This is a genomic window from Pseudomonas sp. S12(2018), from assembly GCF_024355235.1.
Classification (GTDB): Bacteria; Pseudomonadota; Gammaproteobacteria; order Pseudomonadales; family Pseudomonadaceae; genus Aquipseudomonas; species Aquipseudomonas palmensis.
This window is the reverse complement of the sequence record NZ_QLAD01000002.1, coordinates 100,442-156,269: the sequence shown is the minus strand read 5'-3', so window position 1 is coordinate 156,269 and position 55,828 is coordinate 100,442. Positions and strand designations below refer to the sequence as shown.

Sequence of the window (55,828 nt, the reverse complement as noted above, 5' to 3'; positions counted from 1 at the left end):
GGGCACGTTGCTGCCCACCGGCAGTTTCGCGCCGTCGGTCACGCCGGCAGCCGAGGTGGTCAAGCCGTTCCCGCACCTGCTCATTCTGCAGTCGTTGCAGGCGCAGGCGCAGCCTTACTACTTCAACCTCGACACCGCGACCTTCGATGAACTGCGTCGCCAGAGCGGCTTTCGCTGGGCGGGCCAGGAGCGCCTGAGCCGCCACCCGGCGCAGCAGGCGGTGGGGCTGGGCGAAGAGCGCATCACCCTCAAGGGCACGATCTTTCCCGGTGCCAAAAGCGGGCTCGGCCAGTTGCAGGCGCTGCGCAGCATCGGTCGGCAATTGCAGCCACTGAGCCTGACCACCGGCTACGGCGAGGTACTGGGCAACTGGTGCCTGACCAGCATCGAGGAGGACCAGAGCAGCCTGGTGGCTGGCGGCATTCCTCGCAAACAAGGCTTTTCATTGGAGTTCGTGAGCTATGGCGACGATCTGCAGAACCTCTGACGGCGATCTGCTCGACAGCCTCTGCCAGCACTACTACGGGCACCTCAACGGCAGCGTCGAAGCGGTACTCGATGCCAACCAGGGCCTGGCCGACCAGGCGCAGCCGTTTGGTGCCGGGGTGCTCATCAGGCTGCCCGCGTTGACGCCCGCCCGCCAGGCCCTGGTGCAGTTATGGGACTGAGCTGGCGCGCCCCCCTGCCTGCCAGCGCTGCGTGCGCGGGCAGGCCCTTCTGGAGCAGCAACCATGCAACCTGTGTTTCGCATCGTGGCCGATGGCAAGGACATCACCGCGCTGATCAATGATCGCCTGCTGTCGCTGCGTACCACCGACAAGCCGGGCATGGACTCGGACGAGTTCGAACTGCGTATCGACGATCGCGACGGCGAGGTGGCATTGCCGGCACGCGGTGCCTTCATCGAGGTGCATCTGGGCTACGCCGGCCAGGCATTGACCCGCCTGGGGCGCTACGCCGTGGATGAGGTGGAGCTGTCCGGGCCGCCTGACAGCATCGTGATCCGAGGCAAGGCCAGCGACATGCGCGGCAGCGGCAAGACCACCCGCAGCGGCAGCTGGGAGAACGTCACCCTGCAGCAGATCGTGCGCGACATCGCCGCGCGCAATGGCTGGCAGCCAGCGTGCCCGGTGACGCTGCGCATACCGCGCATTGACCAGTTCAACGAGTCGGACTTCAACTTCATCACCCGTCTGGGGCGCCTGTTCGACTGCACCGCCAAGGTAGCGAACGGCGCGCTGCTGGTGATGCCGCGCCAGGCCGGCAAGAGCGCCAGCGGCAAGGCCCTTGGTAACGTCAGAATCAGCCGTGGCGACGTGCGCAGCTGGCAGTTTCGCATGACCGACAAAGGCACCCACAAGGCCGTGCAAACCCGTCATCTGGACAGCAAGAGCGGCCAGCAGAGCGTGGTCGACCTGCCCAACGACGACGCGCCCGACGGCCTGTCGCCTGTGCACACCGACCGCCACCTGTACCCCAACCGTAGCGCTGCCGAGCAGGCCGCCAAGGCCCGCCTGGCGGCGCTCAACCGCAGCACCGCCAGCCTGCGCCTGGAAATGCCGGGCCGCACCGACCTGTTCGTCGAACGCACCCTCGATGCCCAGGGCTTCAAGCCCGGCCTCGATGGCGAGTACCTGATCGAGTCGATCGAGCAGGTGTTCAGCGCGTCCGGGTGGAGCACCACGGTCGAGTGCAATGGCGGCAAGCAAGGCAAGGCCAGGGCCAAGGGCGGGCCGGGTAATGCCGGTCGTTCGCTCAAGGCCGGACAGGCCTAAACCCCTATGCATTTTGGAGAATGATGATGGTCATCACTCAGCAGAACTTGATGCAGATTCTTCCCGGTGCCGGCGCCAATGCCGGCATTTTTGTACCCGCCCTGAACACTGCCATGGCCCGTTGGGAAATCGACAACCCCCGGCGCATTGCTGCCTTCCTCGCGCAGATCGGCCACGAGTCGGGCCACCTGCGTTACGTGAAGGAGCTGGGCAGCGATCGCTACCTGTCCCGTTACGACACCGGCGCCCTGGCCCTGCGCCTGGGCAACACGCCGGAGGCGGACGGCGACGGTCAGCGGTACTGCGGCCGGGGGCTGATCCAGGTTACAGGGCGCAACAACTACCGCGCCTGCAGCATGGCGCTGTTTGGCGACGAGCGTCTGCTGGAGTTGCCGCAGTTGCTCGAGCAACCGCGTTGGGCCGCCGAGTCGGCTGCCTGGTTCTGGCACTCGCGCGGGCTTAACGCGCTGGCCGACCGCGGTGAGTTCAACCGCATCACGCGGCATATCAACGGTGGCCTCAATGGCCTGGAGGATCGCCTCAAACTCTGGGCCCGCGCCCGCGAGGTGCTGTGTTGAACCGCTTGCACGCCGGCGTGCTGCTGAGCCTGGTGGTGCTGGCCTGCGCATTGACCTGGCAGGTCCAGGGCTGGCGCCTGGGCCGCCAGCTGGCGCAGCAGCAACAGGCCTGGGCATTCGAACGCCAGCAACTGGCCGAGCGTGCTGCCGCCGAGCTGAAGGGCGAACGCCAGCAACGCCATGTGCTGGAGCGCCAGCTGGATTTGAACGACAACACCCATTATCAGGAGCTTCTCGATGCACAACAGGCTCAGGCACGCTTGCGTGATCGGCTGGCTACTGCTGATCTGCGGTTGTCGGTCCTTCTCGACCGCGACGCCACCCCCGACCTGCCTGCCGCCCCCGGCGCCGGCAGCCTGGATCATGGCGCCCCACGCGCCCGACTTGACCCGGCGCATGCTCGACGAATTATCGCCATCACCGATGCCGGTGACGCCGGACTGATCGCCCTGCGCGCCTGCCAGGGTTACATACGCGCGCTCACACCTTGAGTGTTCAGCCACGCCGATAGCTGGTGTAGGGTAGGCGCCAGACCTTCAAGGAGCCCGCCATGGACCCGATCACCGCACTTTCTGCCCGGCTGGGGGAACACCTGCGCCGTTACAATGCCCAAGTCACCACGGCCGAGTCCTGCACCGGCGGCGGTATCGCCGAGGCCATCACGCGTATTCCTGGCAGTTCGGCCTGGTTCGAAGCGGGCTACGTGACCTACTCCAACGCCCAGAAGACTCGCCAGCTGGGGGTAGACCAGGCACTGTTCCAGCAGGTTGGTGCGGTCAGCCAGGAAGTGGTCGAGGCCATGGTGCGCGGCGCCCAGGCTGCCAGCGGGGCACGCTTTGCCGTGGCGGTCAGCGGTGTGGCAGGGCCCGATGGCGGCTCGCCGGCCAAACCGGTGGGCACTGTATGGCTGGCCTGGGGCGACGGTGCGCATGTGGCCAGCGAGCGCCGGCACTTCGATGGCGACCGCGATGCGGTGCGCCGACAAACGGTAATCGCCGCCCTAGAGGGCTTGTTACAGCTTGGCGCAGAGTAAATCGCAAATCGGGGGTAGGCGGAAAGAAAACCCTGTGGAATAATACTGGCTACTTATACAGGTGTTGTGGCCGTCAGGCCCTATCGATGATTACGTGAGGACTTCAATGGACGACAACAAGAAGCGTGCCTTGGCTGCGGCCCTGGGTCAGATCGAACGTCAATTCGGTAAAGGCGCGGTCATGCGCATGGGCGATCACGATCGCCAGGCGATTCCGGCAATCTCGACCGGCTCGCTGGGTCTGGACATTGCTCTGGGCATCGGCGGCCTGCCAAAGGGCCGTATCGTCGAAATCTACGGTCCTGAGTCGTCGGGTAAGACCACGCTGACCCTGTCGGTGATCGCCCAGGCACAAAAAGCCGGCGCCACCTGCGCATTCGTCGACGCCGAACACGCCCTCGACCCCGAGTACGCCGGCAAGCTGGGCGTCAATGTCGACGACCTGCTGGTCTCGCAGCCGGACACCGGTGAGCAGGCCCTGGAAATCACCGACATGCTGGTGCGCTCCAACGCTGTCGACGTGATCATCGTCGACTCCGTGGCGGCCCTGGTACCCAAGGCCGAGATCGAAGGCGAAATGGGCGACATGCACGTGGGCCTGCAGGCTCGCCTGATGTCCCAGGCACTGCGCAAGATCACCGGCAACATCAAGAACGCCAACTGCCTGGTGATCTTCATCAACCAGATCCGCATGAAAATCGGCGTGATGTTCGGCAGCCCGGAAACCACCACCGGTGGTAACGCGCTGAAGTTCTACGCTTCGGTACGTCTGGACATCCGCCGTACCGGCGCGGTGAAGGAAGGCGACGAAGTGGTCGGCAGCGAAACCCGGGTCAAAATCGTCAAGAACAAGGTGGCGCCGCCGTTCCGCCAGGCCGAGTTCCAGATTCTGTATGGCAAGGGCATCTACCGCAACGGTGAGATCATCGACCTGGGCGTGCTGCACGGTTTCCTCGAAAAAGCCGGTGCCTGGTACAGCTACCAGGGCAGCAAGATCGGTCAGGGTAAAGCCAACTCCGCCAAGTTCCTGGCAGAGAACCCGGAAATCGCCGCGACCCTCGAGAAGCAGATCCGTGACAAGCTGCTGACCGGTGGTGTTGAAGCTGCAGCTGCTGCGGCTGCTGGTAAAACGGCTGCTGCAGAACCTGAAGATGATCTGGTCGACGCTGACGCCGACGCCAACTTCTGATTTGCAGATAGACCATGTCCGTCGTACTCGATACCCCCGTCGCCATAAGGCGGACAGCTATGGACCTGCTCGCGCGACGCGAGCATGGTCGTGTCGAGCTGACGCGCAAGTTGCGTCAGCGCGGCGCTGAGCTCGAATTGATCGACCAGGAACTCGACCGTCTGACGGAAGAGGGCCTGCTCAGCGAAGCGCGCTATCTCGAAAGTTTCATCAGTTACCGCTCCCGTTCGGGCTATGGCCCTGCGCGTATCCGTGAAGAGCTCAGTCAGCGCGGTTTGCAGCGTAGTGATATCGAACAGGCCTTGCGTGAGTGCGGCATCGACTGGCAAAGCCTGCTGATCGATGTATGGCAACGCAAGTTTTCCGGGCAACTGCCCTCCGATCCGCGCAGTCGCGCACAGCAAACCCGTTTTCTGGTCTACCGTGGTTTTTCCATGGAGATGGTCGGTCGTGTGCTGAGTGGTCGCAGCCTGGACGATTGAGCGATGGCCGACCCGAAAGGGGGTAGGCCAGGCATGTTCACGGTGTGGCTTTTCAGGTGACCTTGAGGGGTTCACGTGCCCGTTGCTGGGCTTCATTGTGCTGAGGCTTTGCCCAGTTTTCCGAGCGGTTGATGAAGTCTACCAGCTCGCGCAGGCGGCCCTGATCGCGTCCATTGAAGGCAAAAGCCAGGCGTGACAAGTGGCTGAACTGTGCCTCGTCATGCTCCTCGCCTGCATAGGCGTGCTGATGGAAGTCGCCACTCAGGCGCAGGTCGGCGAAGGACTGCTGGATGTCGAGCAGGGCCGCTTCGCTGAGCGGGTGGTGTGTGCGAATCACGAACTGGTTCTTCAGCCAGCGGCTGGAGTGGTAGTTGCTGTAGAACTGGTTGATTTCCGCTACCGCATCGTCGGCGTTGTTCACCAGGCGCACCAGCTTCAGATCGTTCGGCAGGATGTAGCGATTGCCTTCCAGCTGGCGGGTAATGAAGTCCAGTGCATCCTGCCAGAAGGTCCCCCCCGGTGAGTCGAGCAGTACCACCGGCACCAGCGGACTCTTGCCGGTCTGGATCAGGGTCAGCACTTCCAGGGCCTCGTCCAGGGTGCCGAAACCGCCCGGGCACAGTACCAGCGCGTCAGCTTCCTTGACGAAGAACAGCTTGCGAATGAAAAAGAAGTGGAACGGCAGCAACTTGTCCGTTCCATCCACCGTGGCATTGGCGTGCTGCTCGAAGGGCAGGGTGATGTTGAAGCCCAGGCAGTTGTCGACGCCTGCGCCTTCGTGAGCCGCAGCCATGATGCCGCCCCCGGCCCCGGTGATCACCATCAGGTCCGAGCGCGCCAGGGTCGCACCCAACTCGCGGGCCAGGGCATACATGGGGTGTTCGACCGGGGTGCGTGCCGAGCCGAACACGGTGACCTTGCGTCGCCCCTTGTACTGGCGCAGCACACGGAAGGCGTGGTCGAGTTCACGCAGTGCCTGCAGGGTGATCTTGGCGCTCCAGCGGTCGCTGTCATCGTGCGCCATGCGCAACACGGTCAGCATCATGTCCCGGTACAGTGGCAGGTTGGGGCTGTTGGGGGCGACCAGGTTGAGCTGTTGTTCGAGGTGGGTCAGGTCGATTGCATTGTTCTTGAAATGGTTGGCTAGCAATTCGTTGGTCTGGTACGGCATTCAACTTCTCCTTTTGCAGCAAAACCTTCGGCCTGGCCGCACATCGGTCAGGCCCCTCTGCTTGTCCGCAAAGTGAAAGGTCCTGGCTATAAATCTAGACCTTGTCGCAGGGTTATGCCGGTGTCGATCGTGGGCTCGCGAGGACGCGGCAGGCAATGGGCTGTACATGATGTTCAGGTGGGAGCCGGGCGGACAAGCCGGGCCCGAACTGCGCAGTACAGGCCAACAACCGGGGCCTGAAGTGACAAGGCCTGTAGTGACCGTGCGTAGAGTACGCGTCACATTCAGGCCTTGATCGCTGAGCTGCGCGCCGATGGCGAGCAGCGGCGCAACAGAGAACGCTGGTTACTTCATCTTCTTCTGCCCGGAAACGCAACTGGCCTTGTTGAACGACTGGTCGATCACCGGGCGGTTGGTCTTGTACTCGGTGAAACGGTAGGTCAGCACAGCACCGCGGTCCATCAACTGGCGAAAGCCGGTGTTACGGCACACGCTGTCTCCCAGTTGGCCGCGCATGACTTCCGGGTTTTGCTGCATTTTTTGTGCATGGCCGGCGCGAACGCTGAGGTGGTTGATCAACTGGTTGCCTTCGACAGTGTAGCCCTGATCGAGGATGTCTTCGTTGATTGCCCGAGGGGTACCCACGCTGCTTTCCTTGGCGACTTCTTGAAGCTTCTGGTTCAGGGCGTACTCTTGCTTGGAGACGGCATGCGCGCCCAACGGCAGGGCAAGCAACAGGCTCAAGGATGGGGCAATGAAACGCAGCATGAATCTCTCCTGGTTCGATAACTGGCGATTTGACCGGTCATTGCGCGCAGTGTTCCGTCACAGGCGCTATGGCAGTACTGGCAGGTCTGTACAGGCTGGAGATTATAAGGGAGTAGCGCGCAAGGCTGCACGGCAAATACGGCCAGTGGAGGCGGGCTCTGGTAAACTGCCGGGGTTTTAGTCTCGCTGAGCCTGCGTCGTGCCCTGCCTTTATTGCCATCCCCATTGCCACCGTTGCGCCCTGTCATGAGCCATGCCGTCTCGCGCCTGCGCGCCGAGCGCCTGGCGCGCAGTGTCAAACCCTTCGTCGCGCGCGGCTCGCGTGCGCCACGCTGTCCCGGCTGCCGGGTAATCCCCGAATACTGTCTGTGTGCCTGGCGCCCGCGGGTGCAGGCGCACTCGGGCATTTGCCTGCTCATGCATGACACCGAACCACTCAAGCCTACGAACACGGGCTGGCTGATTGCCGACGTGATCGGTGACACCACGGCGTTTGCCTGGGAACGCAAGGCGGTGGATGCACAGTTGCAGGCGCTGCTCGATGATCCACAGTGGCAGCCCTACATCGTTTTCCCGGGTGAATTCGTGGCGCCGGAGCGAGTGGTCAGCAGCGTCGCCCCAGCGTCGGGCAAGCGCCCGCTGTTCATTCTGCTGGATGCCACGTGGCCCGAAGCCCGCAAGATGTTTCGCAAAAGCCCGTACCTGGAACGGTTCCCGGTGCTCAATCTGCAGCCTGAACAGATCTCGCGCTACACATTGCGCCGCTCGCGGCGCGACGACCATTTCTGTACCGCTGAAGTGGCAGCCATGTGTCTGGAGCTGGCCGATGACCAGCAGGCCTCGCAGGCACTGGATGCCTATCTGGACGTATTCAGCACCCATTATCTGGGCGCCAAGAACAGGCTTGTGCTGGATGAAGACGATGCCGTGCACCAAAAACTGCGGCCCTTCCTATAGTTCAAGGGGCAAGTACGCCACTTTGCTTCATAATGTGTGCACTGGCGCCATGGGCTACGAGACAACCACCGGGCTTTGAACTTGACCACCCGGTCCGGGCTCGGCATCCTTGGCGCCGATTCGGGCACGACGAAGGCTTGAATGCTGTTTTCCTGGCCCCGACGTGCCTTTTTGGCTTCCGGCACTGCCGCCCGATGCCCTTGAGCTGCCCCGCCAGGCGCCCCCACGCTGGCTGCGCCTGCACAGAACAGGATCATTAGATCGATGGCCACATACGAAATCCTGATTGCCGATGACCACCCGCTGTTTCGCAGTGCGCTGCGCCAGGCCGTTACCCTGGGCCTAGGTCCGGACGTTCGACTGGTTGAGGTGGCAAGCATCGCCGAACTGGAAACCCGCCTGGCCGAGAAAAACGACTGGGACCTGGTGCTGCTGGACCTGAACATGCCCGGTGCCTATGGTTTCTCGGGGCTGGTGCTGCTGCGCGGTCAGTATCCGCAAATCCCGGTGGTGATGGTCTCGGCCCAGGAAGAGGCGGCCGTGGTGGTAAAGTCCCGAGAATTCGGTGCCAGCGGCTTTATCCCAAAATCCAGCCCGCTGGAGCAGATTCAGGACGCGGTCAAGAAAGTGCTCGATGGCGATGTCTGGTGGCCGCCGCAAGCCTTCGAGAAGATTGATGTGTCCGCTGAAGCCAAGGCCGCCAGCGAGGGCCTGGCCAGCCTTACCCCACAGCAATTCCGCGTGTTGACCATGGTGTGCGAAGGCCTGCTGAACAAGCAGATTGCCTATGAGCTGAGCGTGTCGGAGGCCACCATCAAGGCCCACGTCACCGCGATTTTCCGCAAGCTGGGCGTGCGTACGCGCACCCAGGCCGCGTTGTTGCTGCAACAATTGGAATCGGTTTCAACGAATTAAGGCCACTGGCCTTCACGCTTTTTTGACTCGGCGTGCACTAGCCTGCACCGCTCCTCATTGGGTTCAAGTGGCTTTCTATGTCGCCTTTCAAGGGCCAGACCGGCCTTAAACGAGTGTTCAACGCCGCCGGCTATTCGTTCGACGGCCTGCGCGCCGCCTTTACCGGCGAAGCGGCGTTTCGTCAGTTGGTGCTGCTCAACGTGGTGCTGATCCCGGTCGCCTTCTGGCTGGATGTAAGCCGTGCCGAACGCGCGATCCTGATCGCGGTGTGCCTGCTGGGGCTGATCGTCGAGCTGCTCAACTCTGCCGTGGAAGCCGCGATCGATCGTATTTCCCTGGACCGCCACCCGTTGTCCAAGAACGCCAAGGACATGGGCAGTGCTGCCCAGTTCGTGGCGTTGAGCATCGTGGCGGTGGTGTGGGCGGTGATTCTGCTCTAGGCAATGTGCGGCAGCACGATTTCGTCGCTGCGTCGTACCCCGGCGGTAAAGTTGCGGCACAACTCCAGAAACTCGCGCATCGCCGAGGTCTGGTACTTCTGCTTGTGCCAGATGAAGTAGAACTGCCGCGCCAGGTCCAGGTCGGGGGTTTCCACCGCCACCAGGCTGCCGCGACGAAACGCATCGCGCAGCGCCAGACGTGAAATGCAGCCGATCCCGAGCCCTGATTCCACCGCGCGCTTGATCGCTTCGGTATGTTCCAGTTCCAGGCGGATGTTGAGTGTCGAGCGATGGTGGCGCATCGCCTGGTCAAAGGTCAGGCGCGTGCCTGAACCCTGCTCGCGCAGAATCCAGGCTTCATGGGTCAGTTCCTCAAGGCTGGCGCGACCCTTGAGCGCCAAGGGGTGCTGCGGCGCGCAGAACACCACCAGTTCGTCCTCGACCCAGGGCTGAACCTCCAGGTCGGGGTGGTTGCAATCGCCTTCTATAAGACCCAGATCAATTTCATAGTGCGCGACCTGATGCACGATATGGGCGGTGTTCTGTACATGCAGTTTGACCTGGCTTTCCGGGTGAACCTGCATGAAGCTGCCGATCAGCAAGGTGGCCAGGTAGTTGCCGATGGTCAGTGTGGCGCCCACTGCCAGAGAGCCGAAGCCGGACTTGCCGTTGAGCAGGTCCTCGATTTCCTTGGCCTGGTCGAGCAGGGCCACGGCCTGGGGCAGCAACTGGTGCCCCAGTGCATTGAGGCTCAGGCGCTTGCCGGCACGATCGAACAGCTGACAGCTGGATTGCCGTTCAAGCTCGGTGATGGAGGTGCTCGCAGCCGACTGCGACAGCGCCAGTATCCCGGCCGCACGGGAGACGCTCTGGTGTTGCGCGACGGCCACGAAGACCTGAAGTTGACGCAGTGTAAATCGCATATCTATATAACCGATAAGACATATCTTGATAATTCATTTAACAGATATTGTCGCTCGCACTAAACTATCGCGCAATCGCGCTCACGGTCAGCGCTGCGTTATTTTTCAGGAGCCCCCGTACATGAGCAACATGAACCACGAACGTGTCCTCAGTGTTCATCACTGGAACGACACCCTGTTCAGCTTCAAGTGCACCCGCGACCCGGGCCTGCGCTTCGAGAACGGTCAGTTCGTGATGATCGGCCTGCAACAGCCTAACGGCCGCCCGCTCATGCGCGCCTATTCGATCGCCAGCCCTAACTGGGAAGAGCATCTGGAGTTCTTCAGCATCAAGGTGCCGGACGGCCCGCTGACCTCGCAGTTGCAGCACTTGAAGGAAGGCGACGAGATCATCATCAGCAAGAAGCCTACCGGCACCCTGGTGCTGGATGACCTGAACCCGGGCAAGCACCTGTACCTGCTGAGCACCGGCACTGGCCTGGCACCGTTCATGAGCGTCATCCAGGACCCGGAAACCTACGAGCGCTTCGAGAAAGTGATCCTGGTCCACGGTGTGCGCTACGTCAACGAAGTGGCCTATCGCGAGTTCATCACCGAGCACCTGCCGCAGAACGAGTTCTTCGGTGAGGCGCTGCGTGAAAAACTGATCTACTACCCCACCGTCACCCGCGAGCCGTTCGAGAATCAGGGTCGCCTGACTGACCTGATGCGCAGCGGCAAACTGTTCAGCGACATCGGCCTGCCGCCGATCAACCCGCAGGACGATCGTGCGATGATCTGCGGTAGCCCGAGCATGCTGGATGAAACCAGCGAAGTCCTGAACAGCTTCGGCCTGAAAGTCTCCGCGCGCATGCGCGAGCCAGGTGACTATCTGATCGAGCGTGCGTTCGTCGAGAAGTAAGCAGCAGTACCAATAAAAAACGCAGACCGTGGTCTGCGTTTTTTTTTGCCCTGGATTTGTGGTGCGGCATTCGCCGGCGCGGCGTTCCTGCGACCTTGCGGGCGCCGGCCCTACGCCTCGCGCACCACCTCCAGCACCCGGATCGTATCCAGCTGAGGGTAGTGCCAGCGTACCTGCACATCCCAGAACCTGACCCCGTACACGCGCTCGACCGGGGGCACCTGATAAGCCGGGCGTGGATCCTGTGCCAGGCATTGTTCTATCAGCTCTACCAATGGCTCTGCGAGACGCAGCGCATGCGCATGGGCCTGCTGCAGTGCCGAGTCGCTCCATTGCACCGTGATCGGCGCAGGCGGGGCGCTGGCCATGTGATTGACCGCCCCGGCTACGCTGTCGGCATAGGGTACATAGGGCTTGATATCGATGACCGGCGTGCCGTCCAGCAGGTCGATGCCCGACAGCAGCAGTCGCCCGGCCTCGACGCCCTCCAGCTTCACCACCGACTGCCCGATGCCGTTTGGCCGGTGGGTGGCGCGGGTGGCGAACACGCCCATCGACGTGTTGCCGCCCAGGCGCGGCGGGCGCACCTTCAGGCGCGGCTTCTCTTCCAGGGCCTGATGAAACAGGAACAGCAGCCACACGTGGCTGACCTGCTCTAGCCCGGCAACCGCTTCCCCCTGATCGAAAGGCGATACCAGCTCCAGCACCCCGCGCGCAGCCGGAGCCAGCTGCGGCTGGCGCGGGATGGCGAATTTCTCCTTGAAGCAGGAGCGCACGTAGCCGACCGGCTCGACACTGTAGGCCATGATCGAATCAGCCACGCACTCGCAGGGTCAGGCCCTTGAGGAAGTTGCGCAGCAACTGGTCGCCACAGGGGCGGTAGTTGCTGTTGCCGACCTTGCGGAACAGGGCGCTGAGTTCAGGCTTGGATACCGAAAAATCCGCCGCCTTGAGAATGGCATGCAGGTCGTCTTCCTTTAGCTCGAAGGCCACCCGCAGTTTTTTCAGGATGATGTTGTTGGTGACCGGCAGTTCGACCGGCAGAGGCGGGCGGCTCTCGTCACGACCACGCTTGAACACCACCAGGCCATCGAGAAAATGCGCGATGACCTCGTCCGGGCAGCGCACGAAGCCTTCTTCCTCGTCTTTTTTCAGGTAGCTGGCAATGTCGGCATCGCTGACGTCAAAACCGTTGATGCGGGTGATCTCTGCCAGTTTGGCATCGCTGATATCCAGCATGTAGCGCAGGCTGCGCAGCACATCGTTGTGAATCATTGGACAATCCTGATCAAGTGGCAACGCCCGAGTGGCGAGGCCTAGAATTTTTCTTTGCTGGACAGGTAGCGCCACTGGCCCAGCGGCAGCTTGCTCATGGCCACGCCGCCCAGGCGGATACGGCGCATGCTGACCACGCTGACACCGACACTGCGGCACAGCAGTTCGATCAGCCCCGGCGTCGGGTTTTTCAGCACCATGCGCAGGCGCGTCTCGTTCTGCCAGCTGGCCTTGATGCGGGGCAGTTCCTGGCCCTTCCACGTGAAACCGCGGTTAAGGCGTTCGAGACCATGGGCAACCATCTCGCCGCTGACCTCGACCACATACTCCTGCTCCAGCTTGGCCAGGTCCGAGGTGACCTTGCGCACGGCACGCCAGTCCTGGCTGTACACCTGCAGGCCGCTGGCGCCCTGTTGCAGCTCGGCGACGCAGGTCAGCCGGGCAAAGTGGCCCTTGAGCGGGCGATGCCCTTCGGCGTGGGCCTCGGACAAGGTGGCCGGGGTCATGCTCAGGCGAGCGCTTTCGCTGTCCTGGTCGGCGGCCTGGTGCAGCAGCAGGGTTACCGGTTCCAGGGCTTCGGCCTTGGCGCCCGGCAGCAGGGCGACGACCTGGCCGTCGACCTTGAGCTGTGGCTCGTCGACGACGTTGCCGTCAACGGTCACCCAACCGCCTTCGATATAGAGTTCGGCCTCCCGTCGGGAGCAGCCGACCAGTTCGATAAGGCGTTTGGAAAGACGAATGGGTTCAGACATGACGGCGGCCGTGGCACAGGGAAAGGCGCCCATTGTAACCGCCCGGGCGAGCGAAGGCCCGGCTACATTCGTGCCGGGCGGCTATTAATGCCGTGAGGGGATGATTTTCGGATCGGCCTTACAGCGTCCTTCAGCCCGTGCTCGCAGACTGTGTACGACCTAGCCTGAGGTGAAGCAGGGGGTAGGGTTTGCCCATGCCGTCCTTTTCCGAGCGCCCGATGACTTCGAAGCCTTGGCTGGCATAGAAGCCGATGGCCTGGGGATTCTGCTCGTTGACGTCGAGCTCATCGGCGTTCAGCTCATTGATGGCATGCCGCAGCAACTGCTTGCCGATGCCCTGACCGCGATACTGCGGGTCGACGAACAGCATTTCGACACGCCCGGCCGCTACACCGGCAAAGCCGGTGATGCGTTGCTGGCTGTCCTTGCAGCAGATCAGCATCACTGCATCCAGGTACTTGGGCACCAGTTCACGCAGCAGCACGATGTAGCTTTCGGGGAGAAAATCGTGGGTGGCACGTACCGAGGCTTCCCATACCTGCAGCAGGCGAGGGTAGTCGTGGGGGCTAGGGGTTTGCACGGTGGAATGCGCGCGCATCGCAGGGTCTCCTGGGGTGTCCGTACTGGACACGATAGTCCAATAAAAAGCCCCGCCATGATGGCAGGGCTTTTCCAGGCCGCAAAGCGTCAGACAGGCTCGGCCCACAGGTCGTATTCGTCGGCATCGGTGACGACGCACCAGACCTTGTCCCCCGGCTTGAAGCCGTGGTCGCCGTCGATGAACACATTGCCGTCGATCTCCGGGGCGTCGAAGAAGCTGCGGCCCACCGAGCCCTGCTCCTCCACTTCGTCGATCAGCACTTCGATGCGCTTGCCGATGCGCAGTTGCAGGCGTGCGCTGCTGATGGCCTGCTGGTGGGCCATGAAGCGATCCCAGCGGTCCTGCTTGACGTCATCAGGAACCACGGGCAGGTCCAGGTCGTTGGCCGGTGCGCCTTCGACGGGCGAGTACTGGAAGCAGCCGACGCGGTCGAGCTGAGCTTCGGTGAGCCAGTCGAGCAGGTACTGGAAGTCTTCCTCGGTCTCGCCGGGGAAGCCGACGATGAAGGTGGAGCGGATGATCAGCTCCGGGCACTGTTCGCGCCATTTCTTGATGCGTGCCAGGGTCTTGTCTTCGAAGGCAGGGCGCTTCATCGACTTGAGCACCTTGGGGCTGGCGTGCTGGAACGGGATGTCCAGGTACGGCAGCAGCTTGCCGGCGGCCATCAGCGGGATCACGTCATCGACGTTCGGGTACGGGTACACATAGTGCAGGCGCACCCACACGCCCAGGCTGCTGAGCGCTTCGCACAGCTCGAGCATGCGCGTCTTGACCGGCCGGCCGTTCCAGAAGTCGGTCTTGTACTTGACGTCGACGCCGTAGGCGCTGGTGTCCTGGGAGATCACCAGCAGCTCCTTGACGCCGGCCTTGACCAGGCGCTCGGCCTCGCTCAGCACCTCGCCCACCGGGCGGCTGACCAGCTTGCCACGCATCGACGGAATGATGCAGAAGCTGCAGGTGTGGTTGCAGCCTTCGGAAATCTTCAGGTAGGCGTAGTGACGCGGGGTCAGCTTGACACCCTGGGGCGGCACCAGATCGATCAGCGGATTGTGGTCCTGACGTGGTGGCACCACTTCGTGCACGGCGTTGACTACCTGCTCGTACTGCTGCGGCCCGGACACCGACAACACGCTGGGGTGCACGTCGCGAATGTTGTTGGCGTCGACACCCATGCAGCCGGTAACGATGACCTTGCCGTTTTCCTTGATGGCCTCGCCGATCACTTCCAGCGATTCGGCCTTGGCCGAGTCGATGAAGCCACAGGTGTTGACCACCACCACGTCGGCATCCTCGTAGGTGGGCACGACTTCATAGCCTTCCATGCGCAGCTGGGTCAGGATGCGCTCGGAATCGACCAGGGCTTTGGGGCAACCCAGGGAAACGAAGCCGACCTTTGGCGTGGTGGGCGTGGCGGTGGTGGACATGGTTAACCTCGGTGTAGAGGGGCTGCTTGGCACGCGAAGGTGGCAGCCCTGACGGGCGCTTTGGGGCGCCTCTGATCAAAAAGTGCGCAATTCTAGCGAGGCACAACGCGCTTGACTAGCAGAAATGCGACGAACGCTGCGCTATGCTTCGCGCCATCGCTCCCGCGTCGTTCAGCGCTGCGTTCGGCACGCTGCGACGGGTTGCAAAAATGATAGCGCCTGGCGCGAATTTCGCCGGCCTCTGGGTCTTGGTTGCGGGAGTGGTTGATGGTTCAGGCAAGCAGTCAGGCCAATGCCGGGCATACGGCGGCAAAGCCGCTGAGCCTGCTGGTGGCGGCAGTCGGGGTGGTATACGGCGATATCGGTACCAGCCCCTTGTATACCCTCAAGGAAGTCTTCTCCGGCGGCTACGGGGTGCCGGTCAACCATGATGGTGTGCTGGGCATCCTGGCGTTGATCCTGTGGTCGCTGATCTGGGTGGTGTCGATCAAGTACGTGCTGTTCATCCTGCGCGCGGACAACCAGGGGGAGGGTGGCATCATGGCCCTGACCGCGCTGGCCCGACGAGCGGCTGCACCTTATCCCAGGTTGCGTGCGCTGCTGGTGGTGTTCGGCTTGTTCGGTGCGGCGCTGTTCTATGGCGACAGCATGATCACCCCGGCGATTTCGGTGCTGTCGGCGGTCGAAGGCATGCAACTGGCGTTCGATGGCATCGATCACTGGGTGATACCGGTGGCGCTGGTCGTGCTGGTGGCGCTGTTCCTGATCCAGAAGCACGGTACCGCGCGCATCGGCATTCTGTTCGGGCCGGTGATGGTGGCCTGGTTCGTGGTGCTGGCGGCCCTGGGCGTGCACGGCATCGTCCAGCGCCCCGAAGTGCTGCAGGCGCTCAACCCGATCTGGGCCGTGCGCTTCTTCATCGTCCACCCCGGCATGGGCGTGGCGATTCTGGGCGCCGTGGTGCTGGCGCTGACCGGGGCCGAGGCCTTGTACGCCGACATGGGGCATTTTGGCCGCAAGCCGATCGCGCGGGCCTGGTTCGCGCTGGTGCTGCCGGCGCTGGTGCTCAACTATTTCGGTCAGGGCGCATTGCTGCTGGAGAACCCCGAAGCGGCACGCAACCCGTTCTACCTGCTGGCCCCCGGCTGGGCGCTGGTGCCGCTGGTCGGGCTGGCCACCCTGGCCACCGTGATCGCTTCCCAGGCGGTGATTTCCGGGGCCTTCTCCCTCACCCGCCAGGCCATCCAGCTTGGTTATGTGCCGCGCATGCAGATCCAGCACACCTCCAGCGACGAGCAGGGGCAGATCTACATCGGGGCGGTCAACTGGTCGCTGATGGTCGGGGTGATCCTGCTGGTGCTGGGCTTCGAGTCCTCCGGCGCGCTGGCGTCGGCCTATGGCGTTGCGGTAACCGGGACCATGCTGATCACCACCATCCTGGTGTCGGCGGTGATGTTGCTGCTGTGGAAGTGGCCACCGCTGCTGGCGGTACCGGTACTGCTGGGCTTTCTGTTCGTCGACGGGCTGTTCTTTGCCGCCAACGTGCCCAAGGTGCTGCAGGGTGGGGCATTTCCGGTGCTGGCAGGGATTGCGCTGTTCATCCTGATGACCACCTGGAAGCGCGGCAAGCAGATCCTGGTGGAGCGCCTGGATGAGGGCGCGTTGCCATTGCCGGTGTTCATCGCCAGCATCCGCGTGCAGCCGCCGCACCGTGTGGAAGGTACGGCGGTGTTTCTGACCGCGCGTTCGGACGCGGTGCCCCATGCGCTGCTGCACAACATGCTGCACAACCAGGTGCTGCACCGCCAGGTGGTGTTGCTCACCGTGGTCAACGAGGATTCACCGCGGGTACCGCCACAGCGGCGTTTCGAGGTGGAGGGGTATGGCGAGGGGTTCTACCGGGTGATCCTGCATTTCGGCTTCATGGACGAGCCGGACGTGCCGGCGGCGTTGAAGCTGTGTCACCTGGACGAGCTGGATTTCAGCCCCATGCGCACCACCTACTTCCTCAGCCGCGAGACGGTGATCGCATCCAAGCTGGTGGGCATGTCGCGCTGGCGTGGGGTGCTGTTTGCCTTCCTGCTGAAGAATGCCAACGGCAACCTGAGGTTCTTCAACCTGCCATTGAACCGGGTGATCGAGCTGGGTACGCAGGTGGAGATCTAGCGGGACCTTTCGCCGCCAAGGCGGCTCCTGCAGGATGCGATCCGTTGCAGGAGCCGGCCTTGCCGGCGAGGCTTCTACTGTTCAGCGACGCTGGACTTTCCCTGGCGCGTTTCGATCTCGCTGATCAGGCGTTTGGCCAGGGCCGGGTAGTTTTCGTCGAAGTGGTGCCCGCCGGGCAGCTTCACGCGCTCACCCACGGCGGTATGGTCGGTGCAGCCGCTTTCATCGGCCTCTTCTTCACCATAGATGCACAGCACCTTGCTCGGCGGCATCCTGGCCATCTCAGGCCCGGTTGGCGCCTCTTTGCCGGCATTGCCCAGCCAGCCCTCGACCTCGATCTCGAAACTGCCACTGCGCGCGAACGCCAGCAGAATCACCGCATCGATGCGCTTCTGGTCTTCGGGTGGCAAGCGGTTGTAGATCGCCGGCAGCACGTCGGCACCGAATGAATAGCCGGTCAGTACGAAGCGTTTGGTGCCCCACTTCTGGCGGTAGTGCTGCATCAGCTCGGACAGGTCGACTGCGCTCTGCTCCGGTGTCTTGTGCTGCCAGTAGTAGCGCAGGGTATCGATGCCCACCACCGGGTAGCCCAGCTTGGCCATCTCGCCCGCCACGTCGCGGTCAAGGTCGCGCCAGCCGCCATCGCCGGACAGGAACAGCGTCACGGTGTCGGTGGTCTGGCCGGCCGGCACTTCCACCACCGGAATGCTCAGTGCATTGCCATCCACGCCCAGCAGGGCCTGGGTCAGTTGGGCCTTGAGCACCTGGGGCAGGTGGATGTCGTAATCGCTGATGCTGGTCTGTGCATTGGCCTGGTCGCGCACGAAGGCGGCACTGGCGTCATCCGGGTTGTCGTTCCAGGCCACGTTCCAGTGACCATGGGCGGCCGACTTGGGCAGCGCGGCGCTGCAGCCGGGCTGCTCGATGCTGAACCCCACGGAGATGGCCTGGGCCTTGTCGTTGGTCTGCCCGGCCAGCCAGCTCCAGGCCAGCCCGGCTCCCGGGCCGATGCCGGCAACCAGCGTCGGCGTGCCCTGCAACTGTTGCAAGGCCTGCTGCAGCGCCTGCTGCTGCAGGTTGCAGTCGCTCGGCGGCAGGATCACCTGTACCAGCTGGGCGCGGGCACTCTGGCTCAGGTCGATCAGTTGCTTGTCGCTCAGGGCCTGGTCCTGCGGCACGGCCACGGCCACCAGGTCCTTGCCTCGCGTGCTTGGGGTAACCCGCACCAGGCTGCTGCCATCGGCCAGGGTCAAATGTTCAAGGTGCGGTTGCGGGGCAGGGCGGGCCCACAGCCAGAAGCCCAGGGCCGCCGCGAGCAGGGCCAGCATCAGGGCGGCCAGTACATGAAGCCAGTAGCGTCGAATCATCAGCGTTTCACCAATCCGGTCAGGCCGCCTGCAATCAGGGCGGCGGTATCGGCCAGGGCCACCAGGGGATCGAGCCCGGCGGGTACGGCCATGTAACGGGGTTCCCAGTCAGGCTGGAACTTGTCTTTGAAGCGGCGCAGGCCCTGGAAGTTGTACAGTTGCTCGCCGCGCTGGAACACCATCGAGCCCAGGCGCTGGGTCAGAGGTGCGCCGCGACGCGGCTGCAGCCCGGACAACGGCACCATGCCGAGGCTGAAGCGCGCATATCCATGCGTCTTGTAGTGTTGGATCAGGCCGATCATCAGAAACTCCATGGTCAGCTTCGGTGCTTGCGGGTGCGCGCGCATCAGGTCCAGGCTGGCCAGCTCGCGGCTGTGGGTTTCGAGCAGGTTGGCAAAGGCCACCGGCTGGCCCTGGAAGCGAATCAGCGCGATGCGGAAGTGCTGCAGGTACTCTGCGCTGAAGCGGCCCAGCGAAAAGCCTTTTTCGCGCACGTTCTTGCCTTCGAGCCAGGCATCGGAAATCACCTTCAGTTCCTCGAGCGGGGCTTGCCCGGGCTCGTGGATCTCCAGGCTCAGGCCGTCGCGCCCGCCGCGGTTCCAGGTATAGCGCAGGTCTTTCATCTCCTTGCCCTTGGCGTCGAGGTCGAAGCGCACCAGGTCCACGCGGGCCTCTTCGCCCAGCTTGATCGCGGTCAGGCCGATGTCCATGTAGAAGGGCAGGTTCTCGGCACGCACCTGGTAGAACACCGGTCGAGCGTGGTGGATATCGCACAGGTCGCGAAACTGCCAGATCATCTCGGCGCGGCGCTGGGCCGGGCCGATCGGGTCGTACAGCGCCACCAGGCTGCGCCCGCGGCGGGCGTACATCAGGAAGGCGTCATCCTGAGGGTGGAACAGCAACGCCTTGTCGCCGGTCAGCGCCAGGCCGCCATCGGGCTGGTCGGAGCTCTGCAGGATGCGGTTGGCCCGTTGCAGCTCGTCACCTGTAGGCAGGTGGATGGTCGGGCGTGCGGTACGCAGCAGCCAGGTCAGTGCAACGATCACCAGCAGTACCGCGCTACCGAGCAATGAGCGCAGCCCGCGCGGGGCATCGGCGTCCAGGGTGAACTGCCACCACAGCTGGTGGCTGTAGGGCACGTCCTGGTAGGCGAACAGCAGCAGCCACACCGACGCGCCGATCACGCAGGCACTGGCCACCACGTAGACCGGCGAGAAGGGCAGCTCGAGCAGTCGGCTGGGCCGGTAGAACGAACCGCGGAACACTGCCAGCAGGCAGGCGGTAAACGTCAGCAGGCTGGCCTCTTCCCAGTCGAAGCCCTTTAGCAGCGACAGCAGGGCGCCGACCAGCAGCAGCACGGTGGTGAGTATCCAGGCTGCCGACAGGCGCCGCCGCAGGCCCTGGGCCAGCAGCAGGCACAGCACGCCGATCAGGCTGGCGCCGAAGTGCGAGGCATCGATCAAGCGGTGCGGCACCAGGAAACCCAGGTGCTCCAGGCGCGTGTCGATTTCAGGCGTGGCCCCGGAGAACAACAGCACCACGCCCGACAGGAACACCAGAATCGCCAGTACCGGTGCGGCAAGCCCGGAGGCCACCTTCATGGCCTGGCGCGCGAACAGAAAGCGCTTGGCTTCGCTGGCCAGCAGGACCACGCAGGCCACCAGCAGCGGCAGCACGACATAGATCAGGCGGTACAGCAGCAGCGCAGCGGCAAGTGGCGCTGCCCCCAGCTGGTCGGCGAAGGCGGCCAGCAGGATGGCCTCGAAGACCCCGACCCCGCCGGGCACATGGCTGAGCACACCGGCAGCCAGGGCCAGCAGGTACACCAGCAGGAACGCACCGAAGGGCGGAGCCTCGGGCAGCAGCAGGTACAGCACCGTGGCGGCGGCAGCCACGTCCAGTGCGGTGATCAGCAACTGCAGCAAGGTCAGGCGCGCGCCCGGCAGGCGCAGCGTGCGTCGGCGTATGCGTACCAGCAGGTTGTCGGCCAGCGGCTGTTCCGGCAGTCGACGCCGGTACAGCCCGTAGGCCAGGGCCATGCTCAGGCCCAGTACTGCGACGGCGATGGCTGCCAGTACCGGGGCCGGCGTGCGCAGCGCCATGGCCGCGGCGGGCAGGTTGCTCAGGGTGGCCAGCGCTGCCAGCGGCGGCAGCGCGCAGCCCAGCGACAGGCTGGCAAACAGCGTCATGCGGGCCACTTCGGCACCGCCTATGCCGTGGCGGGCGTACAACCGGTAACGCACCGAGCCTCCGGAAAGCAGCGACAGCCCGATCGCGTTGCCGATGGCGAATGCACAGAAGCCGCCCATGGCCAGGGTGGCTGAAGGCAGTCGGACCCCGGCATAACGGCTGGCTGACCATTCATAGCCCAGCAGGATGACAAAGCCTGCGACCGTGGCCAGCAGCGCACCGGCCAGGGCGGGCTTGGGCACACTCAGCAGCGAGTCGTGCAGGGCATAGATATCCAGCTCGCTGAGCAGATGGCGACAGGCAATCAGGGCGATGCCGAACAGTAGCAGGGTGACCGCCAGGCCGATCGGCTGACGATACCGGCTGAGCAGTTCCAGCCAGCGCAGGCGATGCGGGGCGGCGCTAACGGGGGTTTCTGCTTCGGGCGTTTGTGGGCGCATCAATCACCTTTTTGGATTGCGCGCGACTGGACGATGTATCCGACCAAGTTACCAATCCCTATGGAAAAATAATGTCTGAATCTTACTCGCGATCATGCCGATCCGCGCCCATCAGGATAGTTAAAGAAGTTTCATGCTGCCGCAAGGGCATGGAGAGGAGGGGAAGGTTTTTTTCGCCAGACGCAAAAAAGGCCACTTTTTTCAAAGTGGCCTTTTCTGTTGTTTGGTTGCGGGAGCCGGATTTGAACCGACGACCTTCGGGTTATGAGCCCGACGAGCTACCAGACTGCTCCATCCCGCGTCTGTGGGGCGGATTCTACAGCGTATGGAGATGCTGTCAATGCTTAATTGTTGATTTACAACAAAAACCTGCTATGGGCCAAACAGCGCCCAACAAAAAAGGCCACTTTTTCAAGTGGCCTTCTCTGATGTTTGGTTGCGGGAGCCGGATTTGAACCGACGACCTTCGGGTTATGAGCCCGACGAGCTACCAGACTGCTCCATCCCGCGTCTGTGGAGTGGATTCTACAGATATCTCAGAACGTGTCAACCGCTAAAACCCAGAAATCCTTTTTTGTTCAATTGCTTAGCGTTTGTGATCTGGCTGCGGGCGCGCTAAGGCGGGGGCTGCAGGGCATTTGCCTGCGGTGACGGGTGCAGGGTGCAGCCGGTGGTGACGAGTGAGATACTGCGCGTACGAATCAACGGTGTTAACGGTCATCCATGTCCCAACGCAAGATCATCCACATCGATTGCGACTGTTTCTACGCAGCCATCGAGATGCGCGACGACCCGCGGCTGGCCGGCAAGCCTCTGGCCGTGGGTGGCTCGGCCGACCGGCGCGGGGTGATTGCTACCTGCAACTACGAAGCGCGGGCCTTTGGCGTACGCTCTGCGATGTCGTCGCACCACGCGTTGAAGCTGTGCCCCGACCTGACCATCGTCAAGCCGCGCATGGATGCCTATAAGGAAGCCTCGCGGGAGATTCACAACATCTTCCGCGAGTACACCGAGCTGATCGAGCCATTGTCGCTGGATGAAGCCTATCTGGACGTATCCGACAGCCCGAAGTTTTCCGGCAGTGCCACGCGCATTGCCGACGACATTCGCCGGCGGGTGTCCCAGCGCCTGCACATCACGGTATCGGCGGGGGTGGCGCCCAACAAGTTCCTGGCCAAGATTGCCAGTGACTGGCGCAAACCCAACGGCTTGTTCGTGATTACCCCGGCACAGGTGCAAGACTTCGTCGCCTGCTTGCCAGTGACCAAGCTGCATGGAGTTGGCAAGGTCACGGCTGACAAGCTGGGGCGCCTGGGCATTGTCGATTGCAAGGATCTGCGCGAGTGGGACCGCCTGGCCCTGGTCCGCGAGTTCGGCAGTTTCGGCGAGCGTCTTTACGGGCTGGCGCGCGGCATTGACGAGCGGGTGGTGCACAACGACAGCCGGCGCCAGTCGGTGAGCGTCGAGAACACCTACGACAGCGACCTGCCGGATCTGGCCAGCTGCCTTGAAAAGCTGCCTGAACTGCTGGAATCGCTGGGCGGTCGCATGGCCCGGATCGACGACAGTTACCGGCCGGGCAAGCCGTTCGTCAAGGTCAAGTTCCATGACTTCACCCAGACCACCCTGGAGCAGGCGGGGGCGGGGCGTGATCTTGAAAGCTACCGGCAACTGCTCAGCCAGGCTTTCGCGCGTGGCGCCAAGCCGGTCAGGTTGCTGGGAATTGGCGTGCGGTTGCACGACTTGCGCGGGGCGCATGTTCAGCTAGAGCTGTTCACGCCCGAGTGAAACGCCAGGCATCGTGGTCGATGCCTGGCGTTCATGGTGCTGGAGCTACTTCGCGCCGGGGTCTGCCACCAGGCGGCCGGCATCCCTGGTCAGCGCCTTGAGAAACTCCTGTTGCAGCTCCGGATCATTGCGGGTCAGCTCGATCAGGCTCTGTTCCAGCTCGCTGGCTTCCTCTTCCAGGCCGAGTTCGGACAAGCGCTTGACCCGGTGCACCCACTCGCTCACCTCGTCGTCTTCAAGGTCGTCGTAGATCAGCTCATGGGCTTCGACCAGTTTGCCGCGCAGCGTTGGGCTGAGCAGCAGGCTGGCGTCGGCACGCACGTTGTTTTCTTCATCGGCCACGGCCAGGTGCAAGGTGCCCACCTGGGTCAGGTTCTGTTCGGTGAACGGGCTGTCGAGCAGGTTCAGGCGCAACACACCATTGCGGTCGGTGGTCAGCTCGTGGGTGAGCTTGCCAGCCTTGACCTCGACCGGGCGTTCGCCCCACGGCAGGCTGGTGTACTCCTGGCGTTTGTCCTTCTGCACTTCGCTGATACTGGCCAGGTTCTGTTGCGCGCGGCCGTTGGACTGCACGTTCATGAACGGATTGAGCCCGGCTACGCCATAGCTGAGCCAGTCATGGGTCACGCTGTCGGGCAGGTTGCCCAGTGCGAACACGTTGACCACATTGGCGCCGATACCGGCAACCACGGCCACTGCGCCCAGCGGGATCTCGTAGATTTCGCGCCAGGGTTGGTAGGGCGTGTAGCGATCATAACGACGGGTCACTTCGAATTCGGTGACTTCGAAGTTCTTCTGTTCGTGAACGCGCACGCGCCGTTGCGGCAGCTCGAGTACCTTGGGCTCTCCGACATCGATCTGCAGGCTGTGCTCGAGCAGCTTGCGCTCGATCCGCTCCTCATGCTCGCTGCGCTGGGACATCTGGTTGGCGCAGCCGCTGAGCAGCACGGCGCCGCACAGGGCGGCGCCTCCGAAGGTGATTCGCTTGAACATGGCTACTCTTGTGTTGGCTATCAGCGACGAATACGGGCTTGCAGGAACGACAGCACCTCGGCCACGGGCAAGGCCTGGGCCTCGCTGTCCTTGCGGTACTTGTATTCCAGGTTGCCTTCGGCCAGGCCGCGGTCGCTGACCACGATGCGGTGCGGGATGCCGATCAGTTCCATGTCGGCGAACTTGATCCCCGGGCTGGTTTTCTTGTCACGGTCGTCCAGCAGCACTTCGAAACCGGCGGCGGTCAGCTCGGCGTAGAGCTTGTCGGTGGCTTCGCGCACTTCGGCGGTTTCGTAGCGCAGCGGTACCAGGGCGATCTGGAATGGCGCGAGGCTATCGCTCCAGATGATGCCCTTGTCGTCGTAATTCTGCTCGATGGCAGCGGCGACCACGCGCGAAACACCAATGCCGTAGCAGCCCATGGCCAGGGTCACCGGCTTGCCGTTCTCGCCCAGCACCTGGCACTTGAGTGCTTCGCTGTACTTGGTGCCCAGCTGGAAGATGTGCCCGACTTCGATGCCGCGCTTGATCATCAGCGTACCCTTGCCATCCGGGCTCGGGTCGCCGGCTACCACGTTGCGCAGGTCGGCGATTTCCGGTACAGGCAGGTCGCGCTCCCAGTTCACGCCGAAATAGTGCTTGTCGTCGATGTTGGCACCGATGCCAAAGTCGCTCATGAAGGCCACGGAACGGTCGATGATGCACGGCAGCGGCAGGTTCAGCGGGCCCAGGGAACCGGCGCCGGCGCCGATGGCGTCGCGCAGTTCGGCGTCGCTGGCCATCACCAGCGGGCTGGCCACCTGTGGCAGGTTGGCAGCCTTGATTTCGTTGAGCTCGTGGTCGCCGCGGACGATCAGGGCAATCAGCTTGCCTTCTTCGGCGGCATGCACGATCAGGGTCTTGACGGTGCGCTCGATCGGCACGCCGTAGTTTTCGACCAGGGCGGCGATGGTTTTCGCGTCCGGGGTATCGACCAGGCGCAGCTCCTCGGTGGGGGCAGGGCGCACGGTTTCCCGCGGGATCGCTTCGGCCTTCTCGATGTTGGCGGCGTAGTCGGAGCTGTCGCTGAAGATCACGTCGTCTTCACCGGACTCGGCCAGCACGTGGAATTCGTGGGACCAGCTGCCACCGATCGAGCCGGTGTCGGCCTGCACGGGGCGGAAATCCAGGCCCAGGCGGGTGAACACATTGCAGTACGCCTGGTGCATGCGGTCATAGGTTTGCTGCAGGGATGCCTGGTCGGCATGGAAGGAGTAGGCATCCTTCATGATGAACTCGCGACCGCGCATCAGGCCGAAGCGCGGACGGATCTCGTCGCGGAACTTGGTCTGGATCTGGTACATGTTCAGTGGCAGCTGTTTATAGCTGCTCAGCTCGTTGCGCGCGAGGTCGGTGATGACCTCTTCGTGGGTAGGCCCCACGCAGAACTCGCGACCATGGCGGTCCTTCAGGCGCAGCAGCTCGGGGCCGTACTGCTCCCAGCGGCCGGACTCCTGCCACAGTTCAGCGGGCTGAATGGCCGGCATCAGCACTTCCAGGGCGCCTGCGGCGTTCATTTCCTCGCGTACCACGGCTTCGACCTTGCGCATCACGCGAAGGCCCATCGGCAGCCAGGTATAAAGGCCGGATGCGAGCTTGCGGATCATGCCGGCACGCAGCATGAGCTGGTGGCTGATGACGACCGCGTCGGAAGGGGTTTCTTTCTGTGTGGCGAGCAAATATTGACTGGTGCGCATGGTAGGCCGTTGTCGGTTGCTTAACTGAAATGACCCCGCATTGTACGGGGGCGATTCGGTGACGTATAGGATGGTGGCGCGGGAAACTGCGCCAAGTGCATCAACACAAAAGAAAAAGCCCGGCAGGGCCGGGCTTTTTCGAGCTGGGGTCCGTGAGCCGGAAGGCTTACAGGATGCTCAGCGGGTACTCGACGATCAGGCGCAGTTCGTCGATCGAAGGCGACGAGTTGTTGTACACCGCATCGCTGGAGCGGTAGGTGGCCTGGCGAACGCGGAAGCTCAGGTCTTTGGCCGGGCCTTCCTGCAGTACGTACTTGGCTTCGATGTCGCGTTCCCACTCTTTGCCGTTGTTGCCGGAGGAAACGTTGGCATCGGTACCACGGATGTAGCGGGTCATGAAGCTCAGGCCCGGTACGCCGAAGGTGGCCATGTTGATGTCGTAGCGAGCCTGCCAGGATTTCTCGTCTTCGGAGTTGAAGTCCGAACGTGCCACCGAGTTGGCCAGGAACACGGTACCGCCGCCGTCGACGCCGTAGGCGTAGCCGCCGTCGCCGCTGATGCGCTGGTGCGCCAGGGTGAAGGTGTGCGCGCCGATGGTGTAGGCGGCGGACAGGCTGAATGCACGGCTGTCGATCTTGTCGCCGTCGTAGGCTTTTTCCAGCGCGGCGCCGGTGCTCTTGGTGTTGTAGAAGTTGAAGTCGAACACCAGGCCCTGCTCGTCGTTGATCGGCAGGCTCCAGTTCACGTTGGCGTAGTATTTGCGCCAGTAGTCTTCGACCTTGGAGTAGTAGAGGCTGGTGCTGAGCTCGTCGCTGAACGCGTAGGTGCCGCCCAGTACGTCGGCCTTGGTCAGGTGGATGCCGCCGTCACGGTTGGTCTGGTCTTGTGCGGTGATGCTGGTGAAGCGACCGGCGTTGAGCGTCAGCCCCTTGATTTCGTTGCTGGTGATCAACGCGCCCTGGGCCATTTCAGGCAGCAGGCGGCTGTCGTCGGTGGCCAGCACTGGCAGCGAGGTGAACTGGTCACCCACTTTCAGGACGGTGTCGGAAATCCGGAACTTGATGGCTGCGCCGCCTTTGGAGTAGTCGTCCTGCGAGCGTTCGTCGGAGCCGGTCGGGAACAGGCCGGTGCCGGCAGTGCCCTTGCCGCCGTCCAGTTTCAGACCCAGCATGCCGATTGCGTCGACGCCGACGCCGATGGTGCCTTGGGTGAAGCCCGACTCGAAGGTGCCGATGAAGCCTTGGCCCCACTCTGCAGCGCGGCTCTGCTCGGTGTTGGGGACGTTGCGGTAGTCACGGCTGAAGTACAGGTTGCGAAGTTTGACGTTCAAGCTGCTGTCTTCTACAAACCCCTTGGATTCATCCTGAGAAGACGCCATGGCCAGCTGCGAGGTGCCTGCCGCTACGGCCAGGGCGATTATGCTCCACTTCATCACGCGCATCGTGATTTGCTCCTTTGGTTTTGGAAGATTACGGCCTTGCCCCCTGGTTTTTTTATGGGGCGGCTCTTTCTTTTTTGAGTCGGCGAAATGTATATCACGCTGACTGTCGTTGGCGATACTTGCGAAAGGAACCTTTCATTAACTTTATGGTCCCGTCGCAAACGGTTAAATCCCTGTCGCAAATTACGCCCCGGCATGACCGGTGCGTTCAACTACAGCGCTGTTTCGCAGAGCAGCAAAGGCAGCGCAATCACGCCAAGCCTTTGATGCCAAAACTCCCTGGTTGCCCTTGCAGCTGTTGTTATTTGTCGCACTTGGCTTGCTTATGCAGGCGCCATGCCGACGTTGGGCAGAGATGAATGCAACAAGCGTGCTCAATTGCGCTGTGTGTTGATGAAATTTTCACATTTCGTCGGCCGAAGGGCGCGTGGAGCCCGAAAACCGGGGGTGTACAGATCTTTTGGTTTGAGGGTCGATGCCGTCGCGGAATAAGCAAAAAATCGACTTTGAAGTCAAAACGTTACCGGCTTGTAGGACAAGTGAGTAGTTTTCGGTAGGAGGCGGTGCTGATTGTGTTCGCGAGGCGCTATTTTGGTGCGAAAAGTAGCGTTTTGTTACCGGCGTGAGCGGACCTCCTGCGTGCAGTGTGGTCTGCCTGCCCCGGGATGGAGCGCCATGTACTCATGCCTGTGACTCCAATCGGGAGTATCCTTGCGTCAATCACCTGCCGGGTGCAGGTATCGGGATTGAAAGGTGCGAGGAGATTGTTCTGTGTTTGCTCTTGATTCACGTTTGCAACAAGACACGATTGCGTTGGGGGACTTACCTCTTTGTCGCTTGTTACTTAGTAAGGATGCTAACTATCCGTGGTTCATTCTGGTGCCGCGGCGTCCTGCTGTCAGCGAAGTATTCGAACTTGATGAAGAGGCGCAGCAGCAACTCTGGCAAGAGACCACGTTGCTGGCCAAGTTGCTCGACGGGCTGTTCGATGCCGACAAGATGAATGTCGCGACCCTGGGCAACGTCGTGAGCCAGTTGCACATGCATGTGATCGTGCGACGCCAGAGCGATGTGGCATGGCCTGGCCCGGTGTGGGGGCGCGTGCCGGCGCTGGTTTATACAGCCGAGGCGCTGGCTCATGTGCGCCGCATCGTCGAGCGTGAGCTTGGTGATTATCTTCAACCGATCGAGGCTTGAATCATGACCCTGGAAGCACGGGTAACCGAGTTGGAGAGTCGTCTGGCATTTCAGGACGATACGCTGCTGGCGCTGAACGATGTGCTGGTGGAGCAGCAGCGGGTGGTTGAGCGGCTGCAGCTGCAGATGGGCGCGCTGCTCAAGCGTTATGAGGAGATGGTGGGGCAGTACGAGTCCAACGAGGAAGAAGCGCCGCCCCCGCACTATTGATGCATGCGCCTCGCGCAGCGGGCTTAAAGGCTCAGTGCAGATCGACAGCAGAGCAGGGCGGGTGAGTAGGCGTAAAAAAACCGCGATCGGCCGAGTGGCCGTCGCGGTTCTTCACGCTAGGATCAGCGACGCGGTGCCGCAATCACATCCTCGGCCTGCAGGCCCTTGTCCCGGTTCATCACCGAAAACTCCACGCGCTGACCCTCCACCAGCACCCGGTGACCCTCGCCACGAATGGCCCGGAAGTGCACGAAGATGTCATCGCCGGAATCCCGCGAAATGAATCCAAAGCCCTTGGACGTGTTGAACCACTTCACGGTACCCGTGTCGCGGTTGCTCATGTCGTAGGCAGGTGCCTGGCTGCGCGCACGGCCAACCTTGGCCAGGCCCGCCACCAGATGCAGCAGCACGGCCAGCAGAGCGCAGACCATGGCCGCGACATTGCCCAGCTCCGGGCGCAGCAGCACAGTGACCGCTTGCAATACCACTGCAAGCACCAGCAGCGCGCTGGCAGTGTGTTGCAGGTACTGGCGCGCGCCGCGGTAGTGCATTGGCAGCACAGGCACCAGGATCAGGTTGAGCAGCCCGAAGAGCGCCAGGTAGATGGCATCGGGTTGTTGCAGGAAAGGGACAGCTTCGCCCCTCAGGCTAGGAATCAGGGACAGCAGCAAGGCAGCTGCGCCCGTCAACAGGTGAACGATCTTGAACATGGTGGTTTGGCTCACATTTTATTCAGGCATATCACAGGAAGAGCTGAACCCACGGTGCGCGGTTACCGATGAGGCGCCAAAGCGTGGCTGCAGCCTATGCGCCATTGCACAAAAAATGCGCAATGACGGCACGGTGCCTATTTAACAGCAAAGCCGGGTGCTTCTCAAATCAGCGGCCCAAACGGGCCGCGCGGCTGCAGCCCTGTGTCGCACGCCAGACCGGCAATCGGAGCTGCAGGCACGCGCAACTCTTGGTACAGTGCTTCCAGCATGTTGAACTGACATCACAGGAAGGAAATGTACATGGCAATTGATATTGGTATCAGTGAAGAAGATCGCAAGTCCATTGTTGACGGCTTGTCGCATCTGTTATCGGATACATATGTACTGTACTTGAAGACCCATAACTTCCACTGGAACGTGACCGGGCCGATGTTCAATACACTGCACTTGATGTTCGAAGGCCAGTACAACGAACTGGCCCTGGCAGTCGATGCCATCGCCGAGCGAATTCGTGCACTGGGCTTCCCGGCGCCGGGTACTTATTCCACCTACGCCAAGTTGTCCTCGATCAAGGAGGAGCCAGGTGTGCCGGCGGCCGAAGAGATGATCAAGCAACTGGTCGATGGCCAGGAAGCCGTGGTGCGTACCGCGCGCAGCCTGTTCCCGTTGCTGGACAAGGTCAGCGACGAGCCGACCGCCGACCTGTTGACCCAGCGCATGCAGGCCCATGAAAAGACTGCCTGGATGCTGCGCTCGCTGTTGGCCAAGTGAGTGTTCGGCGCCTGTAAAGGCGCCTGTTGAAAGACGCAAGCCCGATTCTTCTTTAGAGGAATCGGGCTTTTTTAATGGGTACTTCCTGCGTGCTGCGGCCGGCGTGGAACAGTTTCAGCAGGTGTGGTACATGAACTCAACTAAAAGGTTATTCCTACGCTGCGCAGGCTCGCGGTCTGCTGGTTGCAATACGATGAACAGCGCTTCATAGGCAGGTACCTGGATAGCAAGTATCCCGGTGATGAACTTCCTGTCAGTCAATGCGTGGGATGAATATGTCGCGAGTCGTGAATGAACGTGCATGCACCGCCGAGCAACTTCGTATGGCCCCTGGTGATCCTTTTCAGGCAGATTTCAATATGGGCCTGGCGCGCCCGCTGTCGCGTTCGGTGCGACTCAACGGCTTCGCCACCTGCTTGCGCCTGGAAGAGGTCTACTGGAAAATCCTCGAGCGCATTGCCGCCGCCAACCGGTGTACGGTCAATGCGGTGCTGTCCCATGTGGACCGCGAAGTCCACCTTCGCCACGGCGGCGTCAAGAATTTCAGCGGCCTGGTGCGGGTGATCTGCGTGGTCTACGTGCTGAGGGGCGGCGCCAAGCCCTGAACCATTCGTGCGCTGGCACGGCGGGCGGGCTGCACAGCCCCGGTTAACCATATATAATCCCGCTTTTTGCTGCGTGGCGCGGCCCGCGCAGTGGTCAACGAGATACGCCAATGCCCCTGTACGACTATCAATGCGGTTCCTGCAGCCACCAGATGGAAGTTCTGCAGAAGATCAGCGCAGCGCCGCTGACCGATTGCCCGGCCTGCCAGGCACCTGCCCTGAAGAAGCTGATTTCTGCCCCGGGCTTCCGCCTGGGCGGCACCGGCTGGTATGAAACCGACTTCAAGACCGGCACCAAAAAGAACCTGGCGGGCGCCGACAAGGCCGACTGAGTTGAACTGTACTGCCAGGGTCTTGCACTATGGGCCCCCTGGGGCCGGCAAGGTCCACACCCGAATTCACGAATGACGAGAAGCGAAACCACCATCATGATGCGCAGCCACTATTGCGGCCAACTGAACGAGAGCCTGGAAGGTCAGGAAATTACCCTTTGCGGCTGGGTCCATCGTCGTCGCGACCACGGCGGGGTGATTTTCCTCGACATCCGTGATCGCGAAGGCATGGCTCAGGTCGTGTTCGACCCGGACCGCGCAGAAAGCTTTGCCGCCGCCGACCGCGTGCGCAGCGAGTACGTGGTGAAGATCACCGGCAAGGTGCGTCCGCGCCCTGCAGGCGCAGTCAACGCCAACATGGCCTCGGGCGCCATCGAAGTGCTGGGCTACGAGCTCGAAGTGCTGAACGAAGCGGAAACCCCGCCGTTCCCGCTCAACGAGTACTCCGACGTGGGTGAAGAGACCCGCCTGCGCTATCGCTTCATCGACCTGCGTCGTCCGGAGATGGCCGAGAAGCTGCGTCTGCGCTCGCGCATCACCACCAGCATCCGTCGCTTCCTTGACGAAAACGGCTTCCTCGACGTCGAGACGCCGATCCTGACCCGCGCTACCCCGGAAGGCGCGCGTGACTACCTGGTGCCAAGCCGTACCCACGCTGGCAGCTTCTTTGCCCTGCCGCAATCGCCCCAGCTGTTCAAGCAACTGCTGATGGTGGCCGGTTTCGATCGCTACTACCAGATCGCCAAGTGCTTCCGCGACGAAGACCTGCGCGCCGACCGCCAGCCGGAATTCACCCAGATCGATATCGAGACCAGCTTCCTGGACGAGACCGAGATCATGGGCCTGACCGAAAGCATGATCCGCAAACTGTTCAAGGAAGTCCTGGACCTGGAGTTCGGCGAATTCCCGCACATGACCTTCGAAGAGGCCATGCGCCGCTACGGTTCGGACAAGCCTGACCTGCGCAACCCGCTGGAACTGGTGGATGTGGCCGACCAGCTGCAAGCGGTCGACTTCAAGGTGTTCAGCGGCCCGGCCAACGACCCGAAATGCCGCGTTGCCGCACTGCGTGTACCGGGCGGGGCGAGCATGCCGCGCAGCCGTATCGACGAGTACACCAAGTTCGTCGGCATCTACGGTGCCAAGGGCCTGGCGTACATCAAGGTCAACGAGCGCGCCAAGGGCGTCGAGGGCCTGCAGTCGCCAATCGTCAAGAACATCCCCGAGGCCAACCTGAACGTGATCCTCGATCGCGTGGGCGCGGTCGATGGCGACATCGTGTTCTTCGGTGCCGACAAGTCCAAGATCGTCAGCGAAGCCCTGGGCGCGCTGCGCATCAAGGTCGGCAACGACTTCAACCTGCTGACCTGCGAATGGGCACCGATGTGGGTTGTCGACTTCCCGATGTTCGAAGAGAACGACGACGGCAGCTTCACGGCGCTGCACCACCCGTTCACCGCGCCAAAATGCTCCCCTGAAGAGCTGGAGGCCAACCCGGCCACCGCGCTGTCGCGCGCCTATGACATGGTGCTCAACGGCACCGAACTGGGTGGCGGTTCGATCCGTATCCACCGCAAAGAGATGCAGCAGGCCGTGTTCCGCCTGTTGGGCATCGAGGCGGCGGAACAGGAAGAGAAGTTCGGCTTCCTGCTCGACGCGCTGAAGTTCGGTGCACCGCCGCACGGTGGCCTGGCCTTCGGTCTGGACCGCCTGGTGATGCTGATGACCGGCGCCCAGTCGATTCGTGAAGTGATCGCCTTCCCGAAAACCCAGAGCGCGGCGTGCGTCATGACCCAGGCCCCAGGCCTGGTCGATGCCAAGGCACTGCGTGAGCTGCACATCCGTCTGCGCGAACAGCCCAAGGCTGAGTAAGCGGGCCCGGGGCGCATCCACTTGGATGCGCCTTTGCGTTACGGCATACCGAATTGATTGCCCACGCCAGGTTTTCTTCTGGCGGGGGCGTGGTTTTGTTTCAAGGATTTCTGGAGTCAGTTATGGCGGGTCATTCCAAGTGGGCGAACATCAAGCACCGCAAAGAGCGCCAGGATGCCAAGAGAGGCAAGATCTTCACCAAGTGGATTCGTGAGCTGACCGTCGCTGCCAAGCAGGGCGGTGGTGACCCGAATTCCAACCCGCGCCTGCGCCTGGCGCTGGACAAGGCCTTGGGCGCGAACATGAGCCGCGACATCATCGATCGCGCCGTGGCCCGTGGTGCAGGCGCAACCGAAGCCGACAATGTCGAAGAGCTCAGCTACGAAGGCTACGGCCCGGGCGGCGTGGCGATCATGGTCGAGGCCATGACCGACAACCGCAACCGCACCGCCGCGGCCGTGCGCCATGCCTTCAGCAAGTGCGGTGGCAACCTGGGCACCGATGGCTCGGTGGCCTATCTGTTCGAGCGCAAGGGGCAGATCAGCTTTGCCGCCGGTGTCGATGAAGACGCGCTGATGGAAGCGGCGATGGAGGCCGATGCCGACGACGTGGTCAGCAACGAAGATGGCTCGTTCGACGTGTTCACCTCGTTTGCCAGCTTCTATGCGGTGCGTACTGCCCTGGAGGCTGCCGGCTTCAAGGCTGCGGACGCGGAAATCGTCATGCAGCCGACCACCAGCGCCGAACTCGACCTGGAGGGCGCACAGAAGGTGCTCAAGCTGATCGACATGCTTGAAGACCTGGACGATGTGCAGAATGTGTATTCCAACGCCGAAATTCCTGACGAAGTCATGGAACAACTCGGCTAAGGTTCAGTTCTGGCGTACTCGAGGCCGGATTCGTCCGCAGGCACCTTGTGCCTGTGACGGGTCCGGCTTCTGTCTTTTTAATGGCGCCCCGGTGCGCCACTGGTTGCGCAGGCGATATGACTCTGATTCTTGGTATTGACCCCGGCTCGCGGATTACCGGCTATGGTGTGGTGCGCCACACGGCGCGCGGGTGCGAGTACGTGGCCTCCGGTTGCATCCGTACCGGCAGCGGCGAGCTGCCCGAGCGCCTGCAGGTGGTATACCGCAGCGTGCGCGAAATCATCCAGTTGCACGGGCCGGTGACCATGGGTATCGAGCGGGTGTTCATGGCGCGCAACGCCGACTCGGCGCTCAAGCTCGGCCAGGCGCGCGGCGCCGCCATCGTCGCCGGGGTCGAAGAGGGCCTGGAGATCGCCGAGTACAGTGCCACCCAGGTCAAGCAGGCGGTCGCCGGTACGGGCGGGGCCAACAAGGAACAGGTGCAGATGATGGTCATGCACCTGCTCAAGCTCACCCAGAAGCCGCAGATAGACGCCTCCGATGCCCTGGCCATCGCCCTGTGCCATGCCCATACCCGTTCCAGCCTGGTGCCGCACGGGCTGGGCGCTGCACGCAGCCGCAGTGGCCGCCTGCGGCTCTGATAGCATCATCGGTTAACACAATTTCGCTTGCCGGCCACCGCCGGCTTGCAATCATGGCGGCTGATGGCGGGCTTGATCGCCCCGGCGCCCTGGATAAAGGACCTGAACGTGATTGGACGTTTGCGCGGTACCCTGGCTGAAAAGCAGCCGCCGCACCTGATTGTCGATGTCAACGGCCTGGGCTACGAGCTCGAGGTGCCGATGACCACCCTGTATCGCCTACCCAAGGTTGGCGAGGCAGTGACGCTGCACACCCACCTGGTGGTACGTGAAGACGCGCACCTGCTGTATGGCTTTCACGAAAAGCGCGAGCGCGAGTTGTTCCGCGAGCTGATCCGCCTCAACGGCGTAGGGCCCAAGCTGGCCCTGGCATTGATGTCGGGCCTGGAGGTCGACGACCTGATACGCTGCGTGCAGGCCCAGGACACCTCGGCGCTGGTCAAGGTGCCGGGGGTGGGCAAGAAGACCGCCGAGCGCCTGCTGGTCGAACTCAAGGACCGCTTCAAGGCCTGGGAAACCGCGCCAAGCCTGTTTACCCTGGTGTCCGACGGCCCGCAGCCGGTGGCAAGTGCCTCCACTGCCGAAACCGATGCGGTCAGCGCGCTGATCTCGCTGGGCTACAAGCCGCAGGAAGCCAGCCGCGCCGTGGCGGCCATCGATGCCAAGGGCCTGAGCAGCGAAGAGCTGATCCGGCGCAGCCTCAAGGGGATGATTTAAGTGATCGAAGCCGACCGACTCATAGCCGCTACCGGGCGCGACCGCGAAGAGGTCCAGGACCGGGCGATCCGGCCATTGCGCCTGGACGAGTACATCGGGCAGCCAGTGGTGCGCGAGCAGATGGCGCTTTTCATCCAGGCGGCACGTGGGCGCAGCGAGTCGCTGGACCATACGCTGATCTTCGGCCCGCCGGGCCTGGGCAAGACCACCCTGGCCAACATCATCGCGCAGGAGATGGGCGTTTCGATCAAGAGCACCTCCGGGCCGATCCTTGAGCGTCCGGGCGATCTGGCGGCGCTGCTGACCAACCTGGAACCCCACGATGTACTGTTCATCGACGAGATTCACCGGCTTTCGCCGATCGTCGAGGAAGTGCTGTACCCGGCCATGGAAGACTTCCAGCTGGATATCATGATCGGCGAGGGGCCGGCCGCACGTTCGATCAAGCTCGATTTGCCGCCGTTCACTCTGGTCGGGGCAACCACCCGCGCCGGCATGCTGACCAATCCGCTGCGCGACCGTTTCGGTATCGTGCAGCGCCTGGAGTTCTACAACACCGCAGACCTGGCCACCATCGTCAGCCGCTCGGGCGGGATTCTGGGCCTGCCGATCGAGGACGAGGGCGCCTTCGAGATCGCCCGGCGCGCCCGCGGCACCCCGCGTATCGCCAACCGTCTGCTGCGTCGTGTACGCGACTACGCCGAGGTGCGTGGCAAAGGTGACATCACCAAGGCCATCGCCGACCTGGCGCTGAACCTGCTGGACGTGGACGAGCGTGGTTTCGATCACCAGGACCGGCGCCTGCTGCTGACCATGATCGAGAAGTTCGACGGTGGCCCGGTGGGTGTTGACAGCCTGGCGGCGGCGATCAGCGAAGAACGTCACACCATCGAGGACGTGCTGGAGCCCTACCTGATCCAGCAGGGCTACATCATGCGCACACCCCGTGGGCGCGTGGTGACCCGGCACGCCTACCTGCACTTTGGCCTGAACATTCCGGGCCGCATGGGCGAGTCGGTCAACGGCGAGGGTTTTTCCGACCTGGCCGATGAATGACAGACTTATCCGGCGTTTTCGTGGTCCTATCGGCGGACACGCATGAGTCGCGCTGGCAATACGACATAATCCGTTAAAAACAGTTGGTGGGGCGGATTGGCAAGCTGAGGAGTTAGCACTAGAGTATGCGCGCGCAAAATGGGGTTGAGTCGTTCGCACATCGCTGTCGCGTCTATTACGAGGACACCGATGCGGGCGGCGTGGTGTATTACGTCAATTATCTGAAATTCATGGAGCGTGCCCGCACCGAGCGGTTGCGCGAGCTGGGCTTTGCCCAGTCTGCGATGGCAGAACAGAACACCTTGTTCGTCGTTCATTCCAGCGAGGCGCGCTACCACGCGCCGGCCCGCCTGGACGATGAATTGCGGGTCACCGCACAAGTGCTTGAATTGAATCGTGCCAGCCTGCGCTTCGTGCAGCAGGTCTGGCGCGAGCGTGATGCAACGCTGCTCTGCGAGGGGCAGTTCCTGGTGGCCTGTGTGCGCGCCGATACGTTCAAACCCCGGGCCATTCCTTCCGAGCTGCGTGCAGCCTTTGTGGCGGCGGATGGTGCGGGTAACCAAACAATTGCAGGAGATTAAGCGTGGAAGCTAACGTCGTCGACCATACCTCCATGTGGAGCCTGGTCAGTAATGCCAGCATCGTGGTGCAGCTGGTCATGCTGATTCTGGTGGCCGCATCGGTGACCTCGTGGATCATGATTTTTCAGCGCAGCACCATGCTGCGTGCCGGTCGTCGTGCGCTGGAAAGCTTCGAGGAGCGCTTCTGGTCGGGCATCGACCTGTCCAAGCTGTACCGCCAGGCCGGCAGCAACCCGGACCCGGACTCGGGTGTGGAGCAGGTCTTCCGTGCCGGCTTCAAGGAGTTCTCGCGCCTGCGCCAGCAACCGGGTGTCGACCCTGACGCCGTGATGGAAGGCGTTGGCCGGGCCATGCGCGTGGCCATCTCGCGTGAAGAAGAGAAGCTCGAACAGAGCCTGCCGTTCCTCGCCACCGTCGGTTCCACCAGCCCGTACATCGGTCTGTTCGGTACCGTATGGGGCATCATGAACTCCTTCCGCGGCCTGGCTTCGGCCCAGCAGGCGACCCTGGCCACTGTGGCTCCGGGTATCGCCGAGGCACTGATCGCCACCGCGATCGGCCTGTTCGCCGCAATCCCGGCAGTTATTGCCTACAACCGTTTCGCTGCACGCAGTGAAGTCTTGATCGGCCGCTACTACACGTTCGCCGACGAGTTCCAGGCCATCCTGCACCGTAAAGTGCACACCAGCGAAGAGTGATCAGGTAAAAGCCCATGGCTCGAGTTCGACACAAACGCAAGCCGGTCGCGGAGATGAACGTGGTGCCCTACATCGATGTGATGTTGGTACTGCTGGTCATCTTCATGGTGACCGCACCGATGCTCAACCAGGGCGTGAAGGTCGACCTGCCCAAGGTTTCCAGCGAAGCCTTGCCGCAGGACAACAACGTCCAGATCCTTACCATTTCGATCAAGGCCGACAAGACCTATTTCTGGAACCTTGGCAGCGAAGTCGACACCGAAAAGCAGATGGACAAGGCCATGACCTTGCCGCAAATGACCGACGCGGTGACCAAGATCATCGCGGCCGGACGTGACCAGGGCAAACAGACCCAGGTGTTCATCCGTGGCGACAAGGCCGTCGACTATGGCGCGGTGATGGGCGCCATGGGCGGGTTGCAGAAGGCCGGTGTCGGTAACGTTGGCCTGATTACCGAGGCGCCCTGATGCAACAGCGAGAGCCATCCGCCTCGGAAAGCTATTTCTGGCCCAGCGTCTGGGCCATCGCGCTGCACGTTCTGGTGTTCGGCATGCTGTTCGTCAGCTTTGCCATGACCCCGGAACTGCCGCCGGCCAAGCCTATTGTCCAGGCGACCCTGTACCAGCTGAAGTCCAAAAGTCAGGCCACCACCCAGACCAATCAGAAGATTGCGGGTGAAGCGAAGAAAACCGCTGCGCGCCAGACCGAAGTCGAGCAGATGGAACAGAAGAAGGTCGAGCAGCAGAAGCAGGAAGCGGTGAAGGCTGCGGAACAAAAGAAAGAAGAGGCGGCTCAAAAGGCCGAAGAAGCCCGCGAGGCGGCCGAAGCCAAGAAGGCCGACGAGGCCAAGAAAGCCGACGAGGCCAAAAAAGCGGACGCGGCCAAGAAAGCCGAGGAAGCCAAGAAGGTCGAAGAGAAACAGCAGGCCGACCTCGCCAAGAAGAAAGCCGAGGAAGAGGCCAAGAAACAGGCAGCAGAAGAGGCCAAGAAGCAGGCCGCTGAAGACGCCAAGAAGAAAGCCGCCGAGGATGCCAAGAAAAAGGCAGCCGAGGATGCGAAGAAAAAAGCGGCAGCCGAAGAGGCCAAGAAAAAGGCCGCCGAGGATGCCAAGAAGAAAGCCGCAGCCGATGCGGCCAAGAAGAAGTCAGCAGAAGCGGCGCGCAAGGCGGCGGAAGACAAGAAAGCCCAGGCCCTGGCCGAGCTGTTGTCCGACTCCACCGAACGGCAGCAGGCGCTGGCCGACGAGCAGGGTGACCAGGTGGCCGGCGACTTCGACGACCTGATACGTGCCCGCGCAGCCGAAGGCTGGGCGCGCCCACCTTCTGCACGCAAGAACATGACGGTGGTCCTGCAGATTGGCATGTTGCCCGATGGCACCGTGACCACGGTGAGCGTTGCACGCTCCAGTGGTGATGGTCCGTTCGATGCTTCTGCGGTAGCAGCGGTCAAGAACATTGGCCGCCTGACCGAAATGCAGGGCTTGAAACCGAGCGAATTCAATCCCTATCGTTCATTCAAGATGACATTCACACCTGAGGATCTAGCCTTGTGATTAACCTTCTTAGAGGACTGCTGGTCGTTCTCTGCTGCGCAGCAGGGATGGCCGTTGCAGAAGAAAAGAACATCCTGGTCACCAGCGGCAGTGACCGTGCCACGCCGATCGCGGTCGTGCCGTTCGCCCTGCAGGGTGGCAGTGTGCTGCCCGAGGACATGGCCGATATCATTGGCAATGACCTGCGCAACTCCGGCTACTACGCACCGATTCCGCGCCAGAACATGATCAGCCAGCCTAGCCAGGCCAGCGAAGTCATCTTCCGCGACTGGAAGGCCCTGGGCGCCCAGTACGTGATGGTAGGCAGCATCGTGCCAGCGGGCGGTCGCCTGCAGGTGCAATATGCGCTGTTCAACGTCGCCACCGAGCAGCAAGTGCTGACCGGCAGCGTCTCGGGCACTACCGACCAGCTGCGTGACATGTCGCACTACATTGCCGACCAGTCGTTCGAGAAGCTCACCGGCATCAAGGGTGCGTTCTCCACGCGCATGCTGTACGTCACCGCCGAACGCTTCTCCAAGGACAACACTCGTTACACGTTGCAGCGTTCGGACTACGACGGCGCCCGCGCCGTGACCCTGCTGCAGTCGCGCGAGCCGATCCTGTCGCCGCGCTTCGCGCCAGACGGCAAGCGCATTGCCTATGTGTCGTTCGAACAGCGTCGTCCGCGTATCTTCGTACAGCACATCGACACTGGCCGTCGTGAGCAGATCACCAACTTCGAAGGCCTCAACGGTGCACCAGCCTGGTCGCCCGATGGTTCGCGCCTGGCGTTCGTGCTGTCCAAGGACGGCAACCCTGACATCTATGTGATGAACATGGCTTCGCGCCAGATGTCGCGTGTCACGGCCGGTCCGGGTATCAACACCGAGCCGTTCTGGGGCAAGGATGGTTCGACCATCTATTTCACGTCGGATCGTGGCGGCAAGCCGCAGATCTACAAAACCAACGTTTCGGGTGGTGGTGCCGAGCGTGTAACTTTCGTGGGTAACTACAACGCCAACCCTAAACTGTCGGCGGATGAAAAGACCCTGGTAATGATTCATCGCCAGCAAGGTTTCACCAACTTCAAGGTGGCCGCGCAGGATTTGCAGCGAGGAAGTGTAAAAATCCTCTCTGAAACAAGTCTTGATGAGTCACCCACTGTTGCGCCCAACGGCACCATGCTAATCTACGCCACCCGCCAGCAGGGCCGGGGAGTCTTGATGCTCGTCTCTCTCAACGGACGCGTGAGGCTCCCGCTTCCTACCGCTCAAGGCGAAGTCAGAGAACCGTCCTGGTCCCCTTACCTGAACTGACGCGGCGCTTTACGTAACACTTAACACATTGGGGTTCATTAGGAGTTTCACGATGGAAATGCTGAAGTTTGGTAAGTTTGCTGCGCTGGCTCTGGCCATGGCTGTAGCTGTAGGTTGCTCCTCCAAGGGCGGCGACAACGCTGGTGAAGGCGCTGTTGATCCAAACGCTGGTTACGGCGCTAACACCGGTGCTGTTGACGGTTCCCTGAGCGAAGAAGCCGCTCTGCGCGCAATCACCACCTTCTACTTCGAATACGACAGCTCGGACCTGAAGCCAGAAGCCATGCGCGCTCTGGACGTTCACGCCAAAGACCTGAAAGGCAATGGCGCTCGCGTCGTCCTGGAAGGCAACACCGACGAGCGTGGTACTCGCGAATACAACATGGCCCTGGGCGAGCGTCGTGCTAAAGCCGTACAGCGCTACCTGGTACTGCAAGGCGTTTCCCCAGCCCAACTGGAACTGGTTTCCTACGGCGAAGAGCGTCCAGTTGCTACCGGTAACGACGAGCAATCCTGGGCTCAGAACCGTCGCGTCGAACTGCGTAAGTAATTCGATATGCGAACGTGCCGCCGTGCTGTAACCGTCCTGGCTCTCGCCCTGCCACTCGTGGCCTGGGCCGAGGTTCCTGTTGTTGATGACAACGCTGGCTATAACGGCGCAAGCAGTTATCCGCCAGCGGGTTATGGTACGAGCGGCGCCTACGCCGGGGGAGGGGTTTCGGCCCCTGCCTCGGCGCAGGGTCAGCTGTTCATGCAATTGCAGCAGATGCAGGATCAGATTTCGCGCCAGCAAGGCGTGATCGAAGAACTGCAAAACGATGTAGCCCGCCTGAAACAGGAAGGCCTGGAGCGTTACCAGGACCTGGATCGGCGTATCGGAGCCGGCGGTGCACCCGCTGCAACTCCCGAGAATTCCTCCACCGGTGGCGATGTAGCCGCCGGTGCCGCTGCAGGCGCGGCCACCGCCCCTGCGGCCAGTAGCGAACCTGGCGACCCGGCGAAAGAAAAGCTCTATTACGACGCTGCTTTCGACCTGATCAAGGCCAAGGATTTCGACAAGGCCAGCCAGGCATTCAATGCCTTCCTGCGCAAGTACCCCAACAGTCAGTACGCCGGCAATGCCCAGTACTGGCTGGGTGAAGTGAACCTTGCCAAGGGCGACCTGCAGGGCGCCGGCCAGGCGTTTGCCAAGGTCAGCCAGCTGTATCCGAAGCATAGCAAGGTGCCGGACTCGCTGTACAAGCTGGCCGATGTCGAGCGCCGCCTGGGTCACACCGACCGGGTCAAGGGTATTCTGCAGCAGGTGGTCACCCAGTACCCGGGTACCTCCGCCGCACAGTTGGCCCAGCGCGACCTGCAGAAGCTCTGAACTGCCCGCCTGGAAGAAACCCGCGCTAGTCGCGGGTTTTTTCGTTAGAATCGATGCCCTTTTATTGACACACGCTGCTGCGAACTACGCGATGCCGGGTTCGCTGCAGTGCCTGACGGAGGCGGACAGCCTGTTTAGCTGTTACGCCCGTGGCGACTATGCAAGACACATTACGAATTACCGAAGTCTTTTACTCGTTGCAGGGTGAAACGCGTACCGCTGGGCTGCCCACGGTATTTGTACGTCTCACCGGCTGCCCTTTGCGTTGCCAGTATTGCGACAGTGCCTATGCCTTCAGTGGTGGCACCGTGCGCAGCCTCGACTCGATTCTCGAGCAGGTGGCTGGTTTTCGCCCGCGTTACGTGTGCGTCACTGGCGGTGAGCCATTGGCCCAACCCAACGCCATCCCCTTGCTCAAGCAATTGTGCGACGCCGGCTATGAGGTGTCGCTGGAAACCAGCGGAGCACTGGACATCTCGAAGGTCGACCAGCGCGTCAGCCGGGTGGTGGACCTCAAGACGCCGGGCTCCGAAGAGATGCACCGCAACCTCTACGAGAATATCGAGCTGCTGACCCCGAACGATCAGGTCAAGTTCGTCATCTGTTCCCGTGAAGACTATGACTGGGCGGTGTCCAAGCTGATCCAGTATGGTCTGGAGAAGCGTGCCGGGGAGGTGCTGTTTTCGCCGAGCCACCATCAGGTCAAGGCCAGCGACCTGGCCGACTGGATCGTGGCCGATAATTTGCCGGTTCGTTTTCAACTGCAGTTGCACAAGCAATTGTGGAACGACGAGCCGGGACGCTGATTGGGGAGTGATGTCATGACTGAGAAACGTGCGGTAATCCTGCTGTCTGGTGGCCTGGACTCGGCCACGGTGGTCGCGATGGCCAAGGCCGAAGGCTACAGCTGCTATACCATGAGTTTCGACTACGGCCAGCGTCATCGCGCCGAGCTGGACGCCGCTGCGCGAGTTGCCCGTGACCTGGGTGCAGTCGAGCACAAGGTGATCGGCCTGAGCCTGGATGGCATTGGTGGTTCGGCGCTGACCGACAGCAGCATCGATGTACCCGAGACGCCGGGTGAAGGCATTCCAGTGACCTACGTACCGGCACGCAATACCGTGTTCCTGTCGTTGGCGCTGGGCTGGGCCGAGGTGTTGCAGGCGCGGGATATCTTCATCGGCGTGAACGCGGTGGATTACTCGGGCTACCCGGATTGCCGTCCCGAGTTCGTCGAAGCATTCGAGCGCATGGCCAACCTGGCCACCAAGGCCGGTGTCGAGGGGCAGGGCTTTCGCATCCAGGCACCGTTGCAGAACCTGAGCAAGGCGCAGATCGTTCAGGCGGGCATGGCGCGTGGTGTCGACTATAGCCTCACTGTGTCGTGCTATCAGGCTGACGATCAAGGCCGTGCCTGTGGCAAGTGCGACAGCTGCCGCCTGCGTGCAGATGGCTTCCGGGCAGCCGGCGTGACCGACCCTACCCGATATTTTTGATTTTTTTTACGGTGGGGTGTTGATTTCCTTAAGGAAATCAGTATTATACGCCCCACGCAACGGGTCGTTAGCTCAGTTGGTAGAGCAGTTGGCTTTTAACCAATTGGTCGTAGGTTCGAATCCTACACGACCCACCATTTCGAAAAGCCCGCTTTCCATGAGAAAGCGGGTTTTTTTTCGTCTGTTGAATTTCCCTCCCTGTTCAGCAACTGAACCGTGATCTGCGGGTTGACCTGGAGATTGCGTTCGCGCCAGCTCGGCTGGGTGCGAGCTGGCGCGGGAGGGGGTCACCGGTCTACGGGTTGCCTGCCGAGAGTGTCTGCAGGCCCTGGCTTCGGGCCTGGTCGAGCAGTTCTTCAGTGTCTGCCCCGCCGGGCAGCGCGAGCACGATGTCCGGTCGGCTATCGGCCAGCATGAAGCGGTTGCGCAGGCGTTCGGCCTGTTTGCCGTGGTGCTGCCAGTTGGGTGGGTAGCGCACGATGTGGGCTGCGTTTTCCCGGGCCCAGTCCTCGATATGCGCACCGAGGAACTGACTGCCACCGTGGATGACCACCTGCACCGGGTGCAGGCGCTGGAAAGCTTCCAGAACCTGCCGGCACACCCGGCTGTCGGCGTAATGGCGGCCGGCGCAAATCAGTACGCGCATAGGCGTTCTCCCTGAGCCACGTTCTTCAGAACCACTGCTTGAAGCGGCGGATGTACAAGGTCTTCATGGTCTGGGCGACCACGCAGTAGCTGAGCAGTGTGCCCACCAGCCAAGGGAAGTATTCCCACGGCAGCGGAACCAGGCCGACCATGCTGCCCAGCGGCGAGAAGGGCACGTAGATTCCCAGCGCCATCACCAGCCCCGTCGCCAGCATTACCGGCAAGGCTGCAGTGCTCTGGATGAACGGGATCTTGCGGGTGCGCAGCATGTGCACCACCAGGGTCTGGGACAGCAGCCCTTCGATGAACCAGCCCGACTGGAACAGGCTGGCCATTTCCACGCTGTTGGCGGCGAACACGTACCACATCAGCGCGAAGGTGGTGATGTCGAAAATGGATGAGGTTGGCCCTATCCACAGCATGAACCGCCCGATGTTCCGGGCATCCCATTTGCGTGGCTTGGCCAGGTACTCCTTGTCCATCTTGTCCCATGGCAGCGCCAGCTGGGAGAAGTCGTACATCAGGTTCTGCAGCAACAGGTGAATCGCCAGCATCGGCAGGAAGGGGATGAAGGCACTGGCGACCAGCACCGAGAACACGTTGCCGAAGTTGGAGCTGGCGGTCATGTTCAGGTACTTCATGATGTTGCCGAAGGTCTCGCGACCCTTGATCACCCCTTCCTCCAGCACCATCAGGCTCTTTTCCAGCAGGATGATGTCTGCCGACTCCTTGGCAATGTCGGTGCCGCTGTCCACCGAGATGCCGACGTCGGCGTCGCGCAGGGCAGGGGCGTCGTTGATCCCGTCACCCAGAAACCCGACAGTGTGGCCGTTGGCTTGAAGGGCCTTGAGTACGCGGGACTTCTGCAGTGGCGTGAGCTTGGCGAACACCGTGCGCTCTTCCACCCGGCGCGCGAGCACCTCATCGTCCATGTGCTCGATGTCGCGGCCCAGCAGCGGCTCACCTGCCTCCAGGCCCACTTCCCGGCAGATCTTGGCGGTAACGGTGGGGTTGTCGCCGGTGAGTACCTTGACCGTCACGCCGTTGTCGCGCAGTGCGGCGATGGCCGGGCCGGCGCTTTCCTTGGGCGGGTCGAGGAAGGTCAGCAAGCCTTCGATGATCAGCTCGCGCTCATCACTGGCGCTGTACTGGGTCTGCGTCTCGCCTGCGGCTATTTGGCGGGTACCCACCAGCAGCACGCGAAAGCCGTCGCGGTTATAGGTCTCGGCGAGTTTGAGCAGGGCCGAACGGCGCTCGGCATCCAGGCTTACGGCAGTGCCCTGCTGGCGGACCCGGCTGGCGGTCTCCAGCATCTCTTCCACGGCGCCCTTGCACACCAGCAGGTGACCACCACTGGCATCGGCCAGGATCACCGACAGGCGCCGACGTACGAAGTCGAAGGGCAGTTCATCGACCTTGCGCCAGGCTGCCGGAGGGGTGAACTGCGGATTGTCCTCGGCGAAACTGACCACGGCGCGGTCCATGAGGTTTTTCATGCCGCTCTGGTGGTGGCTGTTGAGCCAGGCCAGTTGCAGCACCTCGTCGCAGCGGTTGCCGCCGATATCGACATGGTGTTCGAGGATGATGCGGTCCTGGGTCAGGGTGCCGGTCTTGTCGGTGCACAGTACGTCCATGGCGCCGAAGTTCTGGATCGCGTTCAGGCGCTTGACCACTACCTTGCGCCTGGCCATGGCGGCCGCGCCCTTGGCCAGGTTGGCGCTGACGATCATCGGCAGCATTTCCGGGGTCAGGCCAACCGCTACCGCCAGGGCGAACATGAAGGCTTCGGCCCAGTCCCCCTTGGTGAAGCCGTTGATCAGCAGCACGATGGGCACCATCACCAGCATGAAGCGGATCAGCAGCCAGCTCACGCTGTTGACCCCGCGGTCGAAGGCGGTCTGCGCGCGGGAGCCGACGATGGAGCGGGCCAGTGAGCCGAAATAGGTACGAGCCCCGGTGGCGACCACCACGGCCGTGGCGGTCCCGCTGACCACGTTGGTGCCCATGAAGCAGATGTTGGGAAGGTCCAGCAGGTCCTGTTGGTCGGCGGCCTGGGCCTTGGCGGATTTTTCCTGCACCGCACCCAGGGTGTCGTACTTTTCCACTGGCAAGGCTTCGCCGGTCAGTACCGCCTGGCTGATGAACAGGTCGCGGGATTCGATCAGGCGAATGTCTGCGGGGATCATGTCGCCGGCAGACAGCTGGATGATGTCGCCCACCACCAGTTCGCGCATGGGTAGTTCTCGAACCCGCGCCTGGGCCCCTAGCTGCTCGCGCCGCAGCACGGCTGCGGTGGTGCGCACCATCGCCTTCAGGGCTTCGGCGGCCTTGGCCGATCGGTGTTCCTGCCAGAAACGCATCACGCCGCTCGCCAACACCATCACCAGCACGATGATCACGCCGGTCAGGTCGGTTTCTTCGCCGGCCTGCAGCGGCAGCCAGAAGTCGGTGAAGAAACTGATACCCGTCAAGGTCATCAGCACATAGATGAAGGGGTTGTTGAAAGCGTGCAGCAACTGCACCAGTGCATGGGGCGGACGGTCATGGGCGACTTCGTTGTGGCCGTCCCGTTGCAGGCGGCCCTGGGCTTCTTCTTCGGTGAGCCCGGCGGGGCTGGAGTTGACGTTGGCCAGGGTAACGGCCAGGCCGTTCTGGGCCTCGCGCGCGGCGCGCATCGACAGCTTGTTGCTGTCACGGGTGGGGTGGGTGTGGCGGGGTGTTGGGTTTTTTACAGTCATGGTCTGTGCTCCTGCCGCCTGCTCGCGGCACGACACACCGACAACTCAACTAATCATAGGCGAGTGAAAGTATGTCGAGTCGCGGGCAGGCGATCGATTCGAAGAGTGGGATCTTTAGCGGTGACGTTCGCTGCCTGTTGAATGAACGTGCACAGGCAGCGAACCGACTACTGGCCTCTTCCATAATGTGCTCCACAGATTTTTATTAATGCGAAGGCAATAAAGTGCCGGCGAATTTTCCAACTAGGAAATTCGTTTTTTAATAAGCGCAAAGTTGCCGTTTATTCAAGGGGAAGTACGCACCCCGAATGCATGCAAACCTGGATCAGGCGTGCTGCAGAAACAGGGCGGCGCCCCGACTCGGTGGGTCCTGACTGTCGTCCAGGCTCCAGCGCTGCTGGCGTTGGCCGCTTGTGGAGCAGACGCGCCAACGGGCCCGCAAGGCGCTGCTGGCAGGGGAGTCGCAGGGGAGGCTTGGCGCACGCACGGGCAGCCTGGGCGCGCGCAGAAGCCTGGCCCGCAGGGCTGAAGTGAAGGCGCGTACGCCCGGTATTGCAGAAGAAGTGAAGTACATAACGTGTGCCTCGCGACCGGACGAACCGGGGAGGCAAGCCACGTTGGAGCATCAAGCCCTAGCGCAGCTTACCCGACCGCGGAGTCGAGTCCCGTCATTTTCAGGGTTAAGTGCCTGGCGTTGCGCAGCGGCAATGACCAGACAGCGTCTAGATACTATGTCCATTGGCTTCTTTGGTGAGTTGAAAAAAGGCCGGATTTCCGGCCCGCGCAATTTACTCAGGAGGGGGAGCGAAGTCAACAGCAATCAGGCGTGAAAATTGAAACGTTAATAAAATTTCACACAAAGCAGTCAGCGGCAGAGGAGAGTCTGCCTGTGCCAAGGAATAATGCTAAGTGGGCAGAGTTTCACTGGTGGAAGGGTAATATTTTTTGAAGTAGCAATTAATGTCTGTTTTGCTATAGCGATTCTGTATATGGCATTTTTTTATAATTGCTATGGTACTTGGCATGGATTCAAAACCAGCCAGGGAGTGGGGCTATGTCTAAAACTATTGTCGTCGTGGGGGGAGGTGTCGGCGGCACGATGCTCGCCAATCAATTGGTCAGACAACTATACCCGGAAATACTCAAGCATCAGGTCACGGTCAAACTGCTGTCGAATTCGCCGGATCATTATTACAAACCTGCCTTCATGTACGTTGCCTTCAACAGCTATTTCCAGGAAGACCTGAAACGGCCCGAGCGTTCGCTGTTGCGGCCTGAAATCGACTTCCAGGTGGAGGAGGTGACCCGCTTCGACTTCACCGGGCAAACCCTGCACACCCGCTCTGGAAGGCGCGTGGGCTATGACTTTCTGGTGATCGCGACGGGCTGCGTACCCGCTCCCGAGCGCATCGAGGGGCTGCAGGAGGCGGGGGATCATTTCTATCAATACAAGGCGGCGCGACAATTGGCGCAACGTCTGATGACGATTGAAAAAGGGCGCATCTTCATATCCGTTTCTTTCCCACAGACGCCCAATGTTCCGCATCAGTGCGGTATTGCGCCGGTGGAAACTACCTTGATGCTGGATGACTTGCTGCGCCGTCGCGGTGTTCGCAATAACATTGAAATTGTTTATACCTATCCGACCACTGCGCAATTGCTCAGAAACTGTCTGTTCATGCAGCGGCCAACCGGAGAACTGTTGCCCACCCTTTTTGAACAGAAGAACATCAGGTTTCAGCGTGGCTTCACCCTGGACCGCGTGGACCCGGATCAACGTATTGCCTATTCGGCCGAAGGCCAGGCGCAGCCGTTCGACATCCTGATGGCGACCCCACCCATTCGTGCAGTGGACGCAGTGATACAGAGCGGTGCGTCCCAGGCCCCCAACAACGAGGGCTGGCTGCCGACCAACCACGAGACCCTGCAGGTCTACGGCCTGGAGAACGTCTACGTGATCGGCGACACCATGGACCTGCCCATCAGCAAGGCGGGCGGTGCCTGCCATAACCAGGCACCGGTGGTGGCCAACAACATCGCCGGCGAGATCCGCCTGGGCACCCCCTGCGCCGTCTACGACGGGAAGGTCCAGGCCGTTGCGCAGATGGGCCTCAACGCCGGCATGCCACTGACCTACAACTACCAGCAGGATGTGGTGCCCACCCCGCCGACCAAGCTGGGCGGCCTGTTGCGCAATGGATTCAACCGGGGCCTCTACTGGGCGGTTGCCCGTGGAATGATCTGAGTCGAGCGGTGCAGGAGTACGTCGATATGGAAACCTTCGAGCCTACCGTGGAACACCTTGCTCACCCGGGCGTTGATGCCCTGATGAAAAAACTCGAACCGCTGCTGGTCAGTGGTCGCATGGACAACATCATCGACTTGCTGTCGCTGGGGTCCGACCTGGTCGACCTGCTCGACACCGCGATGGTGGACAAGCTGGCCCATGGGTTCGAGGACGTGACAGCCCTGACCTGGACCGTGGGCAACGCGCTGCGCATGGCGCAGGCGCAGAGCAGCGATACCCAGCCACCAAGCCTGCTGGGCCTGGTGCAACTGCTGCGCGAGCCGCAAACGCGACGTGGTATCGCGCTGGTGTTGAGGGTGTTGAACAATCTTGGACGGCAATATTGATCGCATGGAGCGAGAGGAACGTGGCAATGCTTGTAAAACAGCAACAGGGTCTGCGCGGGAGTACGACCTGGGACCCGCAAGGCTATCAGCAGTTTTCGCGTTTGAGGGAGCGTCCGGTGATCGAGCTGCTCGATCACCTGCCGTTGCAGGCACCAGCGTCCATCTATGATTTGGGCTGTGGTACCGGAATCGCCACCCGGCTGCTGGCCGAACGCTGGCCGGAGGCACAATTGTTCGGCGTCGACAGCTCGGCAGAAATGCTCGCCGAGGCCCGAGCCCTGCCGGTCAATGCCCAATGGCTGAACAGCGACATAGGCCAGTGGGAGCCCAAGCAGCCGGCAAGCCTGCTGTTCGCCGCTGCCGTGCTGCATTTCATGGAGGACCACGAAAACCTGCTGCCGCGGCTGCTCGGCAATCTGCACGCCGGCGGCTACCTGGCGCTGCACATGCCCAACTGGCGGGATGCACCCTGGTACCACCTGATGCTCAGGGCCCTGAGCGAATGCGGGCCTGCGGGCCGGGTGATCGGCACGCTGGAGCTGCGCAAGTTCATGTCGGCGCGCAATGTCCTGTCCCTGGACTGCTACTACCGGTTGCTGGCGCCGCTTACCAGCAAGCTGGATATCTGGGAAACCGAGCATCTGCAGGTGGTCGAAGGCCAGTCGCCGGTGTTCGACTGGGTCAAGGTTTCGGCACTGCGCCCGGTGCTCAGCTCCTTGGATGACGAGGACCGCGATGCGTTTCTGCGCAAGTACCTCAGGCTTCTGGAAGCGCACTACCCGCGTGAGGACGACGGGCGCACGCTGTTCCCGTTCAAGCGCACCTTCATCGTGGCCTCGGTCTGAGATTGTCCTTGGGCGGTCACTCTCGACAGCCCTGCAAGCCGCGACTGGTCTCTCCCTCAGAATGAGGGGGGGCAGCGCGTGCAGGGCTTCTGGAGGGGGGCGTTTTCGTTTTCTGTTCGCTTATTTTTGTTTGGGTTCGGGTCTGGCGACTGTCGGAGTGTCGGGCAGGAATGGTATGTTCTCCTCCAGAATGAAGATGAAGAAACTGGAATGATCATGCCTAGAGCCTCCCACCAAGATTTGCGCCGTGCCTTTCGTAAACTCCTGGCCTCCCCGGTCTGCTATCACACGGCTTCCGTGTTCGACCCGATGTCTGCGCGAATCGCCGCCGACCTCGGCTTCGAAGTCGGCATCCTGGGCGGCTCGGTGGCTTCGTTACAGGTGCTGGCGGCTCCGGACTTTGCCCTGATCACCTTGAGTGAATTTGCCGAGCAGGCCACGCGCATCGGGCGTGTCGCACAGCTGCCGGTGATCGCCGACGCCGACCACGGCTACGGTAACGCGCTGAACGTGATGCGCACCGTCACCGAGCTCGAGCGCGCCGGCGTGGCTGCGCTGACCATCGAAGACACCCTGCTGCCTGCCCAGTTCGGGCGCAAGTCCACCGACCTGATCAGCATCGACGAAGGCGTGGGCAAGATCCGCGCTGCCCTGGAGGCTCGCGTCGACCAGGAGCTGTCGATCATCGCGCGCACCAATGCCGCGCTGATCCCGGTCGAAGAAGTCATTGCCCGCGTGGTCGCGTACCAGAATGCTGGCGCGGACGGCGTGTGCATGGTCGGCATCCGCGATTTCGATCACCTCGAAGAGATTGCCCGCCACGTCAGCGTGCCGCTGATGCTGGTGACCTACGGCAACCCGCAGCTGCACGACGACACGCGCCTGGCCGAGCTGGGCGTGCGTATCGCCGTGGATGGCCATGGCGCCTACTTCGCCGCGATCAAGGCCACCTACGACTGCCTGCGCGAGCAGCGCCGCATCACCAGCAGCGCCTCGGACCTCAGTGCCACCGAACTCACCCATACCTACACCGTACCCGGCGACTACATCGTCTGGGCGCGGGAGTTCATGGACGTCAACGAGTAACATCGCTTCACCTCAATATGGATAGCAAACGGATCAATTCATGAAGAAAACACTGGGAGTGGTGTGCGGGCTTGCCGTCGCCGTAGCGGCCGTATGCACGGCCGGGGCGTGGTATACGGGCAAGCAGTTGCCTGGCGTGCTGGAGCACGCTACCGCACAGTCCAATCTGCAGATGCAAAAGTCGTTCAAGGGCCTGGGTGCCACGGCGCGGCTTGAGCTGGTATCGCTGGAGCAACACCTGTTCAGCAGTGTCGCGCGTTACAGGTTCACCGTGCAGAACCTGGAGCTGGGCGATGAGCCGAGCAACCTGGAACTGACCCTGGTCGATCGCATCGAGCACGGGCCGTTTCCCTGGCAGCGGGTCAAGGCATTCAAGCTGATGCCGGTGATGGCGGCATCCAGCACCTCGATCGAGAAGGATGCCACCACAGCCGAGTGGTATGCGGCCAGCGGTGATGTCTCGCCGGTGCAGGGCGAGTTCAGCCTGGGCTATGACCAGTCGTATGACGGCACGTTGAGGCTGATGCCGCTGGACATCGCCAAGGACGGTTCGTCGGTGAAGTTCTCCGGCTTCGACCTGGGCATGAGCGGTGACTTCGAAGGCAAGCGCCTCAAGCTCGACGGCAGCATGGGCACCTTGCAGGTGTCGATGGTCGATAGCGAGACGCCGCCGCTCAAGTTCGACCTCAAGGGCCTGAAACTGGTTGCAGACCTCACCCTGACGCCCTACGACTTCTATGAAGGCCAGGCCGACGTGACCCTGGACGACAGCGCCTTCACCTTTGGCGATCGCCAGGTACCGCTGACCGTCAAGGGTGTGGAGCAACGCAACACCTACAAGGTCAACGGCGACAAGGTCGATGCCAGGGCCGCCTACAAGGTCGACGCCATCACCTATGACGGCAAGGCCGTGGGCGGCGGGCAACTGGTGGTGGCGGTCAACCGCTTCGATATCCCTGCGCTGCAGGCGATCATGGCGATCTATGAGAAGCACATGCCCCAGTTGCAGGAGACGGCCGCTGCCGGCCAACCGCCCGAGCTGGAGCTGAATGCCGAAGAGCAGGCGCTGATGCAGGTGCAGATGATGCAGTTGCTGGCGGGCAAGCCTCAGGTGGCCGTGGAGGACCTTTCCTTCAAGACCGCCAACGGTGAAAGTCGCTTCAACCTCACCCTGGACCTGGCCAAGCCGACGTCGGCCGACCTGCCTTCCGATCAGCTGGTGCGCCAGATGATCGAGAAACTGCAGAGCAGCTTGTCGCTGTCCAAGCCGATGATCGGTGACCTGGCAGCCTTGCAGGCCAGCCTGGAAGGGCAGGACGAGGCGCAGGTCAAGCAGGCCGCAATGGCCGGCGAGATGGTCGGGCAGATGGCCTTGTATTCCAAGCTGGCCACGCTCAAGGGCAATGACATCATTGCCAACCTGCACTATGCCGATGGCCAGGTGGCCTTCAACGGGCAGAAGATGACCGTTGAAGAGTTCGCCGCGCTGGTGATGTCCAGCCTCGGCGGCCTGCAACCGGCAGGCAACTGACCGCTGGGCTGGCGGGCTTGCCCCGCCAGCCTGGTTTGGCAAAAAACCCTTTAGAATTCATTCGATTAACTGTAGCCTTCGGCAACCCATAAAACCCGAGGCCGCAGAGGGTCTTTGGTTCTGTCGTACAGGCTGAACCGTTATCCGATTTGCCAGGGCTCGGTGATACACTCGACTTACGCGCACTAGCGCCTGCAGGTCTTGCGAACATGACCCAGATTTCCGAACGCCTTCTGGTCCAGGCCCACCTCGACGCCAAGCAGCCTAAGCCGCTGACGCCCGAGCAAGAGGCTGACTACCGTGCCGCCATCGCCGCCGAGCTCAAGGCTCAGGACGCCGTGCTGGTGGCCCACTTCTACTGTGATCCGGTGATCCAGGCCCTGGCCGAGGAGACCGGCGGTTGCGTGTCCGACTCGCTGGAGATGGCCCGTTTCGGCAACCAGCATCCGGCCAAGACCGTGGTGGTGGCCGGTGTACGCTTCATGGGTGAGACGGCGAAGATCCTCAACCCCGAAAAGCGCGTGCTGATGCCGACCCTGGAGGCTACCTGCTCGCTCGACCTGGGTTGCCCGGTGGAGGACTTTTCGGCGTTCTGCGACAAGCACCCCGAGCGCACCGTTGTGGTGTATGCCAACACGTCGGCGGCGGTCAAGGCGCGGGCCGACTGGGTGGTGACCTCCAGCTGTGCGCTGGAGATCGTCGAAAGCCTGATGGACAACGGCGAGACCATCATCTGGGGGCCTGACCAGCACCTGGGCCGTTACATCCAGAAGAACACCGGCGCCGACATGTTGCTGTGGGACGGTGCCTGCATCGTTCACGAGGAGTTCAAGTCGCGTCAGTTGCTGGACATGAAGGCGCTGTACCCGGACGCGGCGATCCTGGTGCACCCCGAGTCGCCAGAGGCGGTGATCGACCTGGCCGATGCGGTGGGTTCCACCAGCCAACTGATTGCGGCTGCGCAGCGCATGCCGAACAAGACCTTCATCGTGGCCACCGACCGCGGCATTTTCTACAAGATGCAGCAGCTGTGCCCGGACAAGGTCTTTGTCGAGGCGCCCACTGCCGGCAACGGCGCGGCGTGCCGCAGTTGCGCGCACTGCCCGTGGATGGCGATGAACACGCTTGAGCGCACCTTGCAGTGCCTGCGCGAGGGCAGCAACGAGATCTTCGTCGAGCCGGCGCTTATCCCGCAGGCACTCAAGCCACTCAAGCGCATGCTGGACTTCACCCAGGCGGCGCGGCTCAAGCTCTCCGGCAACGCCTGAAAGCAGCGTCGCGGGTCGAGCCCGCTCCCACAAGGGGGCGGGGCTGACCCGCGATATGGTGTGCGCGCTACCTTGATGCGTGTCAGCGCATCATGTCCTTGACCATCCGCTGCTGTTCCATCAGCTCGCGCTGACGGGCATCGATCTTCGACGACAGCACAAAGTTGTTGCCCGCCCGCTGCTTGGCGTAGTCGAGCTGCTGCAAGGCCTGGTCGAAGTCGCCCACCAGGGCAAAGTACTCGGCGCGAGCCTGGTGCAGGCCGATTGTGTTGCCCGACAGGCCGCGAACCTCCGCCACCTCATACCAGACATCCGGGTCTTGCGGCCGATTCTTGAGCAGCGCATCCAGCGCCTTCTCTGCCTCGGCCGGGCGGTTCTGCTTGAGCAGCAGGTCGATGCGTGACTGCTGCAGCGGGTAGTTGCCCGGGTACAGGGATCGCATCTTCTCCACCCGTTGCTGGGCATCGGCCAGGCGGTTGTTGGTGACGTCCAGGTCGATCTGCGCAAGGTTGTAGGTGATGTCGTTGGGTGCCTTGGCGAGCAAGGGCTTGAGGCTCTCGCGGGCCTCGTTGAGCTGGCCGCCCTTGATCTGCGCCAGTGCCAGGCCGTAACGCGCCGCATCCAGGTTGGGGTTTTCGTCCAGCAGGGCGCGGAAGCGCTTGGCACCCAGGCCCGGCGTGCCTTCGTAGGTCAGTTGCAGGCGTGCACGAATCAACTGGTAGCGCAGGCTGTCATCCACACCGCCCTTGGGGGCCTGTTCGGCACGGTTGCGGGTGTCGGCGACCCGCGACTCGGTAACCGGGTGAGTCAGCAGAAATTCCGGTGGCTTGGCGCTGTACTGGTACTGGCGCATCAGCCGTTCGAACATGGTCGGCATGTTGCGTGGATCGTAGCCGGCCTTTTCCAGGTTGAGGATGCCGATGCGGTCGGCCTCCTGTTCGTTCTGGCGCGAGAAGCGCCGTTGTTCCTGGATCGCGGCGGCCTGGGTGCCGGCAATCGCGGCGATGCCGGCATCGCCGGCCCCGGCAGCGGCGGCAATGATGCCCACCAGCAGGGCGCCCATCATCGGCAGTTGCATGCGTTGCTGGGCTTCCACGCCGCGGGCGAAGTGGCGTTGCGACAAGTGCGCCAGTTCGTGGGCCAGCACCGAGGCGTACTCGCCCTCGGTCTGGGCGTTCAGGAACAGGCCGCCGTTGACCCCCACGATCCCGCCGGGGGCGGCGAAGGCGTTGAGTTCCTTGCTGTCGATCAGGATAAACTCCAGGCGCCGGTCCTGCAGCTGGCTGGTTTCGGCAAGGCGGTAGACGCTGGTTTCGACGTAGTCCTTGAGCTGGGGGTCGGACAGCTGGCGCACGTTGCCGCGCAGCAGGCTCAACCAGGCGCGGCCCAGTTGATGTTCCTGTTGCGGGGAAACGATGGCCGAGCTGGCGTCGCCGAGTGACGGCAGGTCGTCGGCATGGCTCGGTAGAGCCAGCAGGCAAGCCAGCGTCAGCAGGGTAGGGCGCAGAAAATTCATGCACGAAGCTCGGGTCGACAAAGAACCTTACTGTAGCCGGCTCACACGTTGACGACCAGTGGCGGTATCCTACGAGGTCTGTGCATGCCGCTACCTGCCGTGGGCATGTACCTGCCTGGAGAAGCCCGATGACCGATGCCGTACCCTGCGACGCCGAACTGGATGCCAGCGGCCTGAATTGCCCCTTGCCGTTGCTCAAGGCCAAGATGGAGCTCAACCGCCTGGGCAGTGGTGCAGTACTCAAGGTGGTGGCCACCGATGCCGGCTCGCAGCGCGACTTCCG

The 55,828-nt window shown here is 62.2% G+C and carries 57 protein-coding genes and 3 tRNA genes (2 of these 60 cut by a window edge); 41 read left to right on the top strand and 19 right to left on the bottom strand.

Annotated elements, in window-relative coordinates; genetic code table 11:
• The 8 genes from DN388_RS04615 to recX all read left to right on the top strand — a co-directional run.
• Nucleotides 1–487: the 3' portion of a phage tail protein gene (locus DN388_RS04615; protein WP_123752978.1), read on the top strand. Its footprint begins 359 nt before the window's first position; only the last 487 of its 846 coding nucleotides appear in the window; its start codon lies beyond the left edge, outside the window; the stop codon is at nt 485–487.
• Complete coding sequence (locus DN388_RS04610; RefSeq protein WP_078480052.1) at nt 462–668, top strand: tail protein X; 207 nt, start codon at nt 462–464, stop codon at nt 666–668. The genes DN388_RS04615 and DN388_RS04610 overlap by 26 nt, the downstream gene beginning before the upstream one ends.
• A 63-nt stretch (nt 669–731) precedes the next feature.
• A complete protein-coding gene (locus DN388_RS04605; RefSeq protein ID WP_116053086.1) occupies nt 732–1,775 on the top strand; it encodes a phage late control D family protein in 1,044 nt (347 codons plus the stop codon).
• Between the two features lie 26 nt (nt 1,776–1,801).
• Nucleotides 1,802–2,353: a glycoside hydrolase family 19 protein gene (locus DN388_RS04600; RefSeq protein WP_054914982.1), complete on the top strand. Its 552-nt coding sequence runs from the start codon at nt 1,802–1,804 to the stop codon at nt 2,351–2,353.
• Nucleotides 2,350–2,844: a lysis system i-spanin subunit Rz gene (locus DN388_RS04595; RefSeq protein ID WP_116053089.1), complete on the top strand. Its 495-nt coding sequence runs from the start codon at nt 2,350–2,352 to the stop codon at nt 2,842–2,844. The genes DN388_RS04600 and DN388_RS04595 overlap by 4 nt, the downstream gene beginning before the upstream one ends.
• 59 nt (nt 2,845–2,903) lie before the next feature.
• Nucleotides 2,904–3,386 (top strand): CinA family protein, encoded by a 483-nt coding sequence (locus DN388_RS04590; protein ID WP_116053091.1) that lies wholly within the window; start codon nt 2,904–2,906, stop codon nt 3,384–3,386.
• 106 nt (nt 3,387–3,492) lie between these two features.
• On the top strand, nt 3,493–4,575 hold the full coding sequence (gene recA, locus DN388_RS04585) for a recombinase RecA (protein ID WP_043864269.1): 1,083 nt from the start codon (nt 3,493–3,495) through the stop codon (nt 4,573–4,575).
• Nucleotides 4,576–4,589: 14 nt separating this feature from the next.
• Nucleotides 4,590–5,057, top strand: coding sequence for a recombination regulator RecX (recX, locus tag DN388_RS04580; RefSeq protein ID WP_078480048.1), 468 nt, complete (start codon nt 4,590–4,592; stop codon nt 5,055–5,057).
• A gap of 52 nt (nt 5,058–5,109) precedes the next feature.
• On the opposite strand, the gene DN388_RS04575 is transcribed toward recX, so the two are convergent.
• Entirely contained in the window at nt 5,110–6,228 is a 1,119-nt protein-coding gene (locus DN388_RS04575; RefSeq protein ID WP_123752980.1) for an LOG family protein, read from the bottom strand.
• Between the two features lie 345 nt (nt 6,229–6,573).
• Complete coding sequence (locus DN388_RS04570) at nt 6,574–6,996, bottom strand: quorum-sensing-regulated virulence factor family protein (protein WP_123752981.1); 423 nt, start codon at nt 6,994–6,996, stop codon at nt 6,574–6,576.
• Between the two features lie 246 nt (nt 6,997–7,242).
• On the opposite strand from DN388_RS04570, the gene DN388_RS04565 reads away from it, so the two are divergent.
• The 3 genes from DN388_RS04565 to DN388_RS04555 all read left to right on the top strand — a co-directional run bounded on the left by DN388_RS04565 (nt 7,243) and on the right by DN388_RS04555 (nt 9,308).
• Complete coding sequence (locus DN388_RS04565) at nt 7,243–7,953, top strand: tRNA-uridine aminocarboxypropyltransferase (protein WP_043864265.1); 711 nt, start codon at nt 7,243–7,245, stop codon at nt 7,951–7,953.
• A gap of 264 nt (nt 7,954–8,217) precedes the next feature.
• Nucleotides 8,218–8,868 carry a response regulator transcription factor ErdR gene (gene erdR, locus DN388_RS04560; protein ID WP_054914978.1) on the top strand — a complete coding sequence of 217 codons (651 nt, stop codon included), beginning with the start codon at nt 8,218–8,220 and terminating at the stop codon, nt 8,866–8,868.
• Nucleotides 8,869–8,945: 77 nt separating this feature from the next.
• Entirely contained in the window at nt 8,946–9,308 is a 363-nt protein-coding gene (locus DN388_RS04555) for a diacylglycerol kinase (RefSeq protein ID WP_054914977.1), read from the top strand.
• On the opposite strand, the gene DN388_RS04550 is transcribed toward DN388_RS04555, so the two are convergent.
• Entirely contained in the window at nt 9,305–10,231 is a 927-nt protein-coding gene (locus DN388_RS04550) for a LysR family transcriptional regulator (RefSeq protein ID WP_043864262.1), read from the bottom strand. The two genes, DN388_RS04555 and DN388_RS04550, sit on opposite strands and share 4 nt — an antisense overlap.
• Before the next feature lie 121 nt (nt 10,232–10,352).
• Here DN388_RS04550 and fpr point away from each other — a divergent pair, with 121 nt between their 5' ends.
• Complete coding sequence (gene fpr / locus DN388_RS04545; protein WP_043864261.1) at nt 10,353–11,132, top strand: ferredoxin-NADP reductase; 780 nt, start codon at nt 10,353–10,355, stop codon at nt 11,130–11,132.
• A gap of 110 nt (nt 11,133–11,242) precedes the next feature.
• Here the strand turns inward: fpr and tsaA are convergent, their stop codons facing one another.
• From tsaA to rimO, 5 genes are all read right to left on the bottom strand, one after another.
• Complete coding sequence (gene tsaA, locus DN388_RS04540) at nt 11,243–11,938, bottom strand: tRNA (N6-threonylcarbamoyladenosine(37)-N6)-methyltransferase TrmO (RefSeq protein ID WP_058541503.1); 696 nt, start codon at nt 11,936–11,938, stop codon at nt 11,243–11,245.
• A 7-nt stretch (nt 11,939–11,945) separates the two neighbouring features.
• On the bottom strand, nt 11,946–12,407 hold the full coding sequence (locus DN388_RS04535) for a DUF1456 family protein (protein ID WP_043864260.1): 462 nt from the start codon (nt 12,405–12,407) through the stop codon (nt 11,946–11,948).
• Nucleotides 12,408–12,448: 41 nt separating this feature from the next.
• Complete coding sequence (locus DN388_RS04530) at nt 12,449–13,159, bottom strand: rRNA pseudouridine synthase (protein WP_088514533.1); 711 nt, start codon at nt 13,157–13,159, stop codon at nt 12,449–12,451.
• A 130-nt stretch (nt 13,160–13,289) separates the two neighbouring features.
• A complete protein-coding gene (locus DN388_RS04525; RefSeq protein ID WP_054914976.1) occupies nt 13,290–13,757 on the bottom strand; it encodes an acetyltransferase in 468 nt (155 codons plus the stop codon).
• Nucleotides 13,758–13,846: 89 nt separating this feature from the next.
• Entirely contained in the window at nt 13,847–15,184 is a 1,338-nt protein-coding gene (gene rimO, locus DN388_RS04520; RefSeq protein WP_058541505.1) for a 30S ribosomal protein S12 methylthiotransferase RimO, read from the bottom strand.
• A gap of 267 nt (nt 15,185–15,451) precedes the next feature.
• On the opposite strand from rimO, the gene DN388_RS04515 reads away from it, so the two are divergent.
• Entirely contained in the window at nt 15,452–17,350 is a 1,899-nt protein-coding gene (locus tag DN388_RS04515) for a potassium transporter Kup (protein WP_043864257.1), read from the top strand.
• 74 nt (nt 17,351–17,424) lie between these two features.
• Here the strand turns inward: DN388_RS04515 and DN388_RS04510 are convergent, their stop codons facing one another.
• The 4 genes from DN388_RS04510 to DN388_RS04495 all read right to left on the bottom strand — a co-directional run bounded on the left by DN388_RS04510 (nt 17,425) and on the right by DN388_RS04495 (nt 21,857).
• Nucleotides 17,425–18,717 (bottom strand): virulence factor family protein, encoded by a 1,293-nt coding sequence (locus tag DN388_RS04510; RefSeq protein WP_254997077.1) that lies wholly within the window; start codon nt 18,715–18,717, stop codon nt 17,425–17,427.
• Nucleotides 18,717–21,347, bottom strand: a complete 2,631-nt coding sequence (gene mprF / locus DN388_RS04505; RefSeq protein ID WP_254997075.1) for a bifunctional lysylphosphatidylglycerol flippase/synthetase MprF — start codon at nt 21,345–21,347, stop codon at nt 18,717–18,719. Before mprF ends, DN388_RS04510 begins: the two co-directional genes overlap by 1 nt.
• A gap of 224 nt (nt 21,348–21,571) precedes the next feature.
• Nucleotides 21,572–21,648, bottom strand: a tRNA-Met gene (locus DN388_RS04500).
• 132 nt (nt 21,649–21,780) lie between these two features.
• Nucleotides 21,781–21,857 (bottom strand) — tRNA-Met (locus DN388_RS04495).
• Between the two features lie 213 nt (nt 21,858–22,070).
• On the opposite strand from DN388_RS04495, the gene dinB reads away from it, so the two are divergent.
• Complete coding sequence (gene dinB, locus DN388_RS04490; protein WP_043864254.1) at nt 22,071–23,135, top strand: DNA polymerase IV; 1,065 nt, start codon at nt 22,071–22,073, stop codon at nt 23,133–23,135.
• A 45-nt stretch (nt 23,136–23,180) separates the two neighbouring features.
• On the opposite strand, the gene DN388_RS04485 is transcribed toward dinB, so the two are convergent.
• The 3 genes from DN388_RS04485 to DN388_RS04475 form a co-directional block, all read right to left on the bottom strand.
• Nucleotides 23,181–24,128 (bottom strand): lipoprotein, encoded by a 948-nt coding sequence (locus DN388_RS04485; RefSeq protein WP_043864253.1) that lies wholly within the window; start codon nt 24,126–24,128, stop codon nt 23,181–23,183.
• Nucleotides 24,129–24,148: 20 nt separating this feature from the next.
• Nucleotides 24,149–25,864, bottom strand: a complete 1,716-nt coding sequence (locus DN388_RS04480; protein WP_043864252.1) for a proline--tRNA ligase — start codon at nt 25,862–25,864, stop codon at nt 24,149–24,151.
• Between the two features lie 166 nt (nt 25,865–26,030).
• Nucleotides 26,031–27,305, bottom strand: coding sequence for an OprD family porin (locus DN388_RS04475; RefSeq protein ID WP_043864251.1), 1,275 nt, complete (start codon nt 27,303–27,305; stop codon nt 26,031–26,033).
• Between the two features lie 771 nt (nt 27,306–28,076).
• Here DN388_RS04475 and DN388_RS04470 point away from each other — a divergent pair.
• Both DN388_RS04470 and DN388_RS04465 read left to right on the top strand, forming a co-directional pair.
• Nucleotides 28,077–28,502 (top strand): HIT domain-containing protein, encoded by a 426-nt coding sequence (locus DN388_RS04470; RefSeq protein ID WP_043864250.1) that lies wholly within the window; start codon nt 28,077–28,079, stop codon nt 28,500–28,502.
• 3 nt (nt 28,503–28,505) lie between these two features.
• Nucleotides 28,506–28,712, top strand: a complete 207-nt coding sequence (locus tag DN388_RS04465) for a SlyX family protein (RefSeq protein ID WP_043864249.1) — start codon at nt 28,506–28,508, stop codon at nt 28,710–28,712.
• Nucleotides 28,713–28,834: 122 nt separating this feature from the next.
• On the opposite strand, the gene DN388_RS25345 is transcribed toward DN388_RS04465, so the two are convergent.
• On the bottom strand, nt 28,835–29,422 hold the full coding sequence (locus tag DN388_RS25345) for a cold-shock protein (RefSeq protein WP_043864302.1): 588 nt from the start codon (nt 29,420–29,422) through the stop codon (nt 28,835–28,837).
• Between the two features lie 303 nt (nt 29,423–29,725).
• Between DN388_RS25345 and DN388_RS04455 the strand changes: the two genes are divergently transcribed.
• From DN388_RS04455 to DN388_RS04370, 18 genes are all read left to right on the top strand, one after another.
• Nucleotides 29,726–30,196 carry a Dps family protein gene (locus tag DN388_RS04455; protein ID WP_043864248.1) on the top strand — a complete coding sequence of 157 codons (471 nt, stop codon included), beginning with the start codon at nt 29,726–29,728 and terminating at the stop codon, nt 30,194–30,196.
• A gap of 275 nt (nt 30,197–30,471) precedes the next feature.
• The gene (locus DN388_RS04450; RefSeq protein WP_043864247.1) at nt 30,472–30,801 is read left to right on the top strand and encodes a ribbon-helix-helix domain-containing protein; all 330 of its coding nucleotides are present in this window, start codon (nt 30,472–30,474) and stop codon (nt 30,799–30,801) included.
• A gap of 110 nt (nt 30,802–30,911) precedes the next feature.
• A complete protein-coding gene (locus DN388_RS04445; protein WP_043864246.1) occupies nt 30,912–31,133 on the top strand; it encodes an FmdB family zinc ribbon protein in 222 nt (73 codons plus the stop codon).
• 96 nt (nt 31,134–31,229) lie between these two features.
• Nucleotides 31,230–33,005 (top strand): aspartate--tRNA ligase, encoded by a 1,776-nt coding sequence (gene aspS, locus DN388_RS04440; RefSeq protein ID WP_043864301.1) that lies wholly within the window; start codon nt 31,230–31,232, stop codon nt 33,003–33,005.
• 122 nt (nt 33,006–33,127) lie between these two features.
• Nucleotides 33,128–33,874: a YebC/PmpR family DNA-binding transcriptional regulator gene (locus DN388_RS04435; RefSeq protein ID WP_043864245.1), complete on the top strand. Its 747-nt coding sequence runs from the start codon at nt 33,128–33,130 to the stop codon at nt 33,872–33,874.
• Nucleotides 33,875–33,990: 116 nt separating this feature from the next.
• Nucleotides 33,991–34,515, top strand: a complete 525-nt coding sequence (gene ruvC, locus DN388_RS04430; protein WP_043864244.1) for a crossover junction endodeoxyribonuclease RuvC — start codon at nt 33,991–33,993, stop codon at nt 34,513–34,515.
• A 108-nt stretch (nt 34,516–34,623) separates the two neighbouring features.
• Nucleotides 34,624–35,232, top strand: a complete 609-nt coding sequence (gene ruvA, locus DN388_RS04425; RefSeq protein ID WP_043864300.1) for a Holliday junction branch migration protein RuvA — start codon at nt 34,624–34,626, stop codon at nt 35,230–35,232.
• A complete protein-coding gene (gene ruvB / locus DN388_RS04420) occupies nt 35,233–36,288 on the top strand; it encodes a Holliday junction branch migration DNA helicase RuvB (protein ID WP_043864243.1) in 1,056 nt (351 codons plus the stop codon).
• 125 nt (nt 36,289–36,413) lie between these two features.
• A complete protein-coding gene (ybgC, locus tag DN388_RS04415) occupies nt 36,414–36,869 on the top strand; it encodes a tol-pal system-associated acyl-CoA thioesterase (RefSeq protein WP_043864242.1) in 456 nt (151 codons plus the stop codon).
• Between the two features lie 2 nt (nt 36,870–36,871).
• Nucleotides 36,872–37,567: a protein TolQ gene (gene tolQ / locus DN388_RS04410; protein ID WP_043864241.1), complete on the top strand. Its 696-nt coding sequence runs from the start codon at nt 36,872–36,874 to the stop codon at nt 37,565–37,567.
• Nucleotides 37,568–37,581: 14 nt separating this feature from the next.
• Entirely contained in the window at nt 37,582–38,034 is a 453-nt protein-coding gene (gene tolR / locus DN388_RS04405; RefSeq protein WP_043864240.1) for a protein TolR, read from the top strand.
• A complete protein-coding gene (gene tolA / locus DN388_RS04400) occupies nt 38,034–39,119 on the top strand; it encodes a cell envelope integrity protein TolA (RefSeq protein ID WP_043864239.1) in 1,086 nt (361 codons plus the stop codon). Before tolR ends, tolA begins: the two co-directional genes overlap by 1 nt.
• A gap of 47 nt (nt 39,120–39,166) precedes the next feature.
• A complete protein-coding gene (gene tolB, locus DN388_RS04395; RefSeq protein WP_213085823.1) occupies nt 39,167–40,417 on the top strand; it encodes a Tol-Pal system beta propeller repeat protein TolB in 1,251 nt (416 codons plus the stop codon).
• 52 nt (nt 40,418–40,469) lie between these two features.
• Entirely contained in the window at nt 40,470–40,967 is a 498-nt protein-coding gene (pal, locus tag DN388_RS04390; RefSeq protein WP_042121796.1) for a peptidoglycan-associated lipoprotein Pal, read from the top strand.
• Between the two features lie 6 nt (nt 40,968–40,973).
• Nucleotides 40,974–41,786 carry a tol-pal system protein YbgF gene (gene ybgF / locus DN388_RS04385; protein WP_054914972.1) on the top strand — a complete coding sequence of 271 codons (813 nt, stop codon included), beginning with the start codon at nt 40,974–40,976 and terminating at the stop codon, nt 41,784–41,786.
• 158 nt (nt 41,787–41,944) lie between these two features.
• On the top strand, nt 41,945–42,592 hold the full coding sequence (gene queE / locus DN388_RS04380; protein WP_043864236.1) for a 7-carboxy-7-deazaguanine synthase QueE: 648 nt from the start codon (nt 41,945–41,947) through the stop codon (nt 42,590–42,592).
• A 15-nt stretch (nt 42,593–42,607) separates the two neighbouring features.
• Nucleotides 42,608–43,282 carry a 7-cyano-7-deazaguanine synthase QueC gene (queC, locus tag DN388_RS04375; RefSeq protein ID WP_058541509.1) on the top strand — a complete coding sequence of 225 codons (675 nt, stop codon included), beginning with the start codon at nt 42,608–42,610 and terminating at the stop codon, nt 43,280–43,282.
• Nucleotides 43,283–43,343: 61 nt separating this feature from the next.
• A tRNA-Lys gene (locus DN388_RS04370) sits at nt 43,344–43,419 on the top strand.
• Between the two features lie 158 nt (nt 43,420–43,577).
• On the opposite strand, the gene DN388_RS04365 is transcribed toward DN388_RS04370, so the two are convergent.
• Together DN388_RS04365 and mgtA are read right to left on the bottom strand one after the other, a co-directional pair.
• The gene (locus tag DN388_RS04365) at nt 43,578–43,928 is read right to left on the bottom strand and encodes a DUF2493 domain-containing protein (RefSeq protein WP_078480038.1); all 351 of its coding nucleotides are present in this window, start codon (nt 43,926–43,928) and stop codon (nt 43,578–43,580) included.
• Nucleotides 43,929–43,953: 25 nt separating this feature from the next.
• Entirely contained in the window at nt 43,954–46,665 is a 2,712-nt protein-coding gene (gene mgtA / locus DN388_RS04360; protein ID WP_254997023.1) for a magnesium-translocating P-type ATPase, read from the bottom strand.
• A gap of 1,054 nt (nt 46,666–47,719) precedes the next feature.
• Between mgtA and DN388_RS04355 the strand changes: the two genes are divergently transcribed.
• The 6 genes from DN388_RS04355 to nadA all read left to right on the top strand — a co-directional run bounded on the left by DN388_RS04355 (nt 47,720) and on the right by nadA (nt 54,029).
• Complete coding sequence (locus DN388_RS04355) at nt 47,720–48,910, top strand: NAD(P)/FAD-dependent oxidoreductase (RefSeq protein WP_058541512.1); 1,191 nt, start codon at nt 47,720–47,722, stop codon at nt 48,908–48,910.
• Nucleotides 48,911–48,936: 26 nt separating this feature from the next.
• A complete protein-coding gene (locus DN388_RS04350) occupies nt 48,937–49,299 on the top strand; it encodes a DUF1641 domain-containing protein (RefSeq protein ID WP_078480035.1) in 363 nt (120 codons plus the stop codon).
• 26 nt (nt 49,300–49,325) lie between these two features.
• Nucleotides 49,326–50,144 (top strand): methyltransferase domain-containing protein, encoded by an 819-nt coding sequence (locus DN388_RS04345; RefSeq protein WP_213607177.1) that lies wholly within the window; start codon nt 49,326–49,328, stop codon nt 50,142–50,144.
• Between the two features lie 216 nt (nt 50,145–50,360).
• Nucleotides 50,361–51,230, top strand: coding sequence for an oxaloacetate decarboxylase (locus DN388_RS04340; protein ID WP_043864299.1), 870 nt, complete (start codon nt 50,361–50,363; stop codon nt 51,228–51,230).
• Nucleotides 51,231–51,270: 40 nt separating this feature from the next.
• A complete protein-coding gene (locus DN388_RS04335) occupies nt 51,271–52,761 on the top strand; it encodes a YdgA family protein (protein WP_058541515.1) in 1,491 nt (496 codons plus the stop codon).
• Nucleotides 52,762–52,970: 209 nt separating this feature from the next.
• Nucleotides 52,971–54,029 (top strand): quinolinate synthase NadA, encoded by a 1,059-nt coding sequence (nadA, locus tag DN388_RS04330; RefSeq protein ID WP_043864228.1) that lies wholly within the window; start codon nt 52,971–52,973, stop codon nt 54,027–54,029.
• An 82-nt stretch (nt 54,030–54,111) separates the two neighbouring features.
• Here the strand turns inward: nadA and DN388_RS04325 are convergent, their stop codons facing one another.
• Nucleotides 54,112–55,545: a M48 family metalloprotease gene (locus DN388_RS04325; protein ID WP_196932125.1), complete on the bottom strand. Its 1,434-nt coding sequence runs from the start codon at nt 55,543–55,545 to the stop codon at nt 54,112–54,114.
• A 128-nt stretch (nt 55,546–55,673) separates the two neighbouring features.
• Between DN388_RS04325 and DN388_RS04320 the strand changes: the two genes are divergently transcribed.
• Nucleotides 55,674–55,828: the 5' portion of a sulfurtransferase TusA family protein gene (locus DN388_RS04320; RefSeq protein ID WP_043864226.1), read on the top strand. 85 nt of this gene lie beyond the right edge of the window; only the first 155 of its 240 coding nucleotides appear in the window; it begins with the start codon at nt 55,674–55,676; its stop codon lies off the right edge, out of view.

Coding starts and splice junctions, on each gene's coding strand:
- DN388_RS04450 (WP_043864247.1), top strand. CDS start 30,472: ATGTCGCGAGTCGTGAATGAACGTGCATGCACCGCCGAGCAACTTCGT.
- DN388_RS04600 (WP_054914982.1), top strand. CDS start 1,802: ATGGTCATCACTCAGCAGAACTTGATGCAGATTCTTCCCGGTGCCGGC.
- DN388_RS04510 (WP_254997077.1), bottom strand. CDS start 18,717: ATGATTCGACGCTACTGGCTTCATGTACTGGCCGCCCTGATGCTGGCC.
- tolB (WP_213085823.1), top strand. CDS start 39,167: ATGGCCGTTGCAGAAGAAAAGAACATCCTGGTCACCAGCGGCAGTGAC.
- rimO (WP_058541505.1), bottom strand. CDS start 15,184: ATGTCCACCACCGCCACGCCCACCACGCCAAAGGTCGGCTTCGTTTCC.
- DN388_RS04555 (WP_054914977.1), top strand. CDS start 8,946: ATGTCGCCTTTCAAGGGCCAGACCGGCCTTAAACGAGTGTTCAACGCC.
- ybgC (WP_043864242.1), top strand. CDS start 36,414: ATGCGCGCGCAAAATGGGGTTGAGTCGTTCGCACATCGCTGTCGCGTC.
- DN388_RS04480 (WP_043864252.1), bottom strand. CDS start 25,864: ATGCGCACCAGTCAATATTTGCTCGCCACACAGAAAGAAACCCCTTCC.
- DN388_RS04325 (WP_196932125.1), bottom strand. CDS start 55,545: ATGAATTTTCTGCGCCCTACCCTGCTGACGCTGGCTTGCCTGCTGGCT.
- recA (WP_043864269.1), top strand. CDS start 3,493: ATGGACGACAACAAGAAGCGTGCCTTGGCTGCGGCCCTGGGTCAGATC.
- DN388_RS04610 (WP_078480052.1), top strand. CDS start 462: ATGGCGACGATCTGCAGAACCTCTGACGGCGATCTGCTCGACAGCCTC.
- DN388_RS04455 (WP_043864248.1), top strand. CDS start 29,726: ATGGCAATTGATATTGGTATCAGTGAAGAAGATCGCAAGTCCATTGTT.
- DN388_RS04335 (WP_058541515.1), top strand. CDS start 51,271: ATGAAGAAAACACTGGGAGTGGTGTGCGGGCTTGCCGTCGCCGTAGCG.
- nadA (WP_043864228.1), top strand. CDS start 52,971: ATGACCCAGATTTCCGAACGCCTTCTGGTCCAGGCCCACCTCGACGCC.
- DN388_RS04355 (WP_058541512.1), top strand. CDS start 47,720: ATGTCTAAAACTATTGTCGTCGTGGGGGGAGGTGTCGGCGGCACGATG.
- mgtA (WP_254997023.1), bottom strand. CDS start 46,665: ATGACTGTAAAAAACCCAACACCCCGCCACACCCACCCCACCCGTGAC.
- DN388_RS04435 (WP_043864245.1), top strand. CDS start 33,128: ATGGCGGGTCATTCCAAGTGGGCGAACATCAAGCACCGCAAAGAGCGC.
- DN388_RS04515 (WP_043864257.1), top strand. CDS start 15,452: ATGGTTCAGGCAAGCAGTCAGGCCAATGCCGGGCATACGGCGGCAAAG.
- DN388_RS04535 (WP_043864260.1), bottom strand. CDS start 12,407: ATGATTCACAACGATGTGCTGCGCAGCCTGCGCTACATGCTGGATATC.
- DN388_RS04350 (WP_078480035.1), top strand. CDS start 48,937: ATGGAAACCTTCGAGCCTACCGTGGAACACCTTGCTCACCCGGGCGTT.
- tolR (WP_043864240.1), top strand. CDS start 37,582: ATGGCTCGAGTTCGACACAAACGCAAGCCGGTCGCGGAGATGAACGTG.
- tolA (WP_043864239.1), top strand. CDS start 38,034: ATGCAACAGCGAGAGCCATCCGCCTCGGAAAGCTATTTCTGGCCCAGC.
- DN388_RS04590 (WP_116053091.1), top strand. CDS start 2,904: ATGGACCCGATCACCGCACTTTCTGCCCGGCTGGGGGAACACCTGCGC.
- DN388_RS04475 (WP_043864251.1), bottom strand. CDS start 27,305: ATGCGCGTGATGAAGTGGAGCATAATCGCCCTGGCCGTAGCGGCAGGC.
- tsaA (WP_058541503.1), bottom strand. CDS start 11,938: ATGGCCTACAGTGTCGAGCCGGTCGGCTACGTGCGCTCCTGCTTCAAG.
- queE (WP_043864236.1), top strand. CDS start 41,945: ATGCAAGACACATTACGAATTACCGAAGTCTTTTACTCGTTGCAGGGT.
- DN388_RS04550 (WP_043864262.1), bottom strand. CDS start 10,231: ATGCGATTTACACTGCGTCAACTTCAGGTCTTCGTGGCCGTCGCGCAA.
- recX (WP_078480048.1), top strand. CDS start 4,590: ATGTCCGTCGTACTCGATACCCCCGTCGCCATAAGGCGGACAGCTATG.
- queC (WP_058541509.1), top strand. CDS start 42,608: ATGACTGAGAAACGTGCGGTAATCCTGCTGTCTGGTGGCCTGGACTCG.
- DN388_RS04340 (WP_043864299.1), top strand. CDS start 50,361: ATGCCTAGAGCCTCCCACCAAGATTTGCGCCGTGCCTTTCGTAAACTC.
- DN388_RS04445 (WP_043864246.1), top strand. CDS start 30,912: ATGCCCCTGTACGACTATCAATGCGGTTCCTGCAGCCACCAGATGGAA.
- DN388_RS04575 (WP_123752980.1), bottom strand. CDS start 6,228: ATGCCGTACCAGACCAACGAATTGCTAGCCAACCATTTCAAGAACAAT.
- mprF (WP_254997075.1), bottom strand. CDS start 21,347: ATGCGCCCACAAACGCCCGAAGCAGAAACCCCCGTTAGCGCCGCCCCG.
- ruvC (WP_043864244.1), top strand. CDS start 33,991: ATGACTCTGATTCTTGGTATTGACCCCGGCTCGCGGATTACCGGCTAT.
- fpr (WP_043864261.1), top strand. CDS start 10,353: ATGAGCAACATGAACCACGAACGTGTCCTCAGTGTTCATCACTGGAAC.
- DN388_RS04570 (WP_123752981.1), bottom strand. CDS start 6,996: ATGCTGCGTTTCATTGCCCCATCCTTGAGCCTGTTGCTTGCCCTGCCG.
- DN388_RS04365 (WP_078480038.1), bottom strand. CDS start 43,928: ATGCGCGTACTGATTTGCGCCGGCCGCCATTACGCCGACAGCCGGGTG.
- DN388_RS04565 (WP_043864265.1), top strand. CDS start 7,243: ATGAGCCATGCCGTCTCGCGCCTGCGCGCCGAGCGCCTGGCGCGCAGT.
- dinB (WP_043864254.1), top strand. CDS start 22,071: ATGTCCCAACGCAAGATCATCCACATCGATTGCGACTGTTTCTACGCA.
- DN388_RS04525 (WP_054914976.1), bottom strand. CDS start 13,757: ATGCGCGCGCATTCCACCGTGCAAACCCCTAGCCCCCACGACTACCCT.
- pal (WP_042121796.1), top strand. CDS start 40,470: ATGGAAATGCTGAAGTTTGGTAAGTTTGCTGCGCTGGCTCTGGCCATG.
- DN388_RS04345 (WP_213607177.1), top strand. CDS start 49,326: ATGCTTGTAAAACAGCAACAGGGTCTGCGCGGGAGTACGACCTGGGAC.
- ybgF (WP_054914972.1), top strand. CDS start 40,974: ATGCGAACGTGCCGCCGTGCTGTAACCGTCCTGGCTCTCGCCCTGCCA.
- DN388_RS04605 (WP_116053086.1), top strand. CDS start 732: ATGCAACCTGTGTTTCGCATCGTGGCCGATGGCAAGGACATCACCGCG.
- aspS (WP_043864301.1), top strand. CDS start 31,230: ATGATGCGCAGCCACTATTGCGGCCAACTGAACGAGAGCCTGGAAGGT.
- DN388_RS25345 (WP_043864302.1), bottom strand. CDS start 29,422: ATGTTCAAGATCGTTCACCTGTTGACGGGCGCAGCTGCCTTGCTGCTG.
- erdR (WP_054914978.1), top strand. CDS start 8,218: ATGGCCACATACGAAATCCTGATTGCCGATGACCACCCGCTGTTTCGC.
- DN388_RS04465 (WP_043864249.1), top strand. CDS start 28,506: ATGACCCTGGAAGCACGGGTAACCGAGTTGGAGAGTCGTCTGGCATTT.
- DN388_RS04485 (WP_043864253.1), bottom strand. CDS start 24,128: ATGTTCAAGCGAATCACCTTCGGAGGCGCCGCCCTGTGCGGCGCCGTG.
- DN388_RS04530 (WP_088514533.1), bottom strand. CDS start 13,159: ATGTCTGAACCCATTCGTCTTTCCAAACGCCTTATCGAACTGGTCGGC.